52 protein-coding genes and 1 riboswitch (2 of these 53 running past the window's edge) are annotated in these 57671 nt (G+C 38.4%); of the genes, 27 read left to right on the top strand and 25 right to left on the bottom strand.

The features are described 5' to 3' along the window. Together CC99x_RS01480 and CC99x_RS01485 are read right to left on the bottom strand one after the other, a co-directional pair. A protein-coding gene (locus tag CC99x_RS01480; protein ID WP_057623483.1) for an amino acid permease crosses the window boundary here: on the bottom strand, positions 1 to 375 show its 5' end (the start). 1029 nt of this gene lie to the left of the window's left edge; 375 of the gene's 1404 nt are visible here — the first part of the coding sequence; it begins with the start codon at positions 373 to 375; its stop codon lies off the left edge, out of view. 215 nt (positions 376 to 590) lie between these two features. Further along, positions 591 to 866, bottom strand: coding sequence for a YerC/YecD family TrpR-related protein (locus tag CC99x_RS01485; protein ID WP_057623485.1), 276 nt, complete (start codon positions 864 to 866; stop codon positions 591 to 593). Between the two features lie 122 nt (positions 867 to 988). Between CC99x_RS01485 and CC99x_RS01490 the strand changes: the two genes are divergently transcribed. Beyond that, positions 989 to 1435, top strand: coding sequence for a GNAT family N-acetyltransferase (locus CC99x_RS01490; RefSeq protein ID WP_057623487.1), 447 nt, complete (start codon positions 989 to 991; stop codon positions 1433 to 1435). A 114-nt stretch (positions 1436 to 1549) separates the two neighbouring features. After that, positions 1550 to 2107, top strand: a complete 558-nt coding sequence (locus tag CC99x_RS01495; protein WP_057623488.1) for a hypothetical protein — start codon at positions 1550 to 1552, stop codon at positions 2105 to 2107. A gap of 310 nt (positions 2108 to 2417) precedes the next feature. Here CC99x_RS01495 and CC99x_RS01500 read toward each other — a convergent pair whose 3' ends face one another. Beyond that, complete coding sequence (locus tag CC99x_RS01500; protein ID WP_057623491.1) at positions 2418 to 3911, bottom strand: beta-barrel assembly-enhancing protease; 1494 nt, start codon at positions 3909 to 3911, stop codon at positions 2418 to 2420. A gap of 79 nt (positions 3912 to 3990) precedes the next feature. Here CC99x_RS01500 and CC99x_RS01505 point away from each other — a divergent pair, with 79 nt between their 5' ends. Continuing rightward, positions 3991 to 5043 carry an AI-2E family transporter gene (locus CC99x_RS01505; protein ID WP_057623492.1) on the top strand — a complete coding sequence of 351 codons (1053 nt, stop codon included), beginning with the start codon at positions 3991 to 3993 and terminating at the stop codon, positions 5041 to 5043. 63 nt (positions 5044 to 5106) lie between these two features. Here the strand turns inward: CC99x_RS01505 and CC99x_RS01510 are convergent, their stop codons facing one another. Together CC99x_RS01510 and CC99x_RS01515 are read right to left on the bottom strand one after the other, a co-directional pair. Continuing rightward, on the bottom strand, positions 5107 to 6522 hold the full coding sequence (locus tag CC99x_RS01510) for a PhoH family protein (protein ID WP_057623494.1): 1416 nt from the start codon (positions 6520 to 6522) through the stop codon (positions 5107 to 5109). A 90-nt stretch (positions 6523 to 6612) separates the two neighbouring features. Next, the gene (locus tag CC99x_RS01515; protein ID WP_057623496.1) at positions 6613 to 7158 is read right to left on the bottom strand and encodes a glycine cleavage system transcriptional repressor; all 546 of its coding nucleotides are present in this window, start codon (positions 7156 to 7158) and stop codon (positions 6613 to 6615) included. 239 nt (positions 7159 to 7397) lie between these two features. On the opposite strand from CC99x_RS01515, the gene dapA reads away from it, so the two are divergent. The 7 genes from dapA to CC99x_RS01550 all read left to right on the top strand — a co-directional run bounded on the left by dapA (position 7398) and on the right by CC99x_RS01550 (position 13603). Beyond that, positions 7398 to 8282, top strand: coding sequence for a 4-hydroxy-tetrahydrodipicolinate synthase (dapA, locus tag CC99x_RS01520; protein WP_235528050.1), 885 nt, complete (start codon positions 7398 to 7400; stop codon positions 8280 to 8282). Continuing rightward, positions 8272 to 8529, top strand: coding sequence for a hypothetical protein (locus CC99x_RS01525; protein ID WP_141651870.1), 258 nt, complete (start codon positions 8272 to 8274; stop codon positions 8527 to 8529). The genes dapA and CC99x_RS01525 overlap by 11 nt, the downstream gene beginning before the upstream one ends. A gap of 26 nt (positions 8530 to 8555) precedes the next feature. Beyond that, the gene (purC, locus tag CC99x_RS01530) at positions 8556 to 9272 is read left to right on the top strand and encodes a phosphoribosylaminoimidazolesuccinocarboxamide synthase (RefSeq protein ID WP_057623500.1); all 717 of its coding nucleotides are present in this window, start codon (positions 8556 to 8558) and stop codon (positions 9270 to 9272) included. A 145-nt stretch (positions 9273 to 9417) separates the two neighbouring features. Next, positions 9418 to 10434, top strand: coding sequence for a hypothetical protein (locus tag CC99x_RS01535; protein WP_057623502.1), 1017 nt, complete (start codon positions 9418 to 9420; stop codon positions 10432 to 10434). Positions 10435 to 10725: 291 nt separating this feature from the next. Continuing rightward, a complete protein-coding gene (locus CC99x_RS01540; RefSeq protein ID WP_057623504.1) occupies positions 10726 to 11385 on the top strand; it encodes a hypothetical protein in 660 nt (219 codons plus the stop codon). A gap of 16 nt (positions 11386 to 11401) precedes the next feature. Then, complete coding sequence (locus CC99x_RS01545) at positions 11402 to 11815, top strand: hypothetical protein (RefSeq protein ID WP_057623506.1); 414 nt, start codon at positions 11402 to 11404, stop codon at positions 11813 to 11815. Positions 11816 to 11896: 81 nt separating this feature from the next. Continuing rightward, on the top strand, positions 11897 to 13603 hold the full coding sequence (locus tag CC99x_RS01550) for a hypothetical protein (protein ID WP_141651871.1): 1707 nt from the start codon (positions 11897 to 11899) through the stop codon (positions 13601 to 13603). Between the two features lie 30 nt (positions 13604 to 13633). On the opposite strand, the gene CC99x_RS01555 is transcribed toward CC99x_RS01550, so the two are convergent. The 7 genes from CC99x_RS01555 to CC99x_RS01585 all read right to left on the bottom strand — a co-directional run bounded on the left by CC99x_RS01555 (position 13634) and on the right by CC99x_RS01585 (position 23064). Next, on the bottom strand, positions 13634 to 15400 hold the full coding sequence (locus CC99x_RS01555; protein WP_235528051.1) for a DUF885 domain-containing protein: 1767 nt from the start codon (positions 15398 to 15400) through the stop codon (positions 13634 to 13636). 35 nt (positions 15401 to 15435) lie between these two features. Continuing rightward, complete coding sequence (locus tag CC99x_RS01560; protein ID WP_057623510.1) at positions 15436 to 16596, bottom strand: trans-sulfuration enzyme family protein; 1161 nt, start codon at positions 16594 to 16596, stop codon at positions 15436 to 15438. Then, positions 16589 to 17962, bottom strand: coding sequence for a pyridoxal-phosphate dependent enzyme (locus CC99x_RS01565; RefSeq protein ID WP_057623512.1), 1374 nt, complete (start codon positions 17960 to 17962; stop codon positions 16589 to 16591). The genes CC99x_RS01560 and CC99x_RS01565 overlap by 8 nt, the downstream gene beginning before the upstream one ends. Positions 17963 to 18068: 106 nt before the next feature. Continuing rightward, positions 18069 to 19481 carry a hypothetical protein gene (locus tag CC99x_RS01570; RefSeq protein ID WP_057623514.1) on the bottom strand — a complete coding sequence of 471 codons (1413 nt, stop codon included), beginning with the start codon at positions 19479 to 19481 and terminating at the stop codon, positions 18069 to 18071. Between the two features lie 72 nt (positions 19482 to 19553). Continuing rightward, entirely contained in the window at positions 19554 to 21239 is a 1686-nt protein-coding gene (locus tag CC99x_RS01575; RefSeq protein WP_057623516.1) for an NAD+ synthase, read from the bottom strand. Beyond that, a complete protein-coding gene (gene pncB / locus CC99x_RS01580) occupies positions 21236 to 22414 on the bottom strand; it encodes a nicotinate phosphoribosyltransferase (protein ID WP_158003192.1) in 1179 nt (392 codons plus the stop codon). Before pncB ends, CC99x_RS01575 begins: the two co-directional genes overlap by 4 nt. Then, on the bottom strand, positions 22411 to 23064 hold the full coding sequence (locus tag CC99x_RS01585; RefSeq protein WP_057623518.1) for a nicotinamidase: 654 nt from the start codon (positions 23062 to 23064) through the stop codon (positions 22411 to 22413). Before CC99x_RS01585 ends, pncB begins: the two co-directional genes overlap by 4 nt. A 130-nt stretch (positions 23065 to 23194) precedes the next feature. Between CC99x_RS01585 and CC99x_RS01590 the strand changes: the two genes are divergently transcribed. Both CC99x_RS01590 and CC99x_RS01595 read left to right on the top strand, forming a co-directional pair. After that, positions 23195 to 23773, top strand: a complete 579-nt coding sequence (locus CC99x_RS01590) for an adenylyltransferase/cytidyltransferase family protein (RefSeq protein WP_057623520.1) — start codon at positions 23195 to 23197, stop codon at positions 23771 to 23773. 7 nt (positions 23774 to 23780) lie between these two features. Continuing rightward, complete coding sequence (locus tag CC99x_RS01595) at positions 23781 to 24452, top strand: NUDIX hydrolase (protein ID WP_057623521.1); 672 nt, start codon at positions 23781 to 23783, stop codon at positions 24450 to 24452. A 542-nt stretch (positions 24453 to 24994) separates the two neighbouring features. On the opposite strand, the gene CC99x_RS01600 is transcribed toward CC99x_RS01595, so the two are convergent. Both CC99x_RS01600 and CC99x_RS01605 read right to left on the bottom strand, forming a co-directional pair. Continuing rightward, the gene (locus CC99x_RS01600) at positions 24995 to 26044 is read right to left on the bottom strand and encodes a bifunctional glycosyltransferase family 2/GtrA family protein (protein ID WP_057623524.1); all 1050 of its coding nucleotides are present in this window, start codon (positions 26042 to 26044) and stop codon (positions 24995 to 24997) included. Next, a complete protein-coding gene (locus CC99x_RS01605; protein ID WP_057623526.1) occupies positions 26026 to 27411 on the bottom strand; it encodes a hypothetical protein in 1386 nt (461 codons plus the stop codon). Before CC99x_RS01605 ends, CC99x_RS01600 begins: the two co-directional genes overlap by 19 nt. A 163-nt stretch (positions 27412 to 27574) precedes the next feature. Beyond that, positions 27575 to 27678: riboswitch (TPP riboswitch) on the top strand. 90 nt (positions 27679 to 27768) lie between these two features. Between CC99x_RS01605 and thiE the strand changes: the two genes are divergently transcribed. The 5 genes from thiE to CC99x_RS01630 all read left to right on the top strand — a co-directional run bounded on the left by thiE (position 27769) and on the right by CC99x_RS01630 (position 32340). Beyond that, positions 27769 to 28422, top strand: a complete 654-nt coding sequence (gene thiE / locus CC99x_RS01610; protein WP_057623528.1) for a thiamine phosphate synthase — start codon at positions 27769 to 27771, stop codon at positions 28420 to 28422. A 1-nt stretch (position 28423) separates the two neighbouring features. Then, the gene (gene thiD / locus CC99x_RS01615) at positions 28424 to 29227 is read left to right on the top strand and encodes a bifunctional hydroxymethylpyrimidine kinase/phosphomethylpyrimidine kinase (protein WP_057623530.1); all 804 of its coding nucleotides are present in this window, start codon (positions 28424 to 28426) and stop codon (positions 29225 to 29227) included. Positions 29228 to 29382: 155 nt separating this feature from the next. Beyond that, positions 29383 to 30360: a TerC family protein gene (locus CC99x_RS01620; protein WP_057623531.1), complete on the top strand. Its 978-nt coding sequence runs from the start codon at positions 29383 to 29385 to the stop codon at positions 30358 to 30360. Positions 30361 to 30402: 42 nt separating this feature from the next. After that, positions 30403 to 30975, top strand: a complete 573-nt coding sequence (locus CC99x_RS01625) for a DUF2062 domain-containing protein (protein ID WP_057623533.1) — start codon at positions 30403 to 30405, stop codon at positions 30973 to 30975. A gap of 24 nt (positions 30976 to 30999) precedes the next feature. Then, positions 31000 to 32340, top strand: coding sequence for a hemolysin family protein (locus CC99x_RS01630; RefSeq protein WP_057623536.1), 1341 nt, complete (start codon positions 31000 to 31002; stop codon positions 32338 to 32340). Positions 32341 to 32425: 85 nt separating this feature from the next. Here CC99x_RS01630 and CC99x_RS01635 read toward each other — a convergent pair whose 3' ends face one another. Next, positions 32426 to 33427: a threonine/serine dehydratase gene (locus tag CC99x_RS01635; RefSeq protein WP_200953410.1), complete on the bottom strand. Its 1002-nt coding sequence runs from the start codon at positions 33425 to 33427 to the stop codon at positions 32426 to 32428. Positions 33428 to 33968: 541 nt separating this feature from the next. On the opposite strand from CC99x_RS01635, the gene CC99x_RS01640 reads away from it, so the two are divergent. The 7 genes from CC99x_RS01640 (at position 33969) to CC99x_RS01670 (ending at position 45089) form a co-directional block, all read left to right on the top strand. After that, the gene (locus tag CC99x_RS01640; RefSeq protein WP_057623538.1) at positions 33969 to 36209 is read left to right on the top strand and encodes a hypothetical protein; all 2241 of its coding nucleotides are present in this window, start codon (positions 33969 to 33971) and stop codon (positions 36207 to 36209) included. 233 nt (positions 36210 to 36442) lie between these two features. Continuing rightward, complete coding sequence (locus tag CC99x_RS01645) at positions 36443 to 37846, top strand: hypothetical protein (protein WP_057623540.1); 1404 nt, start codon at positions 36443 to 36445, stop codon at positions 37844 to 37846. A gap of 156 nt (positions 37847 to 38002) precedes the next feature. Further along, the gene (locus CC99x_RS01650; RefSeq protein ID WP_057623542.1) at positions 38003 to 38692 is read left to right on the top strand and encodes a hypothetical protein; all 690 of its coding nucleotides are present in this window, start codon (positions 38003 to 38005) and stop codon (positions 38690 to 38692) included. A 236-nt stretch (positions 38693 to 38928) separates the two neighbouring features. Continuing rightward, a complete protein-coding gene (locus tag CC99x_RS01655) occupies positions 38929 to 39567 on the top strand; it encodes a DUF47 domain-containing protein (protein WP_057623544.1) in 639 nt (212 codons plus the stop codon). Positions 39568 to 39605: 38 nt separating this feature from the next. Further along, on the top strand, positions 39606 to 40607 hold the full coding sequence (locus CC99x_RS01660) for an inorganic phosphate transporter (RefSeq protein WP_057623546.1): 1002 nt from the start codon (positions 39606 to 39608) through the stop codon (positions 40605 to 40607). Positions 40608 to 40803: 196 nt separating this feature from the next. Beyond that, positions 40804 to 41973 carry an efflux RND transporter periplasmic adaptor subunit gene (locus tag CC99x_RS01665; RefSeq protein WP_077065339.1) on the top strand — a complete coding sequence of 390 codons (1170 nt, stop codon included), beginning with the start codon at positions 40804 to 40806 and terminating at the stop codon, positions 41971 to 41973. Then, a complete protein-coding gene (locus CC99x_RS01670; protein ID WP_057623548.1) occupies positions 41973 to 45089 on the top strand; it encodes an efflux RND transporter permease subunit in 3117 nt (1038 codons plus the stop codon). Before CC99x_RS01665 ends, CC99x_RS01670 begins: the two co-directional genes overlap by 1 nt. A gap of 341 nt (positions 45090 to 45430) precedes the next feature. On the opposite strand, the gene CC99x_RS01675 is transcribed toward CC99x_RS01670, so the two are convergent. The 4 genes from CC99x_RS01675 to hppD form a co-directional block, all read right to left on the bottom strand. Further along, complete coding sequence (locus CC99x_RS01675; RefSeq protein ID WP_057623550.1) at positions 45431 to 45904, bottom strand: NUDIX domain-containing protein; 474 nt, start codon at positions 45902 to 45904, stop codon at positions 45431 to 45433. 9 nt (positions 45905 to 45913) lie between these two features. Next, on the bottom strand, positions 45914 to 46564 hold the full coding sequence (gene maiA, locus CC99x_RS01680; protein WP_057623552.1) for a maleylacetoacetate isomerase: 651 nt from the start codon (positions 46562 to 46564) through the stop codon (positions 45914 to 45916). A gap of 162 nt (positions 46565 to 46726) precedes the next feature. After that, a complete protein-coding gene (locus CC99x_RS01685; protein ID WP_057623554.1) occupies positions 46727 to 47719 on the bottom strand; it encodes a fumarylacetoacetate hydrolase family protein in 993 nt (330 codons plus the stop codon). A 14-nt stretch (positions 47720 to 47733) separates the two neighbouring features. Further along, a complete protein-coding gene (hppD, locus tag CC99x_RS01690; protein WP_057623556.1) occupies positions 47734 to 48819 on the bottom strand; it encodes a 4-hydroxyphenylpyruvate dioxygenase in 1086 nt (361 codons plus the stop codon). A 204-nt stretch (positions 48820 to 49023) separates the two neighbouring features. Here hppD and CC99x_RS01695 point away from each other — a divergent pair, with 204 nt between their 5' ends. Genes CC99x_RS01695 through CC99x_RS01705 form a run of 3 tightly spaced genes read left to right on the top strand, consistent with a single transcriptional unit; the run spans position 49024 to position 51776 of the window. Further along, complete coding sequence (locus CC99x_RS01695; protein ID WP_057623558.1) at positions 49024 to 50298, top strand: amino acid permease; 1275 nt, start codon at positions 49024 to 49026, stop codon at positions 50296 to 50298. 27 nt (positions 50299 to 50325) lie between these two features. Next, positions 50326 to 51441 carry a histidinol-phosphate transaminase gene (gene hisC, locus CC99x_RS01700; protein ID WP_057623560.1) on the top strand — a complete coding sequence of 372 codons (1116 nt, stop codon included), beginning with the start codon at positions 50326 to 50328 and terminating at the stop codon, positions 51439 to 51441. Continuing rightward, positions 51435 to 51776, top strand: a complete 342-nt coding sequence (locus tag CC99x_RS01705) for a 4a-hydroxytetrahydrobiopterin dehydratase (RefSeq protein ID WP_057623562.1) — start codon at positions 51435 to 51437, stop codon at positions 51774 to 51776. Before hisC ends, CC99x_RS01705 begins: the two co-directional genes overlap by 7 nt. Before the next feature lie 214 nt (positions 51777 to 51990). Here the strand turns inward: CC99x_RS01705 and phhA are convergent, their stop codons facing one another. The 6 genes in view from phhA to CC99x_RS01735 are tightly spaced (at most 27 nt apart) and all read right to left on the bottom strand, a layout consistent with a single transcriptional unit that may run on beyond the window. Then, complete coding sequence (gene phhA / locus CC99x_RS01710; RefSeq protein ID WP_057623564.1) at positions 51991 to 52797, bottom strand: phenylalanine 4-monooxygenase; 807 nt, start codon at positions 52795 to 52797, stop codon at positions 51991 to 51993. A gap of 15 nt (positions 52798 to 52812) precedes the next feature. Then, complete coding sequence (locus tag CC99x_RS01715) at positions 52813 to 53472, bottom strand: 3-oxoacid CoA-transferase subunit B (protein WP_057623566.1); 660 nt, start codon at positions 53470 to 53472, stop codon at positions 52813 to 52815. 25 nt (positions 53473 to 53497) lie between these two features. Further along, positions 53498 to 54196: a 3-oxoacid CoA-transferase subunit A gene (locus CC99x_RS01720; RefSeq protein ID WP_057623568.1), complete on the bottom strand. Its 699-nt coding sequence runs from the start codon at positions 54194 to 54196 to the stop codon at positions 53498 to 53500. 27 nt (positions 54197 to 54223) lie between these two features. After that, positions 54224 to 55111 carry a hydroxymethylglutaryl-CoA lyase gene (locus CC99x_RS01725; RefSeq protein WP_057623570.1) on the bottom strand — a complete coding sequence of 296 codons (888 nt, stop codon included), beginning with the start codon at positions 55109 to 55111 and terminating at the stop codon, positions 54224 to 54226. A gap of 11 nt (positions 55112 to 55122) precedes the next feature. Further along, positions 55123 to 57099 carry an ATP-binding protein gene (locus CC99x_RS01730; RefSeq protein ID WP_057623572.1) on the bottom strand — a complete coding sequence of 659 codons (1977 nt, stop codon included), beginning with the start codon at positions 57097 to 57099 and terminating at the stop codon, positions 55123 to 55125. Further along, positions 57092 to 57671: the 3' portion of an enoyl-CoA hydratase-related protein gene (locus tag CC99x_RS01735; protein ID WP_057623574.1), read on the bottom strand. It continues 218 nt past the right edge of the window; only the last 580 of its 798 coding nucleotides appear in the window; its start codon lies off the right edge, out of view; the stop codon is at positions 57092 to 57094. The genes CC99x_RS01730 and CC99x_RS01735 overlap by 8 nt, the downstream gene beginning before the upstream one ends.

The following is a 57671-nucleotide window of genomic DNA, read 5'->3' on the forward strand; positions in this document are numbered from 1 at the left end:
AAACGAGGCATTCTGCGTCAGTTCAGGCTTGTATAGATAAGCAAGCGTACTTGCGATGAGTGTTAAAATAGTAGGGTACCAAATGATATTATAAATCCATTGTAAATAAACAACACAAAATCCCCACTTTTCTCCAAAGGCTAATTTTGCCCAACTGTATATGCCACCCTTTTCGGGCCAAGTGGTTGCAAGCTCTGCAGTGATTAAGGCGGTTGGAATAAAAAAACCAATAGCGGCAATGATATACATTGTAATGAGTGCAAAACCATAATTAGCAGCCATAGGCAGTGTGCGGATCGAGTCAACCGCTATCACATTGATCATAATGAGCGATAAAAAGCTTAGTACTTTTTTAGGGACATAATTTGTTGTCATTTAAAGTCTCGTTACTAAAACAAATAAATAGATGTATACCCTTCTCAGATAAATTTTCGGTGTTGTTGCCTGCGTTCGCTCACCTTAAGTCTGCACTTTTTGTGCACTCCTGGGAATTCGCTCTCTTGACGCCTAACCGACATTGTGCCCCTTGCGGGTAAAAATCATCTGCTTTGGGTATATATGAATAGAAATGGGCTATAAATCAACTTATCTTATAGATGCAAATCCATTTTATCCAACAATAAGCGGTAACCTTTACCATAATGTAAGCTGCGGTTAACGCGTGTGATGGTTGTTGTACTTGCGCTGGTAATTGTATTTACTTCGCGAATGGTTAAGCCTTGTGCAATTAATTGCGCACAAGCCCAACGCGTTTGCAAGGCCTCCAGTTCTTGGGGCGTGCATAAATCAGCAAAAAATAATTCAAACTCTTCTGCTGTTTTTAAAGCGCAGAGATTTTTAAATAAAGAGTGTTGTACTTCTTTCATGGTGATAGCTTGAGATAATATGGTTTGATTTATTGTGTTAGCATAGTAAAACAAAATCTAAGTGAATGCAAGATTCCGCTATACTGTGCGTATTTGATCTGCTAAGGGGTATAAATAGCTAAATGACTTATATGATTCGTCCAGCAACACTTTCAGATGTTGGTATTATATTAGCGCTGCGTTATCAGGCTGTGGAAAATAAGCTATATCGTGTGATTACACATGATATGTTGTTTGATGCTCTTAGAAAAGATTGTATGGCTTGGGTTGCAGAAGACCAAGAGAAGGTTGTTGGCTTTTCTCTTGCCAATAAACGTCGAAAAATGTTGTGGGGCTTATTTGTAACGCCAGCCTATCAGAACCAAGGCATTGGTAAGGCTTTGCTGAATGTCGCTGTTAGATGGCTTCAGCAAGAGGCACGACATTGGTTTTTATTTCCCTGTAAAAAAATATGGTTGGAGACAGAAATAAACAGTCGTGCAGAAACCTTCTATCAACATTTGGGTTGGAAAAGGGCTAAGCAGGTATCCGCTCGAGAAGTGCATTATTGCTATTATTTTGACGTCTGAAAGGAAGATGAAAAGGATTGGATATAGGTCATCTTTATAAATACTAAAGTCTGTTGTAGACTTAATTTAAGGTATGAAGACTCTTTTTACACACTTATATATCAGGGTAAGCGCATGAAAAAAATATTTCATAGCCTATTGGGCAGCATGGTGATGGCACTGCTCATCGTACCAGCTTGTGCATGGGCCTCTCTTGAGGATGTTACTGATAATCTCATGGGGCCAACAGAAATTATCACCAAGCTCACCGTGGTTGCGAGTTATATTGTGGGCGTTGGTTTGGTTATTTTCTCGATTGCACAATACCGAGAACATCGCAAAAGTCCTAAATTGGTGCCTTTGACCACGCCTATCCTATTACTGATTTTAGGTACATGTGCTTTGTTGATTCCTTACGTTTCTGTCATTTCGGGTGAATCTTTTAGTGCAAGTGAGCAAGCCAAACGAGAAGGAAAGTTACCCAATAAAGCAGGCGCACTTGCGCCTATGCCAGAAGTGAAAAAGAAGACATTGCCAGGACCAGGCCGTTATGCACCCAGTGATACTCAGGACGCTGGTTCTGTGACAAGCGATGATGATGGTTCTTATTATGAAGATGAATACAATGATGGTGAGACCAACTATGACGATGGGGGTAGTGGTCATTGGACAAGTGATCCACGCTATCGTTAAGCACTCAGTTTTCATCTGTACATATATAAAGAGCCGAAAGGCTCTTTTGTATTTATGTAGTCCTTAAAGTATTGAGTGGTGGGTACATAGTTATGCACACATCAACCATCAGATTAAGTTTTTCAAATGACCTGTAAGATAATCTGACAGTCAGCTAAAATTTGACGACACATTATTTTCTAATATTTTGATTTTTATTAAGAAAAATCCATGACAATAAAATGACACCCAGAAAATAAGTTTATAACCGACTTATTATTTTAAGCTTTTTTTAAAATGACTCACAAAGTTATCCACAAGATATCTTGAATTAAGCTTTAGGTTGGATTTCTGAGATTTGTGCATCAATTTGGCGCGCTTCGCGATCGCTGATGTTGTTCAGCTTTTTCGCCATGGTGAGTTGTCTGATGGCGCTTCGATAATCACCTTGTAATTTCAAGGCTTGCGCTTGAGCAATATGTGCTTGAACTGTCTGATTTGCTTGAACATAAGCATTTGTAAGCAAGCTATATAGTTCTATTTTATCAGGGGTGTAATGCATTTGTTTTTTAATGGTACGAATGGCTTCATTATTTTCTTTTTGTAAAATAAGCCAGCTGGACAAATTTGTCGTGAGTGCATAATGGTTAGGATGTGTTTGTAGTGCTTTTCTGATTAGTTGTATTGCTGTATTAGGCTGTTGTTGGTTCATAGCCAGTTGTGCATTAACGAGTAGAAACAATGGCTCATTGGGCGCAAGACTTAGCAACTCATCAATCGGTGGTTTTGCTAAGCCTGGCTTTCCTTCTTGTAGATAAGCCAAAGCTAATCCATACAGTGTTCCTAAGCGATTTCGATAGGTACCATTTTCTAAGGCTTGTTTAAAATATTGGGTCGCCTCTTGTGGGGTTTTGGCAGTTGCAACGTGAAGACGCGCTTTTATCAAATGAAACTGTAGACTATCTGCTACTTGTTTATAGGGATAGTCTTGTGCTCTTGATTTTGAGGCCATTAAACGTTCACTGGAAAGTGGATGCGTTAATAAATATTCAGGGATCCAGCGACCATAAAATCGTGTGTCCTGATACATGCGTTGAAAAAAGCTGGGCATGCCCATTGGATCAAAGCCTGCTTTTGCCAATGCTTGAATACCAATGAAGTCCGCTTCACGCTCATGTTCGCGCGTAAAGTTGATCATCGCTTGTTGTCCACCAGCAAGTGTGGCAGCCATTGCGCCTGTACCTGCTTGTGTATTTTGGGTTGCGAGTACAATGGATGCGAGTAAGCCTGCAATGGTTGAGATTTTGACACGCCCCATGTGTTCATACATGCGAGCAATATGCCTTTGTTTCACGTGAGCCACTTCATGGGCGAGTACGCCTGCAAGCTCGCTCTCAGATTCACTGTTGAGTATTAAGCCTGAATTAACCCCAATAAAGCCTCCGGGTAAGGCAAAGGCATTGATCCGAGGATCGATCACCGTAAAAAAGTTAAATTTGTTACTAGAGTGAGAGAAGGTTGCCACAATTTTAAAGCCAACTGACTCTAAGTAGTCGTTGATAATGCTATCGTTTGAGATCCTGAGAGAAGCTTTTAATTCTCCTAAGACAGAACGACCTAACTCAAGTTCATCCAGCGGAGATAAAATAGGTGAGGCAGCATTTCCTAAATCAGGTAGACTTGAATCTGCTTGAGCAAATGATTGTGCGCTTGCTGAATAACAAGTGCTGCTTAGTATCATTATAGGCGTGACTAAGCGCAGTGTTTTAAATAACAAGTCGCTCAATACGGTGATATTTTTCAGGGTTTTAATTAAACTGAACATATTATTCTCATTTTAACTGAAAAATCGGGCGTCTGCTCGCCTTAAATCATTGAGGCCATATAATAAGTCGGAGAACTAGATGGTTCGTGTGTTGAGAGATTGGGTTACACGTTATTTTTCAGATCCAGAAGCTGTGCTGCTGGTTGTATTACTCATGGGGGGCATCATGCTGTTTGCATGGATGGGAGCCATACTCGCGCCTGTCATTGCAAGTATTATCATTGCCTATTTACTACAATGGTTAGTAAATCGTTTGGTGCTGTGGCGTATTCCTAAATTACCGGCTGTATTGATTGTATACATTGCTTTTTTAGGACTATTTCTATGTGCAATGTTTATTCTATGGCCGATTATATGGCAACAATTGCTTAAGTTGGTTGATGAATTACCCAACATGATTTCAAAAACAAAGCAATTTCTCTATTTATTGCCCGATAGATTTCCTGAATATATCAGCAAAGAAACAGTAGATGTAACGGTTGCAAGCAGCTCAATGGAAATGAAAAGATTTGCAAGCCAGTTGCTAACAATGTCTATTGCCAGTATTCCAAGCTTTATTGCTTTGATTGTTTATTTTATTCTGGTGCCGATTATGGTGTTCTTTTTTTTAAAAGATGCCAAATTGATTTCTGATTATATGGGTAATTTTTTACCAGAAAGACATAAAGTTTTGCACACTGTATGGCAAGATGTAGATATACAGATTGGGAATTATGTAAGAGGTAAGGTTGCAGAAGTTTTTATTGTGGGGATTGCAAGTTACATTGCTTTTTACTTATTCCATTTACAATATGCTATTTTGTTGGCTGTTTTAGTGGGTGTTTCCGTATTAGTGCCTTATGTGGGGGCTGCTGTTGTTACAGTGCCCGTTGTGCTCGTTGCTTTTTTTCAATGGGGTTATAATGCACCTGAGTTTGTTTATCTGGTCATGACCTATGGCATTATTCAAACCATTGATGGTACGGTTCTTGTGCCTTTGCTCTTCAGCGAAGCAGTAAATTTACATCCTATTGCAATTATTCTTGCTATTTTAGTATTTGGTGGGTTTTGGGGATTTTGGGGGGTGTTTTTTGCCATCCCATTAGCAACCTTGGTGAAGGCTGTGATCGTTGCATGGCCTAAGTCGGCGTAATGGATTCATTTTATGTTTTACCCTCTTCTAAATACGAAGAGGGTAACTGTATACCACAAAATACTATAATACCTTAACAGCGTAGTCGGCTAATCGTGAACGTTCTCCACGCGTTAATGTCATGTGAGCACTATGATTCCAACCTTTAAAGCATTGCACAGCATAGGTTAGGCCAGATGTCGTTTCTGTTAGATAGGGGGTGTCAATTTGATTGACGTTTCCTAAGCAAACGATCTTGGTGCCTGGGCCTGCGCGTGTAATCATGGTTTGCATTTGTTTAGAGGTGAGGTTTTGTGCCTCATCGATAATGAGATACTTATTCAAGAATGTACGCCCACGCATAAAATTCATAGAACGAATACGGATGCGTTTCTTTAAGATTTCTTGAAGCTCTGTATCATCTTCGTTCTCTTTCGTTAATGCTTGTGCCAGTACTTCAAGGTTATCCATTAACGCACCCATCCAGGGAGTCATTTTTTCTTCTTCAGTACCAGGCAAGAACCCGATATCTTCTCCGACGGGCACGGTAACGCGTGTCATAATGATTTCACGATAGAGTTTTGTATCGATAACTTGCGCAAGGCCTGCGGCCAGTGTGAGTAATGTTTTACCTGTACCAGCACCACCTACCAATGATACAAAATCAATTTCTGGATCCATAAGGAAATTGAGCGCAAAATTTTGTTCTCGATTGCGCGCATTAATGCCAAAGACTTTATTTTTAGGGCGTCGAAAATCTTTAGAGTACTCGATGTTAGCATGTTCGTTTTCGATATTGCGGACGATGCTTTCAAATTCGCTGCCATCATTACTATAAAGACAAGTGTTCACAACCCAATCTTTTATGTGCGGGCCATTGACTTGATAAAAAGTTTTGCCGTCTTGCTTCCAAGAGGACATTTCTTTGCCATGATTTTCCCAAAAGTTTTCATCCAGCTCATAAAAACCAGAATGCATAAAACTTAAATCATCTAACATTTGGTCGTTATGATAGTCTTCTGCATGAATGCCGAGCACACTGGCTTTGATTCTGAGATTGATGTCTTTAGTGACAAGTGAGACCCAGATGTCTGGATTTTTAGCTTGTAAGGCGAGCGTTATTGCTAAGATTGAATTATCGGGCTTATTACCAGGTAAAGACTCAGGTAATACGATGGGTAATTCTTCACTTTGAAAAAATAATTTGCCACAGGGGGGAGTAAAGGTTTCACTGAGTTGATCCGGCGCAATCAAAGGAATGCCTTGGAAGATATCTTTGCCGGAAGCTGTCTTTATAAGGTTGTCAAAATAACGGTTAACTTGCCGAATATTTCTGGCGGTATCAGATAAACCTTTTTTGCCTTGGTCAAGCTCTTCAAGCACAACCATGGGTAAATAAATATCATGCTCTTTAAAGCGGAAGAGGGCGCTAGGATCATGGATCAGAATGTTGGTATCAAGAACGAATAACTTTTTTCTTTCTGCTTGATTACTTTCCATAGGTTGCTAATCCTTATTGAGTATACACGTTCCATTGTATTAAAAGTCGACAGCTTTAAATAATATGTGTCCTCTTTATTAAGTATACTACTATTTAATGGGTTCCATGACCACATCAAGATTATGTTCTTCTGAGTAGAGCATAAAACTTTCTCTGAAAGCCGCGATATTCGTTTTGGTAGGCACATAGATATTAAAGCTTAAATGCGCCATCACAGTGGTTGTTTTGGGGGCGAAAAAGATTTCAGATTGTAACTCTTCAATGTTAATCGATTTTCGACTGAAGAAACTCGTTAGATCATGTATAATTCCTAACCTATCTTGCGAAATAACTTGCACGTAGTAAGGTACTGTACTTGTGCGTGTTGTATTGATGTTTTGATTAAGTTTTAATTGAAGTTGCCATTCATGTTTTTGTGCTAATTTTTGTAGAGCACTTTCTAATTTTGCAATTGCATGCCATGAACCAATGAAATGGATGATAAGCGCAAAGGTGTCACCGGATACAGACAATTTACTCGAGACAATGGAACACTGATTACTTTTCGCAGCCTTTGCAAAAGCAGCAACAATACCAGGCTTATCTTCACCCAGCGCACATAAAGATAAATAAGTTTCAGTTTTTGATTTATTCATATAACTTCTTTTGGATTTTGAGCAGATTATCAAGACGCTGACCTGTTGATTGGTGAGCAAATAAATTAAATAAACTGTTTATTTCAGTATAAAATGCATTTTAACACAAGGGGCATAAAGAATCAGTGTGTGTCCCTCAAACAAGTGCTTAGGCGTGGGGTTACTTGCACCTATCGTATGCGCCATGATAGCTTTGTCGCCAGTTTTAAGGGGTTTTTAAAATTTCCGAGGAGTTACTTATGATATTTAATGGATCTGCTGTTGCTTTGGTAACGCCTATGACGGAGATGGGTCAAGTTGACTATCCTAAATTGATGGATTTAGTTGATTGGCATATACAGTCAGGCACCAAAGCACTCATTATAAATGGCACTACGGGAGAAGCTGCAACTTTAGGATGGTCTGAACAATGCCAAATCTTAGAAGCAGTACTTGCACGCGCAGATAAAAAAATTCCCATTATTGCGGGGACAGGATCAAATGCAACAGAAATAGCTATCCAACAAACTCAAGGGGTTGAGAAATTGGGTGTAGATGGATGTCTTATTGTAACCCCTTATTACAATAAACCTACGCAAGCAGGGCTGTTATTACACTTTAAAAGCATTGCTCACAAAACATCTTTACCCATTTTGTTGTATAATGTGCCCTCTCGCACAGCGTGTGATTTAAAACCTGAAACGGTAGCAGAATTAGCAGAAATGCCAAATATTGTCGGTATCAAAGAGGCAACGGGTGATTTAGATCGCATTGAAAAACTTCGAGCGATGTTGTCTAAAAGCTTTCTGTTACTGAGTGGGGATGATGCGACTTCGCTTGATTTTATTCTCGCGGGTGGAGATGGTGTTATTTCTGTGACAGCGAATGTGCTGCCAGCGTTGATGAGCCAAATGTGTGAATATGCCCTCAAAGGCGAAAAAGAGAATGCAAAACAAATAGATCAGAAAATGCAGAAAATGCATCAATCATTATTTTTGGAATCGAATCCTATACCTGTTAAATGGTTGTTACATAAATTGGGTAAGATTGGTCCTGGTATACGATTACCACTGACGCCACTCTCTGTTCAATACCATGATTCCCTAGCGCAAGCATTAAAAGTAGTTGGAGCCTATGATGTATAGACGCATGATTGTATTAGGTTGTTTATTAACACTTGTTGGATGTGAAGTCGTCAATGATCACAGAAAAGTTTATATACGTGATAGAGGACAAGATTATTTAACCAGTGATTTAGTTGCACCCTTAGAGGTATCTGAGCCATTAACACAATACCATTCAGATGTTTTTCCTTTACCGGATGTTGTTCCTAACAAAGAAGGTTTGGACAATATATCACTCAAACCACCAGGTTTTGGTGAAACGCTTTAAAATATAAATTGCAAAAAGAGGTAGTTATGGTTGCAAAATTAAAAGAAATTTATCGTGGTAAAGCAAAAACCATGTATGAAACAGATAATCCAAAAGCATTATATTGCGAATTTCGCAATGATATTTCTGCTTTCAATGCTGAAAAATTAGCTAACCTTGATAGAAAAGGCCTCATTAATAATCATTTTAATGCCTTTATTATGCAGCATTTGGAAAATGAAGGTGTTGAAACACATTTCATTGAAAAAGTTGGTGAGACTGCTTCTTTGGTTAAGAAATTGAAAATGTTTCCCTTAGAATGTGTCGTGAGAAATTTATCGGCAGGGAGTTTATGTAAACGTTTAGGCATTGAGAAAAATCAACCGCTCAATCCTCCTGTTTTTGAATTCTTTTATAAGAATGATAAATTAGGTGATCCCCTGATTAATGAATCGCATATTATTACTTTTAAATGGGCAACAGCAGAAGAAATTGCTCAGATGAAGGCATTAACATTCCGCGTAAATGAGATTCTTTCAAAATTATTTAAAGTGAATGATTTATTATTGGCGGATTATAAGCTTGAATTTGGCTTGTTTGAAGGCAGAATTATTTTGGCAGATGAATTCACACCAGATGGTTGCCGCATTTGGGATGCAAAAACATTAGAGATTTTTGATAAGGACAGATTCCGTCAAGATCTAGGTAATGTTGTTGAGTCTTATGAGCTTGTTGCCCGCCGATTACAGATCCCTTTAAAATAATATCCTTTAATCTCTTCACTTCAAAAAACTGCCGTGCTATTGCATGGCAGTCCTCTTTTCAAAATCCAGGACAGCCACATTAAGTTGCTTCACCCAAAATTTTTGAGCTAGAATTCCTTTCAGTAATAGGGATATTTTTTAAGTTATGACTTTAGCTCGCTCAGAACAAATTGATTTGAATGCAACACCGTATTATCACGTCATGAACCGATGTGTGCGTCGCAGCTTTTTGTGCGGTTTTGATGAACTAACACAGAAAGATTATTCGCATCGTAAAGCGTGGATTGTCAATCGATTAAAATATTTAGCGGATATCTTTGCCATCAAAATCTGTGCTTATGCCATCATGAGTAATCATTATCATGTTGTGTTATATGTGGAAGAAACGCAAGCGCAAGCGTGGTCAGAAGCAGAAATCATCCGCCGTTGGGCATCCATCTTTCCTAAAGATGCCGAAGAAAATAAGCACCTAAAACAGAAAATTCAACTTTGGAAAGAGCGCTTAACAAGCATCAGCTGGTTTATGCGTTGTTTAAACGAAAAAATTGCGCGAGATGTAAACGAAGAAGATGATACTGCAGGAAGATTTTGGGAAGGACGCTTTAAATCTCAAGCTCTATTAGATGAAGGTGCGTTGTTGAGCGCAATGGCTTATGTTGATTTAAATCCAGTCAGAGCAGGAATTACAGAAACGCCTGAAGAATCAGAATTTACTTCCATTTATGAACGCATTCAGCATATTTCTAAGCAATTAAAAATCAATAAGCCAAAATCCATTAAACAGCTCAAGCGCGAGAAAGCTGATATATATAATAATCTTGCACAACCTAAGTTCTTAGTGCCTTTTGCAAACATCTCAAAAAATCATTCACATGCCATTGATTTTAAACTTGTCGATTATTTAGAGCTTGTGGACTATACAGGCAGAGTGATTCGTGATGATAAAAAAGCGGGTTCTATTCCAGAACATCTAGCACCCATTTTAAGCAGATTGCAATTTGAGCCTCAAAACTGGATATCCTTAGTCAAAAATTTAAGTAAAAGCTTTTCTCATGCCGTGGGAAGTGAAATTTTACTACTTAATTTTGGCAAAGAGAGAAGGAAAGGCTTAAAAGGCATCACTCAGGCAAAAAAATTATATTTAAATACACATATTGCTTAATTAAATATCCCATCCCTTAATCATCCCATAAATTATTCAAAATTAAAGTCATCAATGATGGTGTTAGTTCATTATTTTATTTGATTATTGCATTCTTATTATTGATATAAAAATTTTTAATTATGGCGGGTCTTGAATTTCGTTAGAAAATTATATGGCTGTCCTATTTTGAAAATCAGTGTAATTGCTCATGTTGTTTAAAATTTGTTGCAAAAATTATTTTTAATTGAACTTAAAACATAACAGTTTGCTCCTAATGAATATGTCACTTGGTAGTTTGGGTGTATATGTATGGCAGCATTTGGTCCTCGATTAGGTGGTTTTGCAGGTCGAGCAGCTCAAAATTTAAGCCGTATTGCAAATGGAAAAGCAGGTCATTTTGCAAAGGAAGTGGGTACAGAGCTTGCTGCTGATTATCTTACCAATACAGCAATGGATATGCTTAACTTCAGTCCATCGGATAATGTAAATAAAATGTCTGTTCTTAGATCTGCTACGAGCAGTAAGGCAGGTTTGGCTTCTCAGCTTATTCAAGCAGCTCTGCAGGGGTATGAGATGGTAAACTCTACAGAAGTAAAAGCTCAACAATCTGTTACCACATCACCGCCTTCTTCTGTTTCACAGCGGTTACAGGACTTAAGCCAAAGTGTTATTGGTATGAGTAACCCAAACTTCTCTTTTCTGGACCAATCAAAATTTACAGAACAATTTTTAAGCGTCATCGAGTCACAAAAATTTAATTTTGTATTATCACAGGATAAGGATCCATCTTTTAATGTTGAAAAAAAGAGCCGGCAATCACCTTTAATATTTAATTCGGCTCTCAATGATAATAATTTTTTAGCCTCTTATTTTAGTGCCACTAAAGATGCAGATTTATTCGTTAAAGCAGGTAAGAGTACTGCAGCAGAACCAGATGTGGAAAAAAAGAGTACGCCAAAATTAAAATAAGTCTGGAGAATACATCATGGCAGAACCTAGACAACCCGTTGATTTTAATATGCCTGATTTAATAGAGAAACTCAGCAAAGCCGGTTTGCATAATGTGGCGATAGAATTAGAAAAAAATCGCCCAGAGATTGAATCCCTTCTGGCAAATATGAATCCATATAGTGAAGAAGACATCATTAGTATGATTGTTAATTATTCATTAATTCTTTATGAATTTTATCGAAAAGAAGAAGATGTAAAGAAACACAAGCAAGAAGAATATCAGTTGCTGCTTGCCGCCACCTTCAGTGTGGGTTATGCGGTTGGGCAAGGGGTTGAGGTTGCAAGTGCGTTACCTATTATGGCGATTGCTGGAACACATTCAGGTTTAGGTAGAAAAATAATAAAAACGTATTTAAAAGAAATTAAAGCTCAAAATGAAAATAACTAGAAGCTGTCTCAAAAATAGTAATTTTTTGTTTAGCCAAGGTGCAGATTCTTTGAGCTGCGTAATTTAATAGATAAAGCTTAGATGCAGTCGATTATAACGGATAGAAAAAATATGCTTAAGAAGAAAACGCAAACAGCACTCGATTTTGATCCACAGACCATTGGTTTAGTGAAGCAAGTGATGGATGATTTAACGGATGAAACCATTGGTTCACAATATGAAGTATTAGCTGCGTGGAAGGGAGGGAAAGCAGCGCACTTTAAAACAGGCGGTTTTAAAGGGGCGCCAGCTGAATCAGATTCTAGTCTCATGGGTTTAGCTTTAAAAATGCCAGGGATAGGAAAATTGTTAACCTGGATGTCCATTGGTGGATCGACGAAAAATTTATTTGGTCGCATATGGAATTCTGGCAAAAATCTTTTTTCTGGCCGAAAAATGAAGTCCAATGTCCTCTCCTTAGGATTAGGTGCTGTCGCTGTGACAGGCATGGTCGCACTTTGTGTGCTTTTTCCACCTGCAGGTGCAACGGCTGCTGCCTTGGGTGGTGCTTTGACTTTAGGGGTGGTGGGCGCGACAGCAGCTCTTGCGGTTGGGACAGCCATTGCGACGGTAGTTGCAGGTGCTTTAGCCTTTAAAGTAGGGGAATCGGTTGCTTCCAAAATATTCACAGATGAGAAATTTGAGCTTAATCAGGATACAGCCTCTAAATTTAAGAAAGAATTTGCAATGGATGAACAAACGGTTTCTTTAATGAATCGATATTTGCTCAATCGTATAAAAACGGTAAAAAGCGAATTGTATCAACAAGATCTTAAGAATTTGCAAGACTTTGCGATTGAGCGCGCTGAGCCTCTTGGAATATACCGCCTGAATCGGTTTTTTTGTGCAGAGTTGGAGAAGATGATAAATGAGCCTCAGGGCTTAGAAAAATATGAAAATGATATTAAAGCCCTCGAATATTTTTTAAAAAAACTCAGCAATATTAAAGGCTATGTGCAATCAACGGTCAAAGAAGATATTGGGAAAACCTTAAGTCAACTACAAGAGAAGCGAGAGAATATAAAGACTGTGCAGTCAGCTGCTGCAACATCGACGCTTGAAAAAACAGCTGCTTCTCATGAGTCCCCTGGTCTAGTCTCTGTGCCAAGAAGCTTAAGCAATCCGTCCAAGCACAAAACAGAAGATAAAGTGCATTATGGCTCTATGCAAACCTGGATGCCAGCACCTATTCCTAGAGAAAACAGGATCTTGAGTGTTCCGGTGAAAATTCCCATGTCAAAAGACCGATTGGATATTGTTGATGAAAAATTTCATCAGCATCTTAACCAGCATCATCAAGATCTGCAGATTGAGAAAGTGACAAGAAAATATAATGCAGAAAACCTATCGGACTTACGTTCTGGCAGAAGAAGTGCTGAATATCATTTTGAAACGAAAGATAATATAAAAATACCGCCGCTCACCAAAGAAGAAGCAAAATCAGAGGCTGGTGGCTTTACCATTTCTACTTATATGGATTTAACACTGATTAATCAAGATAATAGAACCCGTTCTATTGAAATAATGGCTGTACATGCTAAATCTTTTGCGCATGAAACAGGAGGACAGATTACGGTACATAATATTAAAGATGATGATTTCGTTGTAGACTTGAGTGTAGCTTTAAAACGTCATGGACTCTCGCCAAGTTTGGATTTAGGCTTTGCCAATAGAGATGAATTGATTCGTCGAATAGAAGAAAAGAGCCAGATCGGTGGTAAAACCGATAGGCTCTCTTCGACTATTTAGATGTAATGTAAATGTAATGTAGAGTCAATTTCAAGCTTTTCTTTCTGTTTCAAGCCAACTCATAATATTGGCACGTAGCATAGGTAAGGTTACAGCGCCATGTTTGAGTACTTGATCATGAAAATCACGAATATCAAATTTTTCTTTCAAAATTGATTTTGAATATTCTCTTAATGTATCAATCTCGCGCTTACCTAACATATAAGAGGTTGCTTGGCCTGGCATCATGATATAACGATCGACTTCACCTTCAATGACATTTCTATCTAAGGCTGTGTGCTTGCGCATAAAATCAATCGCTTGTTGTCTAGTCCAGCCAAATACATGGATGCCTGGGTCAACAACAAGTCTAGCGGTTCGTAATGCTTCATTAGAAAGCATGCCTAATTTTGAAATATTATCGTTATATAAATCCATTTCATTGGCAAGACGTTCACTATACAGCGCCCAACCTTCACCAAAGCCTGCGTTCCATAAATAGCTGTCTACAGGATGGTGTGATTTTTCTTCTTGTGCAAGTGCAACTTGGAGATGGTGCCCTGGTAATAACTCATGAAATAAAGTTGCTTCTTGATCTACTCTACTTTTGTTAGGTGGATCGTAGGCATTGATATAGAACATTGCGGGGGTTTTACCATCTTCTGTTGCGGGATGATATTCGCCAGCTGCACCTGTTTGGGCGCGGTGCATCGGGTAAGGGGTTACAATGCAGGCGGCTTTAGGCAAGGTATGAAACCATTGAGGGAGTTTAGCACGCGCTCTTTCAAGTGCTTTGGTATTATAAATGAGGATGTCTTCTTCTGTTTTAAAATAATTGTGTGAGCTTTGAATCGCTTTTTGAAAAATGGTTGATGTATCAAGCGTATTAAATTCGCTTAATCCAATTTGGCCAATCTCTTTTTCTAAAGCAGCCATATGGTTTTCACCGAAGCTGTAAATTGCTTTAGGGTCAATTGCTAAAGTCGTGCTTTCTTTAATTTTTGCCAGATAACAGGTCTCGCCATTTGGAAGGGCAGATAAGCCAATTTCTGTTCTGGCTTTGGGTAAATACTCTGATTGTAAGAAATCACGAAATTCTTTAATGGATGGATTGATTTTTAATTTAATGATTTCAGCAATTTTTTTTCTGAAGGTCGTGTCATGTGCTCTGTCTGCCATGGCATAAAAAGGAGAGGCTTCTATTTCACTTGGAATCATCAGATCTAATTGCTTGATGACACGTTCCACAACAGGTTTAGGTGCAGTATAACCTTGTGTTAAACCTAATTTTAAATTGCTAATTTCATCTTTCACTAACTGAGGAACAGTTGCCCACCTTTCGAGCGCTTGTTTTCTTTCTTGTGGCGTACTTAAAGGTTGTTTGCTTGAAATAACCCCCAATTCTATATGCCAGCCTCTTAATGGATTTACATTCCAAAGCGTTTCTTTACAAATACGCGTTGCTTTTGCATTCTCAAGAGACTCTTTCAGTAACTGAAAAGTAGTGTGTTCAGAAGAATTAATCAATTTTGCTTCATCTATGTGGGAAAGCTCTTCTAGCCATTGATCTTGAAGTGCTTGCCAGTTTAATTCATTCTGGTAGCCATGATTTGAAAACTTATTTTGTGGCACATTTGTTTTTCCCCAAAAAAGTGCTAGTTCAGGGAAATAAGTGAAATATTGGGTTTCATAATCATTTGCAAGCTCAGAGACCGTTTTTGTTGCAACAATTGACATAGGTGTGGTTCCATTATCTATAGAAGGATTGGCAAAAGCAGGGGGTATCATTAATAAGAGTAAATAAGATAGTTTTTTCATTTTTGTAATATTCTCAATTCTCAATTTTTAGTTTTTTAAAGATTGCTAAGCGCTTGTTTTAAATCATCAATTAGATCGTCTGACTCTTCAATGCCAACAGAGAAGCGTAGTAAACCATCATCAATGCCTAATAATTTTCTTTGTTGTGGTGATACCGTTGCATGCGTCATCAGTGCGGGGTGTTCAATGAGCGATTCAACGCCACCCAGAGATTCTGCTAAGGTAAATAATTGTAAGCGACCTAATAATTTTTTAACTTGCTCGATATTAAAATTAAAGTTGGCACTTATCATGCCACCAAAACCACGCATTTGTGTGCGTGCCACATCATGATGGAGATGATTTTTTAAACCTGGATAGTGAATTTGCTTTACACAAGGTTGAGTGTGGAGAAAATCAACAATTTTTTCAGCATTTTTACAATGTTCCTCCATGCGTATACCCAGTGTTTTTAGCGAGCGGAGCAATAAAAAACAGTCCATCGGAGAGGGTACAGCGCCCATTGCATTTTGATAAAATCTTAAATTTTCAGCTAAAGTATCCTCTTTAACAATCAAGGCACCACCTACGACATCTGAATGTCCTCCGATGTATTTTGTTGTAGAATGACAAACGCCATCAGCACCACATTCTAAAGGGTTTTGTAAATAAGGTGTTGCAAAAGTATTGTCAATAAATACATAAGCTTTGGAGGCATATTTTGATTTTATTTCACATATTTGAGCAATATCTGTTATTTTGAGCATTGGATTGGAAGGTGTTTCCACCCAAATTAACTGCGTGTTTGGTTTCAAAGCATTTTTAAATGCTGTTGCATCTGAACAGTCGACCTGGCTAAAAGTGATCCCTTTTTCTGCAAATACTTTCGCAAATAATCGTACTGTGCCACCATATACGTCATCCCCAATCACCACATGTGAATTGGGCGCTAAACTTTGCAAAAGTGTTGCTAAGGCTGCGCATCCTGATGAGAAGCATAAACCGTGTGTACCCCCCTCTAAAGAAGCAAGCGCTGTTTCTAGATAGCTGCGGTTAGGATTGCTTGAGCGACTGTATTCAAAATCACCGATTGGTTTTGCGGGTTCGCGCTGTTTATAGGTGGTACTCAGATAAATCGGTGGCATCACTGCGCCGGTTGCATCTCCTGAAAACCCTGCATGGATTGCTCTTGTTTTAAATTTATATTTTTTATCCATTCATTTTTCTCATCATATATTCAATCATGTCGATTTTTGAAATAATACCCACGAGTTTTTCTTTGTCGACCACAATAGCAACTTGCTCTTGATCAAAAATTTTATTGAGATTCATGAGTGAGCTATTGGGAGATACAATGCCTTTTAAAGGTTGTGCCACTTCGTGTGCGAGAGACTCATAGCGAATATCGCCTGCTTGTAACTTATGGAGAATGTCAATTTCATGCACAATGGCCATCGGTTTATTGTTTTCATCAACAATGGGCATTTGTGAAATACCATTGTTTTTGAGTTTAGTAATCAAGTCTTTGACTGTTTCATTGACTCTTGCCGTGAGCAAGGCTTGGTTTTGTGTTTGCATGAGATCATAGACGGAGCCGAGTTCATTGCCTGTATTTGAAAATCCATGATCTTTCATCCATGCATCATTTAAAAATTTAGAGATATAGCGACTACCAGAATCTGTTAATACCGTGATGACCGTTTTTCCAGGCCCCAGCCTTTTAGCAACTTGTAGTGCGCCAAATACAATGGCACCTGAAGAGCCACCACAAAATAAGCCCTCTTCACGAATCAAGCGTCGTGCTGTGACAAAGGCTTCTTTATCATTGGTTTGTATCATTTCATCAACAACGGAAAAATCTAAGGCCTCACATAAGATATCTTCGCCAATGCCTTCTACTTTATAGATCTGAGGTTCAACTAATTTTTTTGTATAAAAATAATCGTAATGTATTGAGCCAATTGGATCGACGCCGATGATTTTAATATCTTTGTTTTTTTCTTTGAGATAGCGACCAACACCAGAAATAGTACCTCCTGTTCCGGTACCGGCGACAAAGGCATCAAATTTTCCTTTGGTTTGTTGCCATAATTCTTTGCCGGTTGAATGGTAATGTGCATCAATGTTTTCTTTACAGTGATATTGGTTGACGTAGAATGCATTGGGTAATTCTTGTGCAATCCTTTTGGCTGTATTGACATAATGATCGGGTGAGTCGCCTGCTACATCTGTAGGGGTTACCACGACTTCTGCACCAAAAGATTTGATCATGTTGATTTTTTCCAGGCTCATTTTATCAGGCATGGTAAAAATGCATCGATAGCCTTTCACTGCGGCAACCATTGCCAGCGCAAGCCCGGTATTACCAGAGGTATTTTCAACAATGATACCACCAGGTTTAAGTTTGCCAGCTTTTTCCGCTTGTTCGATAATGTAATGAGCAATTCTATCTTTAATGGAACCACTTGGATTTAGAAATTCGCATTTTACGAGAATCGTTGCGCTCTTACTATCAACGACTTTGTTTAATTTTACGAGTGGGGTGGAACCGATACATTCCAGGATGTTGCTTTTATATTCCATTATATTGCTCTGCTTGAATGTGCGTGGGTTTTATATATACCAAGATCTGGGGCAAATTCATAGGCTCAGGGCAGTGCACAATGCATTGTCCTGAGAGTTGGTCAACTTATTTTGTGGGGGTGAGATTAAATCTTGGAATAGCTTTCTTTGAAATGCGAAGTGGAGATAATGGTAGGGGCTTAGGTCTTTCTTTTTCTGCTGTGAAGAGCGGAGTGAATAATTGGGGTAAAGAAGATGATAAACCGAAATCATCAGTATTTTCTTTTTGAGGTGTTGTATTCGCTTGTGATTGTAGCATTTTATTAAGTGCATTGCTGGTAGAGCGCAGTGGCGTATTAAATTGAGTGGGTGAGAGGGGTATCATTCTGTCAGGTTGATAGAAGCGTCGTTTTGGTGCTTTTGAAGGCGACAGCAAACCTTGTGGAGACAGTAGCACGGTTTGTGCAGCAAGTGGTGTTGTGGCTTGAAAAGTATCCAATAGTATTTTTTCAACAATTTTAACTTCTGATAAACAAATTGTATTGAGCGTCAATGCATCAAAGGTAAATTTTACATGGCGCTTATAATCTGCGCCTGCCCCATCTTTGATTTCAACGGACAAGCTCTCTAAAAGTCTTATTTTTTCGTAGCCATTTACCCACTTTGGATAGAAACTCAAATAAAGGGTATCAGGATGCCCTTTGCTGCGTAGAATTTTTTTAATGACAGGATTGAGTAATTCCATTTCAGCATTACAAAATTTTGTTGCTAAGCCTAAGTTGTTAAGAAATTGAGCTTTATTACCTTTCATGGAGTGAGAAACAAAATGTGTCCAATGCACAGAACGAGGTTCAACAACGATGCCCGCTGCTTTTAATGCTTTTCGCGCTGAGATTTCCATGATTTCATCTTGTGTGGGTGAACGCACAGGCTCACCATCACGTTTCGCTTTTGTCTTTTCTTTTGCTGCTTGACGAATATCATTTAAGGTAATGGGCGTATCTATGATTGCATCTAGGGAGCCTTGAGGAATATCGAGTTCTTCCAGAGCAACATCAGGAAAGAGAGGAACGGCTAATCGCTCTGTCTTTACTTTATCTTTAGGCAAATAGATGGAAACTTCTTGGTTTTGAATTTGAATAACACGTGAGGCAATGAGTTTAGTTTTTCCTTGTGGGGTTACTAAAAACCGGCTTGTAATACGGTTTGGGGTAGAAGCTTGATAATCAGGCGATTTTAATATTTGTGTTTTAGCATCCGGTGTAAAAGTTACTTGAGTGCCTCTTACAGCGGCTTTTTTTGCATCAGGTGTGCTCGCGCCCATGAGCTGAATAGTGCCGCGTGCTGATGATTCAAAATCTACATTTTTTCTGCGTCTATTTTGGCGTGGATTATATGCCGCATCAGCTTTTCTGGCGGCTTTGCTCTTTTTGCGTTTTTTTCTACGCTTTTTAGTGGTTTTTTCTTGAACTTGCGTTGTCGTTTGTTCATTCTCAGATCTGAGAAACTCGTCGTCAGAGGTATCAGTAAAGTTCAACATCTTTGTAGCTACAACAAAAGAGGGGAGATAGATAAGCGCCCATTATAGTGAAAGGAGACATCCTATACAAGATTAGTTGTCTGGGAGACTAAAATTTGCAGCAATGGGGAATTGTCTACCCATACCAAAAGCGCGACGTTGTATGCGTATAATGGGGGGGGCTTGTTTGCGCTTGAACTCTGCTAAATCAACCTGACGATGTACCGCTTGAATGCTTTCTTTAGAAAGTGGCGCAATTTGTGAATGATACGCTGCTTTTGGCTTAGGGGACAATAAATCGCCCTCTAAATATAAGCGTAAAATAGGATCCAATATTTCATAAGGTAGCAAATTATCGCTGTCCTTTTGATTGGGCGCTAATTCTGCGCTAGGCTCTTTCTCAATAATCGTGTGTGGTATTAAATTATCGTGTATTTCATTAATATAATGTGATAAAGCATATACTTCTGTTTTATATAAATCTCCAATGATATTTAAACCACCCACCATATCACCATAGAGTGTTGTATAACCAACACTGAGTTCACTTTTGTTTCCTGTGGATAAGACCAAAGAGCCGTATTGATTTGAATACTGCATAAGTATTCGACCACGGATGCGGGCTTGAATATTTTGTTCTGTCAAAGGATTTGGCAAAACATTAAAGTTCTTGGAAAATTGTGTGCAGGCGAGCTTAAACTCTTCTTCAATCGAGACAATGTGTAATTTAATATTGAGTCTTTCGCACAAGGCAATGGCATCTGAAATACTGTGCTCACTTGAATAGCGGCTTGGCATGGCTAAAGCAATTACTTTGTCAGCGCCTAATGCTAAGGTTGCAAGAGCGCAGGTTAGTGCAGAATCAATACCGCCTGATAGCCCAATCACCACACTGTTGAAACCACATTTTGTGACATAATCCTTCAAACCCAGCTGTGTTTGTGCATAAAATAATGCCACGTCTGAAAGTGGTTGTTTTAAGAGACTGTGTCTAGTATGCATGAGACATTTATTTTCAAGAGAAACAATACCACAATCCTCTGCAAATGCAGCGAGAGAATCCATGACTTGACCATCTGCGTGTAAGCAAAAACTTGCGCCATCAAACACCAGATCATCATTGCCGCCCACTTGGTTGCAAAAAATGAGAGGGGCTTTTAATATTTGAGCAACAGAAGCAAATTGTGTGATTCGTTCTTGCTGTTTGCCAATATTGCTGGGAGAAGCATTGATAGAAATGACAATATCTAGCGCCTTTTCTTGTAAGAGCGCAATGGGATCTCGTTTACAAGCTATGTCAGTCTCTGTTTGCCAGCCATCTTCACAGATCAAAAAGCCTAAGTTGAATCCCTTGAAATGGAAATACCCTGCTTCTTCTCCAGGAGAAAAATGTCTTGCTTCATCAAATATGTTATAAACAGGCAGTAACATTTTGTGATATTGATAGCGTATCGCACCTTGGTGAATAAAAGCCAAACTGTTATAAAAAGTTTTATTTTTGTGTCGATTGGTGTGTGGCGCGGAGTGTATTAAGCCAATGATAATGGCAATATCTATATGCTCACTTGCCATGATGAGTTTATTGACAAAATAATTTTGGGTTTCAACAAAACCAGGTCGCTCAATCAGATCTTTAGGATAATACCCGGATAGCGCTAATTCTGAAAATACAATGATGTCAGCATTTTGCACATTTTTATGTACAGCATCTATTATTTTTTGATAATTATTTTCAAAATCACCGATTTTAAAATTTAATTGGCAAACAGCTATTTTCATACGAGGCTCTTGAGCTTAAGTTCTTTTTTTAAGTAGTTAAGGCGTTGTTCATTTGTAGAAACTATTTTTCCAGGTGTGTCTGGATATTTGATAACAGCCGTGCCATTCACTTCTGTCATTTTGATCACAATATCCAAAGCAGCGAGTCCCACATCATTCATTAAATGAGTGCCAATACCAAACATCGGCTTTGCTCGCTTTTTTATATAATGATAAATATGAATTGCTTTAGCGATGGTTAGACTGTCACTAAAAACAAGACATTTTTCTTGTGCATCAATATGCATTTTTTGATAATGGGCTAATATTTTATCTGTCCAGAGCAGAGGATCCCCTGAATCATGACGAAGACCGCTAAATCGCTGACTCAAATCATGATTGAATTCGGTTAAGAACTGATCGACTCCCAGCGCATCCGTGAGTGCTATACCCAGCGCACCATGATATTCTTTCAACCAAACAGAGAGCGCTAATGCTTGAGAGTGTTTAATATCTGTGGCTAGTACTTGAAAAGCTTGTAGATATTCATGTGCCATCGTACCGATTGGGTTTAATCCAAGAGAATGAGCAAAAGCAAGATTGCTGGTACCAGCAAGACAGTGAGGCAATGCTTCTTGTAACGTTAGCAATACTTCTCTTTGCCATTCTTTGCTAAAGCGGCGCCTTGTACCAAAATCAGAGAAAGAAAAATCATAGTCTGTTGTATGATGCTTTATTTCTGTTATCTTGGATTGTAATCGTGCTCTTCCTTCGCTTAAAGAGTAATTGGGATAGTGCTTTTTGTAATAGCATTCACTAATGATCGCCAGTAATGGAACTTCAAATAAAATCGTATCTAGCCATGAGCCTTCAATGTGTATGCTTAAACTTGCTGTCTTTTGAATCGTTACTTGCTTGGGGTCGAGCTTGAGATTTTTTAAATAATGTATGAAATCTTCCGTGAAAAAGGGAAGATTCTTGAGATAATTGGCTTCTTGGGGCGTGAGTTGTAATTCACAAAACAGTTCCAGTTGCCTTTGAATATCGGCAATGAGTGTTGTTAAATCAATATTCTTACGGCAGGTAAATTCATAGCACGCAGTGACGGGCTTAAGCTGATGAAAAATGCATTGCATCATTGTGAATTTATATAAATCTGTATCTAGCAAAGAAGTAATCATAGGGCTAGACATCATTTTCTCGAGCTGCATAATTGTGTAGAAGAGGAGATGAGTATTGCGCCCTTTTGTTCCATAAGCTTAATGGCTTCTTGGGTTGTATGGGGGGATAAACCTCTGCAAGCACCTAAATTCAAAATGGTTTTAAAGCCTGCATGCAATAGTTGTAAAACGCTTGTTTTGACGCAATAATCTGTGGCCAGACCACCGACAATAACAGTGGTAATTTGATGCGCTATTAAAAATTCTATCAGCCCTGTACTCATGCGCTCGTGGATATCATGGTAGCACGCACCATAAGGGTGCATATCTGGCTCTACGCCTTTCCAGACAAAATAATCATAGTCTTGAGGATGAGGTAAACCTTCAATGAGTTTAAATCCTAAGCTACCAGGCACGCAATGTTGAGGCCATCGTACATCCACATTTTGATATCCTGAGATAGCTGAGAGTGTAGGTTGGTTTTGATTTGCTAACCAAACCGGATTTGCAGGATGTGCATCTTTTGTTCCTATTCTTAATTGTGCAAAAGTGCCTTGCTGATTGAGTTCATGGACAATTTCATGGCCCAAAGGGATGGGTAGCTCATTTGGGCAAATGGGCGTAAAGCTGTTTTGGGCATCCACATCTAAACTGGCAATATGGATTTTAGATTCTAATTCAAGCATGGTATTTCTCTTGACTTAGTGGCACACTGACACTAACATAATAATCTAATAATATAGTTATTTTGTCAAGTGTTTTGCATCGCATGCTTTTTTAATCAATTGATTTAATTAATAATAAGAGGGCTACGCTATGAAGCAGGTTGGTGTGTTAGGTGCGAGCTTTAATCCCCCTACTTTAGGTCACAAAAATGTGATTCTACAGTCTTTAGATGTTTTTGATCTCGTTATTCTGGTTCCGAGCTTAAAGCACCCCTTTAATAAAAAACTGGTCTCCAGCATACATCGGGTGGCTATGCTCAAAAGATGTATTGATGCTTTACCTGAAGTCTATCGCGCTAAAACAATGTTAATGAATGTTGAAGCCATGTTATTAGCCAACAGTCAGCAGCAATATATTTATACTTTTGATGTATTACAGAAATTACAGCGTTATTTTGAAATTATAGGTGAACCAGTCGCATTGCGATTTATTATGGGGCCTGATAATGCACAAAACAGCGTTTGGAAGAAATTTTATAAGCATGCAGAAATTGATAAACGCTGGCCACCTTTTGTTGTTAAGGAAAGTATAAAAGTCCACAGTGAGCAGGCGAGAACTTTAATAAAAACCTTAAGCCATAAACCCCACGAATTGAAAAATGCATTAAAACCTTTTTTAGAAGAGTCAATCATTCATTATATTCTTCAAAATAACTTATATGTTGAGTAGTGGCACTATGAGCAAGTCTAACTTACAAGTCTCTTTAGAAATTGTGCTCTTTTCACTCATTGCTGAAAAGTTACATGTCTATGTTCAAAATTGTGCTACGGCGCCTTATATTGATAAATATTGTTTGCCACATGGTGATATTTTATTTACAGAAGACAACACCATTGAAGAAGCCATTATGCGTACGCTTAAGGCATTACAATTTAAAAGCTTGTCTTATATAGAGCAAGTTAAAACCATTGGTGGTATAGCGCGTGATCCAAGAGGATGGTCTTTGGCGGTTGTGTATTATGGGTTTGTGGCTGTTGATAAAATGATTGATAGTACAAATATACAATGGATAGCCATTGACGACTTGCAAGCCAATGATTTTGCTTTTGATCATGCTTTGATTGTGCAAGAGAGTCATCAACGCCTTAAAAGTAAAGCTTTATATACTTCTTTGCCTGCATTTTTACTCCCAGAAGAGTTTACCCTTACTGATTTGCAAAAGGCATATGAAGCGGTGTTGGATTGTAAAATTGAAAAGAAATCCTTTCGTCGCAGAATGCTGGACGCGCATATTTTGGCAGAGACAGAAAAGGTGAGAAGAGCAAACCATAGACCTGCTCAAGTGTATCAGTTGATTGATCAAACGCCGCATATATTTAATCGCATCATAGAAGGGGCGCGGCATTAAATTAAAAAAAAGTCCATTGTTAAGCGCTGACTGGCATTAATGAGCGTAGCGAATGATTTTTTCCTCTACCAATTTTGGGCTACGGGATGCACACATTTTCTTTAAATAGTAGGATATATTGTGTCATGCCAGCGCAGGCTCATATGCGTCAACTTAAGGAATTTCTGGGGTTTGATATAGAATATTGCTGCCTATTCTTTGTTCGCAAAGCGAACATTTTCTCACTTTGTAAAGGGAGACGCTCGTGCAGCGTAGCTGCGACGAGCAGAGGGATTTAGCTTTTTGAACTTAGCTCCCAGCATAAATCCCCCTTGCGCACTTGTCAGTGCGCGTCCCCCTTCAAAAAGTGGGATTTTTTATTCGCTACGCTCATCTGGATAATTTCTGCCAATGAACGAAGTGAATAATTTTCTTCCCTTGATAACAAGGGAAGAGGCTTGCTTTAGCAAGCAGATGGATTTTTTTTGAATTGAATAATGATATATGGCACTCAATGATATGGTTTAGGAAGCTAAGTCCTTAAATTTGGTTTAAGCTTCTCTTCAGCTAATCCCTTTAATAGAATCCTCTGGTTGATTGAATACCAAGAGTTTTTGTATTGCAAAATTTGCAATAAATAAGCCAAACAGTGCTATTAATTTGCTGGCGTATACATTGGCTCCAAAATAAACAAGGCTTTGAATAAAGGCATATGAAAATACAAGATTGACAACACAAAGCAGCGCATATTTCAGTGCTTCAAATCTAAGATTTGCTTTGGACTTAAAGACCAATTCTTTATTGAAGAGGAAGTTACAGGTGCCAGAGAATAGTCTGGCAAGGGACTCGCTGACAAGTATATTGCCTGAGAGAAAGAAGGCTAATGAGAATGCTAAAAAATCGATAAGTCCACTGATTGCTGCAAAGACAAGGAAGCGCAAGAAGACAAAATAGATTTTTAAGGAATCAATCACAGGGTTAAAGTGTGAGCCTCTGTTCTGATCATTGTAAACGGTTTTAATAGTAAGTTCTTTCATAGTGAGGTTTTGTTTGGTTGCTTTGATCAACATGTCTAGCTCAAATTCATATCCATTGCTGGGTGTCTTTAATAAAGTTTTTAAGAAGGCGCTTGGAATGGCTCTTAAACCCGTTTGTGTGTCTTGTAGTGATTGTTGAATCAGTAATCTAAAGATTAATTTTGTTAGGTTATTACCGATGCGGCTTTTCCAGGGCACATCTTTGTCAAAGGCTCTTGCACCTAAGTAAAGAGATTGTGGATCTTTGCTAAAAGCAGTTGCAAGATTCATAATATCTTCAGGCAGATGTTGTCCATCCGCATCTGCGGTTAATACGCCGCGATGCGTGCTATCAAAATGAGTTAGAAAATGATTAAAGGCCGTTTTGAGTGCTTGTCCCTTGCCTAGGTTAACTGCATGTTCTAAAACAGTTACCTGAGGCAGCTTTTTTAAATGCGTAAAAATAGGGGCACATTTTTTATCTGACCCATCATTGACAATGAGGATCTTTAACGATGCATTTTTTAACAATGCTTCGACGAGCGTAATCAATTTTTGTTCCGGTTGATAAGCCGGTATTATGATGATGGGATACATAATTCTTCACTTACAACATTTAATGAAGTTTCAGATTGAGGTATTTCAACTTTTAATGAGAATTTCTCAGGTGATAGAAAATGATGCACATACTTGTTAAATTCATGATTAAACATGTGATCGGGAAATTTTATCTTATCAGAAAATACAGTGCCAATTGGAATATGCCTTCCTGTGCGAGTGACTATTTTGTCAAAATATTTGAAAAAAGCGTATGCATTATACTGATTTTTAAAGAGAACCTGCTTGTCAGATAAATCATCTGTAAAGTTGAGTTGATAAAATAATTTTGTTTCATCTTGGCTATTTTTTTCAACATGGAACAGATTTTTATTTTCTATCTTTAAAGAGGCTAAAAAGTTATATGCATTTTGACAATCTTCTTTGGTTGCAAAAAAAGCATGTCCATCATGTGTCATATGTTGTTCTACTGCCACAGGCTTTAATCGCATGGCTTTTAAGAACGCTAGAGGATCCTTCTGACGATACAGTACCCATGGTTTTTCATGGTTTGTATTCATTTGTGACAGGCCGTTGTGCACAATGATTTCATCATTGGGGAAATGCTCGGTAATAAGTGCTAGTATTTTATCAATAGTTTGCAACCCATGCAGTATTTCAGCGGTAATGCCGTCTGCCCCTTCTTTCCAATGGTGATGTTGAATATGAGCCAATGAATTTAAAAATAAAATAGAGCATCTAGGATTAAAGCGTCGTTTATATTTGATAAATAATAAGGTTGAGACATAGTCAAAAAATGAAATAAAAATATAAGGTTTTTTGCCACGCTTTAAGAGTGAGCCAAGCAAGCTAAGACAAGATGCGAATATCTTGGTTCCTTGGCCTGATGTAAATATAAAATGAAAGAGCTTGAGTGCTTGAGAAAATAGCGTACTTATTTTTAAGCTTCTATAGTTTTTGGATACATAACGAGGTAAATCCAGCAAATTGTTTAAGTCTTTTGGGTAAGCGTTTTCGCTAAACGTCCAAGGATCTGGTAAGAAAAATTGCACATTTTCTTTATTACGCCGTGCCCCATTCATGACACCCCAAATTCCGGTTGTAATATTATGATCGCTTAAGATTTCCCAGCTTTGAGCACATTGTAAATCAGGCAGGTCACCAAGATGTTTGATCTTATGTTTTTGGCTTTGTGTGCCAGTATGAATCGAGACCCACTGCACCCATGGTTCTAGGTAGCCGCTGTTGTAGCGATCATTGGTTTTATAATGCGCGCGATGTTTATTAAGTAACTTGCTTATATTAGGTAAGGAGTGTGCTTTAACAGCAGCTGTTAACAAATCAGTATTGAATTCATTGAGTTCTATGATTAAAACATTTTCTTTTGGGGGGCTACTCTCTTCCATAAAAAACCTTTGTTAGTTAATAAACAACATCATGTGCTTTTTAAGGCATATCATAACGTGCAATATAGGTGAAAGCCATGTGTTGTGACTATAAAATAAAATGCATTGCTGTGTGTCTTGATGTGGCTTTGTTTGACATTTTCTGTATTTTCTTTATAGTAAATTTTTTCACCAGGGGTGCTTTTTATCACGTGATAAAAGGCTGAGAAATACCCTTAAAACCTGCTCTGGTTAATGCCTGCGGAGGGAGAGTGATGTTGAACGATAGCGCTTTTGATTTCATAGGTTCTTCTTGATTGATTAAGTGTTGTAGATTCTACATTCATTTTTTTTTCTGCAATTTATTGAGGAAAGAAAATGAACAAAGAAATAAATAAAAATTTTTACAAGCTGATGCTTGTTACCCACCGACAAGATTGCCCTCTTGAGCAATATCTTATTTTTATAAAACGCTGTGTTGCTTTTGGCATTACGACTGTTCAATTGCGCGAAAAAAATGCGAGCCATCGCTTTTTAATTGAATTTGCTGCAAGGCTCAAAGAAATTTTAGATCCTCTCAATATTCCATTGATCATCAATGATCGCCTTGATGTGGCACTTGCAAGCAATGCTTGTGGTGTTCATTTAGGACAATCAGATGGTTCTGTTTTGCATGCTCGGGCAATGTTAGGAGCACATAAAATAATAGGCACTTCTATCAACTCAATTGAAAGGCTCAAAGCTGCCAATGATTTGCCTATTGATTATATTGGGATGGGTGCTATTTTCAGGACAAAAACGAAGCATAATGTCGTTAGACATTGGGGGGCGCAAGGACTGAATCAAGCTGCAAAATTAGCTCGTCATCCTATTGTTGCTATCGGCGGGATTACAACGAAGAACGTTGCTGATGTTTTGAAAAATGGTGCAAATGGCATTGCAGTGATCAGTGCTATTCATGATGCAAGTGATGCGCGAGAGGTAACGCAACAATTGCGTAAAAGTATTGATCTTAGATGTGATGGAAAATAAGATGCGGCATAAATGTTTGTCGATAGCTGGTTTTGATGGTTCAGGTGGCGCAGGCATTCAAGCAGATTTAAAAACCTTTTCTGCTTTTGGATGCTATGGTATGAGCGTTTTAACGGCATTGCCTGTGCAAAATACAATCGGTGTCAGGCGTTGTTATACTCTGCCATTGCAATGCATTGAAGAGCAGATGCATGCTATTTTTGAAGATATTGTACCTTGTAGTATTAAGATTGGTATGCTCTTTTCAGTGGAAATTATTCAATTGATTGCGCATTTTTTGGAAAAATATGCGAAAGATATTCCAATTGTTTTAGATCCGGTAATGCTGGCTAAGAGTGGAGATGCATTATTGCAAGTGGATGCCATCGATGCTTTGAAACAATATATTATACCATTATCCACAATCGTGACGCCGAATTTACCAGAGGCTCATGAACTCACTGGGTGCATGGGGGAGATGCCTGTGGTTGCCAATGTTTTGCTGTCTTTAGGTGCAAGCGCTGTTTTGCTCAAAGGTGGACATACTCAGGATGAGCATGCAAATGATTTCTATCTTGATAATACAGGAAAGTATCTTTGGCTAAAGAGTCAACGTCTCATATCCAATAATACACATGGCACAGGTTGCACACTGTCTGCGGCGATAGCCTCTTGTTTGGCCTTAGGTAAAGATTTACCAAGCAGTTGCCAGATAGCAAAGCATTATTTATTTCATGCATTACAAGCCGCACAGCTAAATTCTGTTGGCAAAGGGCATGGACCTGTGCATCACTTTTATCATATTTGGCCAACACTACAATGGTAGATTTTTGAGAATTCTGTATATTTAGGGAAGCAGTGTTTATCTATGTAGGTAGTTTTCTAAATATTTGTTGTCGTGACATACTAATAAGCTACAATTTACAGCCAGGATAGAAGATAATAGACAATATCCTTCTTTGGCTACAAACAGGAAGTTTCATGCAATCACTTTTATCTTATGGCTCACAAGAATTCTTATCAAAACCACTTTGGATGTGGGTTATCTTTTTGTCGATTGTTTTGGTGCTGATTGCGCTCGATTTAGGTGTTTTTAATCGTAAAGATAAAGAAATTGATATTAAAACAAGTCTACGAATGTATGCATGTTATTTTTCAATTGGTCTAGGCTTTGGCGGATGGATATGGTGGTACTTAGGACAAGCTGCCGCCTTTACTTATTGGACAGGGTTTGTTGTTGAACAAACTTTATCGATGGACAACATCTTTGTGATGTCGATGATTTTCACTTATTTTTCTATTCCGCGACAATATCAGCATCGGGTCTTGTTTTATGGGATCTTAGGGGTGATTGTTTTAAGAGGTACGATGATTGCCCTAGGTACTGTCATTGTAAGCCAGTTTCAATGGGTACTTTATTTGTTTGCACTGTTTTTGATATTTACTGGACTTAAAATGCTCGTCAAGCAAGGTGGGGAAACAGATATATCAAAAAATCCAATATTACGGTATTTAAGTAAAACTTCTTGGGTTACGTCAAAGATACATGGGCATAGTTTTTTTGTTAGAGAACAGAACCCTAAAACAGGTAAATTAGAGCTTTATATTACGCCTTTATTTGTAGCATTGATTATGATTGAAATTGCAGATGTTATTTTTGCGGTTGATTCTATTCCTGCTATTTTTTCGATTACCACAGATCCTTATTTAATATATACCAGTAATATTTTTGCAATCTTAGGGTTGCGCTCTTTGTATTTTGCATTGGCAGCAATGCTGAGTTATTTTGTGTATTTGCAGTTTACCTTAGCAATTATATTGATGTTTATAGGCTCAAAAATCTTTATCACAGAAGTGTTTGGTCTCGTAAAATTTCCGCCCATCGTATCGTTTCTGGTTACAGTAGGTATATTGCTGATAGGGATCATTCTGTCTATTGTAAAAGGCAGAAAGAAATAGCTGGTTTAATTGCTAATATTTGCTTGTTATGGAGAAAGGCTATTGCGCAATTGGTTTAAGAAATATGTGCCTTCTAAAACGATTAAAAATCATGAGGGTTTAAGTTGGATAAAAAACCGACTACATGATAGTAGTTTATGGCATCTGAATCGTCATTCAGTGGCGCGTGGCGTAGCAATCGGATTGTTTGTTGCTTTTATTCCATTACCCTTACAAATGCTTTTGGCTGCTGTGCTTTCTGTTTTTACCAGATCGAATTTACCTATTGCAGTTGCCTTAACTTGGGTTACCAATCCCATTACGTTCTTTCCTATTAATTATTTCATTTATAGGGTAGGTAAATGGGTCTTGAATGATCCAGTTACTACTTTCGTGATGAAAGATTTTGATTGGGAAGGAAAACATTGGAGTGAAATAGGATCTCACTTTCTGCATTGGTTGGAGAGTATGAGCGTCGCATTTTTAGTTGGCTTGCCCATTGTTGCTATTACTTTATCGATTTTAGGATACATTTTAATTCATGTTATCTGGAAAATGAGTGCTTATTATCGATGGTATCAACGAAAAAAACGTATTGAACGTAAGAAGAAATTGCGCCGTACAGGGCGCGATTAACATACTTGAAAGGACTGATAGTGCATGTATGATTTGTTTTTATTGTTTTTAGCAATATTATTGGTATTTCTGAATGCCTTTTTTGTGGCCGCTGAGTTTAGTATGGTTAAATTACGCCATACACGTGTGCAGGCAATTAAAAATCATTATGGGCTGCGTGGTCGCATATTGGAGCAGGTACATACGCATTTAGATGCCTATTTATCCGCTTGTCAATTAGGTATTACCTTGGCATCTTTAGGTTTAGGTTGGCTGGGTAAGCCTGCCTTTGCACATTTTTTACAATCTGCTTTTATCTTTGTTGGCCTTGAATCTCCAGAGTTACTTGATATTACGTCCTTTTTCTTTGCATTTTTTATCATTTCATTTTTACATATTGTTGTTGGGGAGCTGATGCCAAAATCATTGGCTATTCGTCAGTCTGAAGTTGTCTCTCTATGGACCGCAACGCCACTCTATGGATTTTATTGGTTAATGTATCCGGCTATTTGGTTGCTGAATTTATGTTCAAACTTCCTATTAAAAGTATTTGGTTTAGATGCGCAACATCATCATGAGAATGTTTATTCATCCAGGGAAATAAAAACAATTCTAAATGCGAGTCATATTCATGGAGAATTGACAGAAGACGAAGCGGATATTATAGAGCAAACAATGGATCTGGCAGATTTAGATGTGACTGAAATCATTCGTCCTGCAGAAGAAATGGTGATGATCGATATTACACAACCTATAGATGCTATTTTTCAAAAAATCATTGAGTATCGCTATAGTCGGTATCCTGTTTATGATCCTGAAAAGAAAGAAATCATTGGTATTATTCATGTAAAAGATTTGTTTGATGCTTTTTTACGTCAAGATAAAATTGTTGATTTAAGAAAGTTTATCAGGCCGGCCATTCGAATACCACATTATCTGCCGGCTTTAGATTTATTGCATAAATTTCGTAATGGTATGACGCATTTTGCATTAGTATACAAAGGTAAGCATGCATTGATAGGCTTTGTGACACTTGATAATTTATTACAAATCATGATTGGTCATATCAAAGATGAGTTTCATCGAACCCAAGATGATTGGATGCAAAACCAAGAAGGGCATATCATTGCAAAAGGTAAATGTACATTGTATGCCCTGGAGAAGGCTTTGGGCTGTGATATTACCGTTACTGAAGAAGAAAAGGATGTTAGTACTTTAGCAGGACTCATTATTGAGCGCATAGGTAAAATACCTGAAAAAGGTGAAACGATTCATTTTGCAGAGTTTGATGCGCTGATTGAAGAAGTGCAAGGTGCGCATATTAAAAGAGTGAAGGTTTTCTCTAAAATTCAGCCTAACATTAGTGAAGATAAACCAATCGCCTAAAATCCTTAAATTCGTAGATATTGATTGACTATACTTCAATCAATATCTGCTTTTTTGCGTAAAGGTTGATAAATGTTTTTATTCTTTAAGACTGAATAGCTTGACAAAATTTTTCTAAAACAATATTTCTGCCACATAAAATAACGACGTTATTTTTATCTCTATAGTTTTTAGACTGTTGCATAAGTCCAGCAACAGCCACAGCAGCAGCGCCTTCAATGATGATGCGTTTTTTTGCAGCAATGAGCCGCATGGCTGCTTTAATTTCAGATTCTTCAACCAGAATAAAATCATCAATTATTTTCTTACAAAGTTCAAAGGTAATAGAGTCATGTTCTACATTACCTGCAGTTGCGTCAGAGAGTGTTTCAGATTCTGCTACTTCAATTATTTTGCCTTGTGCGAGGCTGTGATGCAGCGTTGGGGCATTTTTCGGACTGCAAGCTATGATATTTATATCAGGATTGTAGGCTTTCAAATAAAGGCCTATACCTGAAATAAGCCCGCCGCCACCGACAGAGATAAAACAATTATCAATCGATTTAATGTCTTGGTTGAGTTCAATGCCCAGCGTACCTTGACCTGCAATGACCAGAGGATCGTTATAAGGCGAGATGTAGCTTAAATTTTCTTTTTGTGCGAATGCTCGGGCTGTTGTTTCTGCGGCAAGGCAATTTCCATCAACGGCAACAATCTTTGCGCCCAAACTTTGTATCGCATGTGTATTAAAAGTGTTAGCCGTTTTTGATAAGAAAACAGTTGCTTTATAGTGTGCGTATTTTGCTGCTAATGCAACGGCTAAACCGTGATTACCATTGGAGGCACAAATAATACCGCGCTCACCAATAGATTTATCCAAAGAGAGAATTTTATTTAATGCACCGCGTAATTTGAAAGAGCCTGATTTTTGAAGTTGCTCATGTTTCAGATAGACAGATGAACCAAAATGTTGAGAAAGTAAAATACTCTTTTCTGAATGGGTTTTACGAATAAAAGACTTAATTCTTGTGTGTGCAACTTCAATGTCGGATACAGTGATCATGATTTTTTGAGTACTGGTTAATGAAATAGGATTTAGTGTAATCATAATTACTCAAAAAACACAATCATGCATTGCTTGGTTGTTATTTTTGAATTAGAGCTGTCTTTCCAACTATAAAATTTGTGGGCTAATTCTCAGAAAAATAAATACTGATTCTTCCCTTAGCTATGCTTGTGTCGAAGCATCGGGGCTTAGAATGGAAATTATGTTTATAAGATGAATCATGTCGTTTTTATAACATTGTGATTATTATTGTGCGGCGAAGCATTTTTTTATATGCCATTCAAAAGTCTGTGTCCTAAAAATAGATCTTGTGAGTGCTTAAGATAGAACTTAGAATGCTGTTTCATTCAAAAGGACTGATATTAATTTTACTTTTGCGTCAACAAGGAACAGTGAGCGCATAAATCGATGATAGTCTTCATGCTTGAATTTTAAGCAATGTTGGATTGGGTTTTCACAATCTTCTTTACTCCCAAGTAAACTCCGGTTGTTCTTAGTTTTATGCCTCATTCAACACGTGCCAAATCAATTGTGGATATCATTTATAAATTTAATAATATGCAATCACGAGCGGAGATGAATTATGCCAAGATATATTATTGATCAAGCCGAACAAGATAGATTAAAAAAACTTGTTGCCAAAGCAAAACAACACGTTGATGAATTAAAAGAGATCAGCAGACCCAAAACAACCTTTGAATGGATGTCGGGGTTTTTTCCATTCAATTTATTTTTTAGCCAACCACTTAGACAAGTTTCTATTCCTTCGATGAAGATTGATAAAAAATTAGGTGAAATTTTCGAAAAAATGGATGAGAAAGCCTTCGATAATGTAGTGGCTTTACTAACAGAGCGTCGACTGATTACAGATGTGGAGCTTCTTGTACAAGCGTATCCAGAGAAATATGACTCTATGGCAGATCTAGTAGAATATGCGCAACAAGTTGCTGACTTGCAAGATGATATGCTTTTGCCTGAGAAATTACATATATTAAAAGCCTTTAAAACGCTTGTTTTATCTGAAATTCAAGATGCAGTACAAAGTGTTGCTGAAAGAATTCGAATTCGGAAAGATGCTGCTGAAATTGTTGCACAACAAATTCAAAAACTCGAAGATTCTATACAAGAAGATCAGTCAGATGCCCTTGCTAAAAATCAAGATTTTGTTGATGCTTTGAAGTTGCTGACTGAATTATATCCGCAAAAATATAGTAAACACAATGAATTGCTTTCTAAAGCAGAAGCTGTTTATTTTTCAAAAGAAGCTTTTAATAAAACTGCCTTGTCTATGCGTGAATTGAAAGCGCTTGAACAATCAGTGAAAGAAAATTTGCGAGACATAAAGCAGGCTAAAAGTTTGGATGATGCTTTAGTGATTTTGCGTGAAGATGCTGCACAGCAAAATCTTGCCACGGTTGCCAGTGTTTATCCAAAAGGTTATCAAGATTCCCATTTGGCTTTACAAAGTGCACAAAGTATTTTGGAACATAAGGGTGATTTTTTGCCTGAGGAAGAGCAGGTATTGCTTGACTCCTTACAAACATTAAATGCAGATAGAATTGCAGGTACCATTGCAAAAATAACATCTGTTTCAGATAAGCGAGAGCAAGCAAAGGCAAAAGCGCTTAGAGGTAAAGAGGCGATGCAAGTGGCTGTAACATTAGATGCATTGCTTGATATTGTTTTAGGTGATTTTTCAAATGATGCTCGCCTTCTCGCAGAAGCATACCCTAAAAAATATAATCGACTCGTTGCTTTTGTTGATGTCTGCAAAGACATAAAAGAAATGGCGCCTGCGCTTCTTTTATCAGAACAAAATATTTTATTAGAGGCATTACGTCCTTTAGGCTCCAGAGCTGCATTAAAAGCGTTTTCTGTTGTTTTAGAAAAAGTTAAGGAGCGTGAGGAAGCAGAAGCTTTCATTGCAAAGCGCATAGAGCAATTAGTGCAACAAAAGAGCCTGCTACAAGTGTTTAACTTTTTACAAGATAAATCTTGGCTAAATGCCTTGAAATTGCTCTCTGATTCTGTAGGCGGTAAATACAGTGAATATTTAAGCATTGCCCCTAAAGTGCATGATATTCAAAATTATCTTGATAACATGATTGATACTGAAAGGCATGCACTGCTTTTGGCCTTTAAATCGTTAAATGCTTCAGCAATTAACAATGAAATTCAAGGTGTTCTCTTTAGTATCGAGCGAAGACGAAATGCATTAGCACTTTTTGAACAGGTAATGCAAGCAGGCTCTGAAGCTACGCAATTAAGTGAAATGCTTACACTTCTTTTGCAGACGGATTTTGCCACTGCGCTTGCCGTGTTATGTAATGATTTTCCTCATTCTGCAGAATATTCAAATGTTCAAGCGCTGCTAATCTATGCAAATAAAGTAGATGCATTACAGCCCAATATGCTAGAGCAAGAAAAAGTAACTTTGCTTGAAGATTTTAAAAGCGTTGTACCAGAGGCTGTCGCAAAAACAGCAGAAAGTGTTATGCGCAATATTCAAAGAAGAATAGCTGCAGAAGAAAATGTGAACAAGGCAATCACTCTGGTTCAACAACCAAGAGCAGTGATAAATCAACCTTGGATCAATGCAGATAAGGACTTAAAGCAAAAGCTCGTATTTTTAACCAGAGAAAAACCAAGTAGTGATTTACAATCTCCATTTGAGGATTTATGCGTTAAAAAGAAATCTGCAGTGGTTTTTGGTTTTGTACCTAAAGATCATCGAGAAAGCACTTCATCTGTTAATGACAGCCCTGTTGCAAGTGAGGGGCTTTCACAAGTATCTGAAACAAAGAAGAAAAAAGCCTTTAAGTAATAGCGAGTATCGTTTTCCCTCAATTGCATGTATGTAATTGAGGGAAGGGGTAGTTGTTTTTCAATTTATGTTCATATTGTTTCCTTCTCTATAAGCTTTCCCCCTCTTTTTCATTAGAAAAAATGTTTTTTATAAAAAAATCAATAGCAATTAGTGCTATAGAGAACAGATTTTTTTTTTGCTCTAATCCGCAATTGAGTTAGTTAAAAAGAAAATTTCTGGAAATATGAGTAATGTTAAATTTTAGTGAAAGTGCAGTCGTTGAAAAAAAGGGGAATGATTGTACTAAAAGAAAAGCTAAACAAGCAGGCGATAGTGCAGCAAGACGGGGTTATAAACGAGCAACTGAAGCAAAACTTGCTAAGCACGGTTATAATAAAGAAGAGATAAAGATTTATTATGAAGGCTATGATAGCTATAAGATTTCTGAATCAGAACGGGAAATAAAAAGAGCAAACACAGTAGGCTATAGTCTAGCAAGAAATGGGGGTAAACAAGCAACAGTAGAAGAACTTGTTAATCGTGGTTACACTCTAGAACAGATAGCAGCCTATCATAAAGGCTACGATGGCTGTGTTATTTCTGAATCGGAACGAAAAATAAAAAGAGCAAAGGCAGCAGGCTATGGTGCAGCAAAGAAGAAGTGTAAACGAGCAACTGAAGAAAAACTTGTTAATCGTGGTTACACCCCAGAACAGATAGCAGCCTATCATGAAGGCTATGATGGCTGTGTTATTCCTGAATCGGAACGAAAAATAAAAAGAGCAAAGGCAGCAGGCTATGGTGCAGCAAAGAAGAAATATAAACGAACAACTGAAGAAAAACTCGTTAATCGTGGTTACACTCCAGAACAGATAGCAGCCTATCATGAAGGCTATGATGGCTGTGTTATTCCTGAATCGGAACGAAAAATAAGAAGAGTAAAGGCAGCAGGCTATAGTGCAGCAAAGAAGAAATATAAACGAGCAACCGCAGCAGGCTGTGGTGCAGCAAGGCGGGGCTATAAACGAGCAACTGAAGCAAAACTTGCTAAGCACGGTTATAATGAAGAAGAGATAAGGGTTTATTATGAAAGCTATGATAGCTATAAGATTTCTGAATCAGAACGGAAAATAAAAAGAGCAAACACAGTAGGCTATAATCTAGCAAGAAATGGGGGTAAACAAGCAACTACAGAAGAACTTGCTAATCGTGGTTACACTCTAGAACAGATAGCAGCCTATCATCAAGGCTATGATGGCTGTGTTATTTCTGAATCGGAACGAAAAATAAGAAGAGCAAAGGCAGCTGGCTATGGTGCAGCAAAGAAGAAGTCTAAACGAGCAACTGAAGAAAAACTTGTTAATCGTGGTTACACCCCAGAACAGATAGCAGCCTATTATAAAGAGTATGATAGTTGTACTAAAGCATATAAAAAGTATGATGAAACATTAGAGATGAATGCAAGTTCTAATATTGTTGAGAGAATAGAGGGGGAGCTTGATGTTAATAAAGAAGATGTTAATAGTTTTGGAGTTAAAGAAAAAGATTTAGTACTTTGGTTATTTAAAGAAATAGAAAGTATGAATGCTAAACGGGTTAGAGGCAATAATAGTGCGTGTGAATTATTGCCTTCATTGAAAAGAAAAAAATTATAAGATCTAATTATTCAGATGCATATGCAATTTCTTAAGTTTTTTTAAATCTTTATTTTTCAAAAATCAATAGCAATTAGTGCTATAGAAAACTGATTATTTTTTTGCTTTAATTTGTAATTGAGTTAGTTGAAAAGAAAATTTCTCGGAATATGAGCAATGTTAGATTTTAGTGAAAGTACAACCATTCAAAAAAAGAGAAATGATTGTACTACAAGAAAAGCAGGCTATAATGCAGCGAATCGTGGATATGAGAAGAAAACAATGGCAGCGCTTGTTGAGCGTGGTTACACTTCAGAACAGATAGCAGTCTATTATGAAGGCTATGATAGCTTTCGTGTTTCTGAATCAGAACGTAAAATAATAAAAGCAAAAGTAGCAGGTAATAGTGCGGCAAAACGGGGTTGTAAACGAATAACTACGGAAAAGTTTTCTAAGCGTAATTACACTCCAGAACAGATAGCTGCTTATTATGAAGGCTATGATAGCTTTCGTATTTCTGACTCAGAACGTAAAAGAATAAAAGCAAGAGCAGCAGGTTATAAATCAGTGAAGCGCGGATGTAAGAAGCCAACAACTGAAGCACTTTCTAAGCGTGGTTACACTCCAGCGCAGATAGCAGCCTATCATCAAGGCTATGATGGTTGTGTTGTGTCAAAAGCGGAGCATAAAGCGAAAACTCAAGAGAATCGGCCAGCAATTGTTGAGTTTACCTGGATCTATTTTAGCCCGCTTAAAGCGCCTGAGCCCATAGTATGGGATTATAATAGAGGCAGAAAGTCGAGAACAGAAGAAAGCTTTGCACCATTAAATGAACGTGTATCCAATGGCCGATTGTTGTTCAAGTAACATGGTTGAGCAACAGAAGTATTTTTGAATGAAGCAAAAGAAAAAGAACTTGCAGGCGATTTTAGAAAGAGTCTTCATTATTTGATTTGTTTTTTTTCGATAAACAGGATGTTAAAATAAATTTTTTGACTAACTTAATTTAATGGATTCAGCGCTGTTTACTTGAATAACAGAGAGCTTAAGGCCATACTTCGACGACTATTTTTTCGCCCCTGAGTTATTTGAGGAAAACCTTTATGGTATTTGGACTTAACTTGCTACCGCAAGATAATAAGTTTTTTACGCTTCTAAAAGATGTAAGTCGACTTTCAAATAAATCTGTTCACCTCCTTAAAGATCTCGCCATTGAAGAAAACAGAGACACAGCCTTTAAATTGGCACGTGAGATTGAAATAGCAAAGCACACAGCTAAAGATGTAACTTACGAAATTACAGAAATGCTGTGCCGTACTTTAGTAACCCCCTTTGATCACGAAGACATTCATCGCATTTCTAGAGGCTTGTACAAGACCTTAAAGATTTGTGAAAAAACGCAGGAACGATTGGTTGCGTTTCAGTTACGTCCTTTTCATAACGATCTCTTCAAATTAGCCACCAATATGGTTTCAGCCTCTGATGTGGTTCATGATTTGGTTACAGATCTAAAAATTTTGAAAGACAGTAAAGCAGTACATGATAAATGTGCTCTGATTCACAACATTGAGTCTGATACAGATAAATTATTCAACCAACTAACAATTGATTTGTATGAACATGAACAAGATTTTAAAAAAATCCTGATCCGCAAAGAAGTATATGGTCTTATGGAAGGGGTTGTTGATAGGCATCGAGATCTTGCCAATGTTATTTTAGAAGTCGTTTTAAAACACTCCTAAATTATGAAGTATCGTTAAAACGAATCAATGGATATTCTATGGAATTAGCTTTTCTGCTTTTTATCAGTATTGTTGTGCTTGCAATAATTTTTGATTACATCAATGGTTTTCATGATGCTGCAAATGCAATCGCTACCGTAGTTTCTACCAAAGTATTGTCGCCTCGTATTGCTGTTATTTATGGCGCTAGTTTAAATGTGGTTGGAGCGTTACTGGGAACACAAGTAGCAACCACAATTGGGACAGGATTGGTAGAAACGCAAGCTGTTACTTCACAAGTGTTATTATCTGCTTTGGTCAGTGCGATTGTATGGAATTTGTTAACGTGGTTTAAAGGGCTTCCTTCGAGTTCTTCGCATGCTTTAATGGGATCTTTGATGGGAGCTACAGCCTTTGCCGCAGGATCTAGCAGCTTACATTGGGATAAAATCATTGAGAAAGTTATTATCCCCACCTTTAGTTCACCAATTATTGGTTTGGTTTTAGGATATTTTGTGATGGTTGCCTTGTATTGGTTATTACACAAAGTCTCTTTGCCTATTGTGAATCGTTGGTTTAGTAAGCTACAGATTATTTCTGCAGGTTATATGGCTATTACACATGGTGCAAATGATGCGCAAAAGACCATGGGTATCATTGCATTGGCAGTTGCAACTTATTACCAAACCCCTTTTCATGTTTCTGCTTGGATCATTATTGTTTGTGCGCTTGCAATGGGCTTAGGCACTGTAGCAGGGGGATGGAAGATCATTCGTACAGTGGGTTCAAAAATGGTGAAGTTGAAACCTTTGCAAGGCTTTGCGGCTGAAGCAACAGGGGGTACGATCTTATTTTTAACAGCGCATTTGGGTATTCCTGTCAGTACTACGCATACCATCACAACTTCGATTATGGGGGTTGGTTCTGCGCAACGTTTTTCTGCTCTACGGCCTAAAGTGGTGATGAATATTATGGCCGCTTGGGTAGTGACTTTGCCAACAACTTTCTTTTTAGCCGGTGGGCTATTCTGGCTTATGCAAAAATGTTTTACTTTGCCTTAATCATTGCCGTTTAAAAGTGAGTATTACTCACTTTTAAACGCTGCGTCTCTCTGATATTAGTTGACAATATTGCTAACAATAACATTTTTTCTTTGTTGACATACATATCTCTGTATCGGTAAATTATAAGGCTTATATTTAAAGAATAAATCACTTTAAGTGCTATAAGAATTCTCTAAGGAGTAGAGGAAATCATATGAAGAAGAAAATAATCACCGTTGGTGCAATACTGTTTTCTTTGCTACTTGGATATCTTTTTTGGCCGTCTTCAAACACGCCACAAATGGCGGGAGGGGCTGGGCACGCGATTCCGGTCGGTGTCATGGATGTTAAAAATGAATCTGTTAGTTTATATACAGAGCTACCAGGTAGAACAGTACCTTATCAGATTGCAGAAATTAGACCTCAAGTTACAGGACTCATCAAGGATCGGTTGTTTGAAGAGGGAAGTAATGTAAAAGAAGGGCAGCAACTCTATCAAATTGATCCCGCACCTTATCAAGCTGTTTATGACAGCACAAAAGCAGATCTTGCAAAAGCAGATGCCAATCTTCAATCCGTGCAAGCTAAAAACAATCGCGTCAAAGAATTGTTAAAAAAGAATGCTATTAGCAAACAAGATTTTGACGATAGTATGGCTTCATTGGCTCAAGCTTATGCTGATATTGCAATTGCTAAGGCTGCCATTGTGAAAGCTAAGATTGATTTAGATTATACCAAAGTATATGCCCCCATTTCAGGTCGCATTGGTAAGTCGGGTGTCACAAAGGGAGCGCTCGTGACAGCAAATCAATCGCAATCATTGGCAACCATTACCCAACTCAATCCTATGTATGTTGATTTAACACAAGCAAGTGATGAGTTAATTCAAATGCGTAAGAACATTGAGTCGAAAAAAGAAACTCTCGTAGAGTTATATTTAGAAAAAGATTCTGCACCTTATGCAAAAAAAGGTGTTTTGCAATTTACTGATGTGACCGTTGATCAATCAACAGGCTCTGTGCAACTGAGAGCGCTGTTTCCTAATCCTGAAGGATTATTGTTATCTGGACTATTTGTACGCGCTAAGATAGAAACAGATGCTGTTGAATCCATTCTGATTCCTCAACGTGCTGCCATTCGTGGTCCAGATGGGCAGATGCGAGTATGGGTTGTTGATAAAGAAAACACAGTTAATCTTAGATTAGTGGCTATAGAGAAGGCTGTGGGGGATAAGTGGCTGGTAAGAGAGGGGCTTAACGCAGGCGAAACTATTGTTCTAGAAGGATTTCAAAAAATTGCGCCAGGTGCCGTTGTTGCTCCCACTTATGCTGAAGAGAATATGAAAAGTGCTATGAATATGCTTTCTCTACAAGGAGAGCATTAATGTCTAGGTTCTTTATTGATCGACCTGTTTTTGCGTGGGTCATTGCTATTATTATTATGCTTGCTGGCGCTATTGCCATTTCTAAGTTGCCCGTAGAGCAATACCCTGATATTGCTCCACCTTCTGTTGCGATTAATGCTGTTTATCCTGGTGCAGATGCAAAAACTGTTGAGAACAGTGTTACGCAAGTGATTGAGCAAAAACTGACAGGTATTGATAACCTGCGTTATTTTAGCTCAAATAGTTCTGACAGCATGGCAACCATTACGCTGACTTTTGAGCCTGAAGCGGATCCCGATATTGCACAGGTACAAACCCAAAATAAAGTACAAGCGGCGATACCTCAGTTGCCTCCAGAAGTGCAGGTGCAGGGCGTTACTGTTACCAAATCAAATGATAGCTTTTTACTTGTTGCAGGTTTCTACTCTGAAGATGGCTCCATTAGTGAGAAAGAATTGGGTGATATTCTTGCATCGAAAGTGCAAGATGCTGTTGCGCGTGTGAATGGGGTTGGTAATGTCACTGTCTTTGGTGAACAACATGCCATGCGGATCTGGCTCGATCCTAATAAATTATTGAGTTATAAACTATCTACTTTAGACGTTAGAAATGCGATTTCTACCCAGAATACAGATATTTCTGCCGGTCAATTAGGTGGATTGCCTGCTGTGCAAGGGCAACAGTTGAATGCAACGGTAACGGCTCAATCACGCCTAAAAACAGTAGAAGACTTTGAGCGCATTATTTTGCGTGTGAATACAGACGGTTCTCAAGTACGTTTAAAAGACGTTGCGCGTGTTGAGCTGGGTTCACAAGGCTATACACGTATTGTGCGTTACAAGCGATTGCCTGCTTCTGGTATTGCAATTAGCCTTGCAACGGGAGCAAATGCCTTAGATACAGCAGCAGCAGTAAAAGCAAAAATTAGCGAGCTGTCTAGTATTTTGCCAAAAGGGGTTAAAGTTGTTTATCCCTATGACACAACACCTTTCGTTAAACTTTCGATTCGCAGTGTGGTGGAAACCTTACTGGAAGCGGTTCTGCTCGTATTTTTGGTGATGTATTTATTTTTACAAAATTTTAGAGCAACGCTTATTCCAAGTATTGCTGTGCCAGTTGTTTTATTAGGCACCTTTGCCGTTTTACTTGCTTTCGGATTTACCATCAATGTATTAACTATGTTTGCAATGGTATTAGCGATAGGTCTTTTGGTAGATGATGCGATTGTGGTGGTTGAGAACGTTGAACGTATCATGAGTGAAGAGGGTTTGCCGCCTAAGGAGGCCACCAAGAAATCAATGGATCAGATAACAGGTGCATTAATTGGTATTGCGCTTGTGTTGTCAGCTGTTTTTGTACCCATGGCCTTTTTTAGTGGTTCTGCAGGCGCAATTTATCGACAATTTTCGATTACCATTGTATCCGCAATGACACTCTCTGTGATTGTTGCCTTGGTTTTATCGCCTTCTTTATGTGCAACTTTTTTAAAACCGATTGAAAAAGGACATAGCGAACTAAACACAGGCTTTTTCGGTTGGTTTAATCGAAATTTTAATAGAGGTCGCGATATGTATCAGAAAGGTTCTGGATACATTGCGCGTCGTGTGTTTCGATTCTTTATCATTTATGCTGTTTTAGTCGGTGGACTAGCCTTCTTATTTATGAGATTACCCACCTCATTCTTGCCTAATGAAGATCAAGGCATTATGTTTTTAATGGCGAATACACCCGTTAGCTCTACTGCTGAGCGTACTTTAGAAAGTGTTGAAAAAATAGAAGACTATATTCTTGCAGAGGAAGATGAGAATGTAGATCACTTGTTTACGGTGGTTGGCTTTAGTTTTGCTGGTGTTGCACAAAATGCCGCTATTGGTTTTGTGGGCTTAAAAGATTGGGATGAGCGCAAAGACCCCTCACAGAGTGTCTTTGCCATTGCAGGACGCACAATGGGAGCGCTCATGCAAATCAAAGATGCCATTGCTTTTGCTTTTTTCCCACCTCCTATTCGTGAATTAGGAAATGCCTCTGGTTTTGATATGCAGCTTGTTGATAGAAATAATATGGGGCATAAAGCTTTGATGGAGGCACGTAATCAAATATTGGGCATGGCTGCTCAGAACCCCATGTTGATGGGGGTGCGTCCAAATGGCTTAGATGATGTGCCGCAATACAAGATTAACATTGATACAGAAAAGGCAAGCGCGATGGGCTTATCACTTTCTGATATTAATCAAACCTTGCAAACTGCTTGGGGCTCGGCTTACGTTAATGACTTTTTAGATGATGGGCGTATCAAAAGGGTATATCTGCAAGCAGATGCACCTTATCGCATGCTTCCAGAGGATCTGAAAGATTGGTTTGTGCGTAATAATAAGCAAGAAATGGTTCCGTTTAATGCCTTTTCAACAGCAGAATGGACCTATGGCTCTCCTAAACTTGAGCGCTTTAATGGTATTGCTTCTGTCAATATTCAAGGTGCGACTGCTCCTGGTGTGAGCACAGGGCAAGCAATGGAAGAGATGCAAAAAATTGTATCAAATGTCCCAGGTGGTTTTGCTATCGAGTGGTCAGGTTTATCCTATGAAGAACGATTGACTGGGGCACAAGCACCGGCTCTTTATGCTTTGTCCATTATTGTTGTATTCTTAAGTTTGGCTGCATTGTATGAAAGCTGGACTATTCCCTTTGCTGTGATTTTAACGGTACCGCTTGGCATTATTGGGGCAGTTATTGCGACGAGCGTCAAAGGGCTGAGTAATGACGTCTATTTCCAAGTAGCATTACTGACCACCATTGGTCTATCTGCTAAAAATGCCATCTTGATTGTAGAATTTGCCAAAGAGCTGTATGAAAAGGGGCATGGCTTATTTGAGTCTACCATGATGGCGGCTAAGCTACGTTTTCGGCCTATTTTGATGACTTCCATGGCCTTTATTCTAGGTGTTACACCACTTGCCATTGCAAAAGGTGCAGGTTCTGCAAGTCAAAATGCAATTGGTATTGGTGTGATGGGCGGGATGATAGCGGCAACAACGATTGCTATTTTCTTTGTGCCCATGTTTTATGTTGCGATACAAGGTCTTTCTAAAAGCAAGCGCGAGCATCAATCGCCTTAGTTCCACTTTTTTCACATTCTCACACGGGCAGCATGGTCTGTTGTCCGTTGTGGTTCATAAACTGATGAGGGATCCCCACGAATTAAGAATTTGTCGTTGCGAGCAAAAGACGCAGGAAAAAGGTGAAATAAGAGATACACTATCACGTCTTTTGCGTGGCAATCTATCTTGACGTCTTTCTTACCACGCTCTTCTTAAAGATTTCAGGATAGATTGCTTCGCTTTAGCCGTGATATTTTTGTGTTTTTTCAATCAATTATAGATGGCTTCCGCTCGCAATGACGAACCTTTATTCGGAGGGGGGATTCCTCAGTGCATAAAGGAGATGGCTTATAAGCTGGCTACCATTGTTCGCTGACAGACGCTTGATAAAAATATTCATTGATTCTATTTTGTGTGCTTTCCGTAATAGTGGATGGAAGTGCTGTGAGAGGAAACCATTTTGCTTGTTTGATCTCAGCAGATAATACGGCATCCTGATCAATTTCAAAATCAGTGGTCACAAATAAAATAGGGTAATCTGTGACGCCATGAATATCATGGTAATAAATATTAAAAATATTTAATGTTTTGGTTGCAATGACGCCTGCTTCTTCGAATAACTCTCGCTTTGCTGCTGCATGCATCGATTCGTTACGATGGACGCCGCCCCCTGGAAAATGCCACCCCTCCACATAGGTGTGTTCAACAAGCAAAATTTCATTTTTTTGATTAATCACTAATATGCGTACACCTACACTAGAAGCGCCGAGCCAACTTTGTAAGGTTCGGTGGCATTTGATGAGTGTTTGGAAAAATAGATGTCGTAATTGCATAAAAGAGTGCTAAGCTGTCATGTTGTTTTCGGGGCTTGCTTTTTCAAAGGCAGGGAGTGCTAAGCATCTTGCTTCGATATCTGTTAAGAGAGAATAGGTATGTAATGGAAATTCGAATCTTCTGGCATTATAGAGCTGAGGAATAAGGCAAAGATCGGCAATTGAGATTTGATTACCAATACAAAAATCACCACTGAGGTTTTCAATTTGTAGAATGCTTTGGATAGCCTCAAAGCCTGATTTGAGCCAATGATGGTACCATTCGCGTTTTGTATCTTCCGATTGTTTGAGTGTCTGTGTTATGTACTGCAAGACTCTTAAATTATTGAGTGGATGAATATCGCAAGCAATTGCACAGGCAATGCGCCTGGCTTGTGCGCGTAGCTCAATCGTTTGAGGTAAAATGGCAGGGCTAGGATATTGCTCTTCAAGGTATTCTAAGATAGCTAAGGATTGGGAGAGCGTTATCGAATGCTCAGTATCATGTAGTGCAGGCACTAAGCCTTGAGGATTGAGTTGTTTAAATTCAGTTGTGTGCTGTTCTCCACCATTCTTGATTAAATCAACCGGAATTGCTTGATAGTCAAGACCTTTTAGGTTAAGCGCAATGCGTACACGATAGCATGCAGTAGAACGATAATAATCATGTAATGTTAGCATTGCGCGCTTCCTTAAAATCAAATATTTGGACTATATAGTCTTCGCACATGAGTTTTCGGGGGTGTTGTCTTCGCTCTCTCGCAATCCTCATGTACTTTTATGGGAACGAAGGTTGCTCGAGGCTTGACGCCTACCCGACATTGTGCCCCTTGCGGGTAAAAATCATGTGTTGTGACTATATTTCTCAACACGTTGCTCAATCGCACCAAAGATACTTAATTGATCTTTATCGAGCATTTCAATGCGTATAGAGTCGCCAAATTGCATGAAATTCGTTTGTGCATGTCCCGATTCTAGAATCTCTAGCATACGTTTTTCAGCAATACAAGAAGAGCCTTTAGAACGATCCATATTAGATACTGTGCCTGAGCCAATGATGCTGCCAGCTACCAAGGGTCTCGTTTTGGCGGCATGTGCGATGAGGGTAGGGAAATCAAAGGTCATATCAATGCCAGCATTGGGGGAGCCAAATAATTTTCCATTCAACGTACTTAAGAGTGGTAAATGTACTTTCTTTCCATCCCATGCTTCTCCCAACTCATCGGGTGTTACTGCGACAGGGCTAAAAGTGCTTGAAGGTTTGCTGTGAAAGAAACCAAAGCCTTTTGCTAATTCTTGTGGAATGAGGTTGCGTAATGACACATCATTGACGAGCATCAATAATAGAATAGACTGCTCAGCTTTGTGGGCTGAAACACCCATAGGCGTGTCATTGGTGATAACCGCAACTTCTGCCTCAAAATCAATGCCCCATGCTTCATCCGCTATTTGGATAGGTTGATGGGGCGCCAAAAAATGATCGGACCCCCCTTGATACATCAAGGGATCGGTCCAGAATTCTTTGGGTAATTCTGCGCCACGTGCCTTGCGTACCAATTCAACATGGTTTACATAAGCGCTACCATCTGCCCATTGATAGGCTCTGGGTAAAGGTGCGTGCGCTTGTGTGGGGTTAAATTCAAATGCATTTGCCAGCATATTTTTATTCAATGCTTGATAAATTTCTTGTAAATGGGCTTCGGTTGTATGCCAATTATCTACAGCATATTGTAGTGTATGAGCAATATCCGGGACTCGAACTGCTTTTTTTAGGTCTTTAGAGACGACGACTAATTCGCCGTCTCGGGTATTGTTCTGTAATGTTGCTAATTTCATGACAACCTCAATAATTACGCTTTTTCTGTTAATACACCGCGACGAATTTGATCGCGCTCAATGGCTTCAAACAAGGCTGTGAAATTACCTTCTCCAAACCCTTCATTGCCTTTGCGTTGAATGATTTCAAAGAAAATAGGGCCAATCACATTTTCTGTGAAAATTTGCAATAATAAGCCTTCTTTTGATTGTACAGAGCCATCAATCAATAAATGATTTTTCTTCATCCGTGCCACATCTTCTTTGTGTCCTGGAATTCTTTGTTCCAGTGCTTCATAGTAGGTTGCGGGTACGCTTAAGAAATTAACTTGATTTGAACGTAATTGTTCGACAGACTGATAGATATTTTCAGTTGTGAGAGCAATATGTTGAATGCCTTCACCTTTATATTCTCTGAGATATTCTTCGATTTGAGAAACATTATCTTTAGATTGATTTAAAGGTATTTTAATTTTTCCACAGGGGCTAGAAAGTGCACGACTGGTAAGGCCAGTTATCTTTCCTTCAATATCAAAATAACGAATTTCGTAAAAATTAAAGATTTTTTCATAGAATTCAGCCCACGTATCCATTTCTCCTTGATGTACATTATGAGTTAAATGATCGATGACATTCAATCCAGCCCCTTTGGGATGTTTGTCAATATTTTCGAAATAGGTAAAAGCAGGATCGTAGATATTTTTATTGTCGTTGTACTGATCGATAAAATACAACAAGCTATCACCGATGCCGTAAATAGCATACCAGCCATCAATACTTACATGGGTAGCAGATTTTGCACCTAATTTTATTGCGCGTTCATATGCAAATTTAGCGTCTTTTACTCTAAAAGCCATTGAGCATGCGCAAGGGCCGTGGGCTTGATGGAAGGTACTTGCGTAACTGTTTGTTGTTTTATTGAGTAGAAAATTAATATTGTTTTGTCGATATAAAATAATATCTTGTGTTTTATGTTGTGCGATAGGTGTAAACCCAAGCGTGCGAAACAGGGTTTCAAGTTGTTGTGGATTTGCGCTTGCAAATTCCACAAACTCAAAGCCGTCTAATTGCATTGGGTTGCTTGGTCTTTCTTGTGTATGGCTTCTTAATTCAGTTTTCATATTCAGCTCCGTGCCAACTGACTAACATAATTGTTATTTTTGTAACCATACCCTAGAGCAAAAGCGATAGAGATGCCAAGTACTTTGCTTCATGCGTTGCAGCATTTTTGTTATAGCCTAATTTTGCTTGCATTAAGCACATCTTGCGGGTAGCCTGCTTAGGTTTATTGTTGTAGTAGTAGATAACTAAATAGGTTTTATTGCATGAAATTGGATGCTCTCAATCGAATCTTTGGTGGCGCGCTATTGGTCGCTGGTACGTGTATTGGCGCAGGGATGTTAAGCCTACCTATATCAACCGCTGCAGGTGGATTTTCTGCCTCTGTTGGTGCTTTTCTCTTTTCTTGGCTAATGATGACCTTTACCGCATTTTTAATGTTAGAGATTTCTTTGTGTTATCCAGAAGAAACCAATTTAATCACAATGGCTAAAACAACCTTAGGAAAATGGGGCGCCATTATTGCTTGGGTTTGTTATCTATTATTTTTATACTCATTGATGGGTGCATATACATCAGGGGCAAGTGGAATACTTGCAAAAGTCTATACTAAGCTGGGTATTCCTGAATATTTTAGTTTACCAACCTTCGTTGGTTTTTTTTCATTGGTTGTTTACTTAGGTACGCGTTGGGTTGATGGTGTCAATCGCGTCATGATGATTGGTCTCATTGTTGCTTATTTAGCACTTGTGGGCATTACTGCACCTAAAGTTGACTGGAATTATCTACAAAACGGAAATTCTAAATACTTGTGGGCAGCAGCACCTTTGCTGGTTACCTCTTTTGGTTTTCATTTACTCATACCCAGTCTTAAGAATTACATGCATGGCAATGTAAAAGAATTAAGATTTGCAATCTTTTGGGGAAGCTTGTTGCCTCTAATCGTTTATTTATTTTGGGAATTTATCATTTTGGGCACTGTGCCTTCCAAAGGTGCAGGTGGTTTGATTGCCATGAATCAAACGGAACAACCTGTTGTGAGCCTAACGCATGCCTTAAGTGTTGCTTTATCCAATACATGGATTACATTACTGGCTCGTATATTTGGATTTTGTGCCATCCTTACCTCATTTATCGGGGTTGCTTTAGGATTATTTGATTTCTTAGCAGATGGTTTTCATATACAGAAGAACACGCGTGGTAAATTACTCTTAGCAGTGATGACTTTCTTGCCACCTGTATGCTTTGTTATTTTTTATCCTTCAGGCTTTTTATTAGCTTTGCGATACGCAGGTGTATTTGCTTCGATTTTATTAGTTTTATATCCTGCCATCATGGTATGGCGTAATCGTTACTCTCTTAAATCAGCTGCGCCCTATAGAGTGATTGGGGGACGTGCTTCCTTGATCTTGGCTATTGTTTTTGGTGCGAGTGTGATTTCTTTAGAAATATTACAAGATTTAAAATGGCTTCCCATGCCGATAAGTTCAATGGGCGATCCATCTTTAGACACTTATGAAGACTTAGATTTAGATATATAGTAGTAATTTAAATAATCAGGTAACCCCATGAAAAGTAATTTAATGAAACTTGCAAACCCATGTATATTTGATATTAACCCTTATCAACCAGGTAAGCCTGTTTCAGAGTGTCAGCGAGAGTATGGTTTGAGTCAGTTTGTTAAATTGGCTAGTAATGAAAATCCATTTGGGCCAAGTCCCAAAGTCATTCAAGCGATTCAAGAGGCATTGCCACACATTGCATTATATCCAGATAGCCATGGTTTCGAGCTTCGAAAAGCATTGTCAGAAAAATATGATGTGGCCATCGATAATTTGATGATAGGCAATGGCTCAGAAGAAATTTTGCGTATGCTATTACAGGCCTTTATTGTGCCTGGCCAAGAAGTGATTTTTGGTCAATATTCATTCATGGGCTATGAGATTTTAGCCAAGAGTGTTGGTGCTCAGGTGACAAAGGTTCAAATGCCACGTTGGAAAATGGACTTTAATGAAATCCTAAAGGCAATATCACCTAAAACAAAAATGATATTGTTAGCAAATCCCAATAATCCAACAGGTACTTATGTGAACGATGAAGAGTTGAAAAGCTTTTTAACACGTTTGCCTTCAAATGTACTGGTGGTTTGTGATGAGGCGTATTATGAATATATTCATAAAGCAGATTATCCGCAAACACATGGTTGGATTGCAGAATTTCCTAATTTAATTGTTACTCGAACTTTTTCAAAAGGCTATGGTTTAGCGGGATTAAGAGTGGGGTATGCAATGGCGCATGAAGAGATCATTGCGCTTGTGAATAGAATTCGCCAACCCTTTAATGTAAATACTTTAGCGCAAGTAGCGGCGCTGAGCGCGCTAAAAGATCAAGAACATCTTGAATATTGTATTAAAAACAATGAAATAAATAGAGATAAATTATGTGCAGGTCTAACGGATATGGGGATTTCTTATATCCCCAGTGAGGCTAATTTCCTCATGATACATGTGAAAACAGATGGTTTTGCCTTACATGAAACACTGCTTAAAATGGGTATTATTATTAGGCCGCTTCGTTATTATCAGCTGCAATATTACGTTAGAGTAAGTATAGGTCTGGAAGAAGAAAATAATTGTTTCTTAAATGCGCTTGAAAAAATTGGTTTAAGGGAGAAAGTATTGTGACTTTATTGGAAAAACATTGCCAGGCTTGCGAGGGTGGTGTAGCGCCATTGACAGTAGATGAAGCAAATAAATATCTCAAAAAAATATCAGGCTGGACATTAGAGAATGATAATAAGGCAATTGTTCGTCAATTTGCCTTTAAAAATTATTATCATACAATGGCTTTTGTAAATGCGATTGCTTATATGGCGCATTTTGAAAATCATCATCCCGATTTACAAGTGTCTTATAATAGTTGCACAGTATTGTATACCACACATGCTATTGGTGGATTATCTGAAAATGATTTTATCTGCGCTGCTAAAGTAGATAAATTAAGAGAGCAGGGTAAGTAAAAATCATATTAGATGAGCGTAGCGAATCAATTTTCTTTCTTTGTTGTCAAAGAAAGAGGCACTTTTAAGTGCAGAGAAGGATTTTTAAAATAAATATTCTAAAATCCATCTGCTCACTAACGTGAGCTTCTTCCCTTGATTCCAAGGGAAGAAAATTATTCACTTCGTTCATTCTTTAGATACCGCAATATAAAAATTAAATGCGAAGAGTATATCAACACTTCGCCTCATCCGACTGCTCTTTAGGCGGAAACAGTGGTTTGTGCATCCCTAATTTTCTCGCTTCTTCTATCAAGGCTAATAAATCAGAATGTAAGCTTTTAAACAAAGCATCAAAATTTGGAATCACGAAATACACAGATTGGAAGATATCAATGCGATAAGGGGTGCGGAAGGCATCAAGTACATTGAGTGGCTTGCGTAGTGGCTTATCGCTTTCTAAGGCATATTTTGTTTCGCCATAGGAAGAGAGGATACCACCACCATAAATGCGTAGGCCTTGCTGCGTTTGAATCAGACCAAATTCAATGGTAAACCAATAAAGTCTGGCCAGCATGACGCGGGTTGCATGATCAACTGAAAGACCAATTTGTGCATATTCGTGCATGAAATCAGCATAAACAGGTAAGCTCAATAAAGGGCAATGTCCAAATATTTCATGGAAAATATCAGGTTCTTGTAAATAATCCATCTCTTCGCGGGTGCGTATGAAGGTCGCGGCAGGGAATTTCTTATCTGCCATTAGTTTAAAGAAGGTTTCAAAATCAATCAGCGCTGGGACGGAAGCGACCTGCCAACCTGTTAAGTCTAATAAGCGCTCGTTCACTTCAGGTAATTGAGGAATTTTATCTTTGCTTAGCCCAATTTTATCAATACCCTCCATATATTCTTGGCAAGCACGATTTTGAATATTGTCGATCTGACGAACGTACAGATCATGCCAAATCACTTCTTCTTCATCAGTATAATTTACCCAGCCTTTGGCATCTGGTATTTTTGAGATATATTTTGATTTTTTCATTTTTTTGCCTACAACCTAAGCAAATCTTATTTCTGGCACATGCGCTGGAATGACTAATTCTCCCGCAGTAAGTTGCTTGATTTCATCAATACTGACATCGGGGGCACGTTCTAATAAATAGAAAGCACCGTTTTTAATTTCAAGTACTGCCAAATCAGTGACGACTTTTTTGATGCAGTTAACGCCAGTCAGCGGTAGTTGGCAATGGGGTAATAGTTTGGATTCCCCTTGTTTATTGGCGTGATTCATGGCAACGACAATATTTTGTGCACCTGCCACCAAATCCATCGCACCACCCATGCCTTTGATGAGTTTCCCGGGCACCATCCAAGAAGCAATGTTACCATTTTGATCGACTTCAAAAGCGCCGAGCACGGTTAAATCAATGTGTCCACCACGAATCATGGCAAAACTATCGCTGGAAGAAAAGAAGCTAGCACCAATAGCTGTGGTGACTGTTTCTTTGCCTGCATTGATTAAATCAGGATCAAGGCTTTCTTCCGTAGGGTATTCACCCATGCCCAGCAAACCATTTTCAGATTGTAGACATACTTGCATGCCTTGTGGGATATAGTTCGCAACCAGCGTTGGGATCCCAATGCCTAAATTGACATAAAAGCCATCTCGTAGTTCTTGCGCGATACGCATTGCAATTTGTTCTCTATTTAGTGGCATATCTGTACCTTTGATTATTTAATTATTATTTTTTTAATGTTTTTCGCTCTATACGTTTTTCAAAGCTACCTTTGATGATCCTATTAACATAGATGCCAGGCGTATGGATAAAATTAGGATCAAGTGTACCTGCTTCAACAATTTCCTCTACTTCAGCAACCACTATTTTTCCTGCGGTTGCCATCATGGGGTTAAAATTCATTGCAGTTTTACGATAGATCAGGTTACCCATTGTGTCTGCTTTATAGGCTCTAATAATAGCGAAATCTGCGGTAAGCGATTCTTCCAAGATATAATGTTTGCCATGAAATAGTTTGACATCTTTGCCTTCGGCAATCGGTGTACCGTATCCTGTAGGAGTATAAAAAGCGGGGATGCCAGCGCCACCTGCACGAATTTTCTCTGCGAGTGTGCCTTGTGGCGTTAGTTCAACTTCCATTTCGCCACTCAGAAATAACTGTTCAAATAAGTTGTTTTCACCAACATAAGAAGCAATCATTTTCTTTATTTGACGTTTTTCTAAGAGTATACCAAGACCGAAACCGTCAACACCGGCATTGTTAGAAATACAAGTTAGCCCTTTGGTGCCCATCTCATATATTTTTTTGATGAGTCCTTCAGGAATGCCGCAAAGACCAAAGCCACCCGACATAAGTGTCATATTGTCAGTGAGACCTTGCAGCGCTTCATCGTAACTATTTACTACTTTATTAAACCCTGACACAACTTTTCTCCTAGTTTAATGTGTGCATTATTTTTTGCTTAGCAAAGCATTTGCCACTTTCGATCGATTCTTTATGTTTAATGCATCGCAAATATATTGTCCTGCATTGATTAATTTTTCCAAATTTATGCCGGTTTTTAAACCCATTCCATGTAACATATATACAACTTCTTCTGTTGCGACGTTACCACTGGCACCTTTTGCATAGGGACAGCCGCCTAATCCACTAACAGAGCTATCAATGATTCTAATGCCTTCTTCCATACAGGCGTAAATATTGGCTAAGGCTTGTCCATAGGTGTCATGAAAATGAACTGCAAGCTTCTCAATTGGAATGCTTGATTTAAGATCACGAATCAGAGATTGCGCTTGCTTAGCTGTACCCACACCGATGGTATCACCAATGGAAATCTCGTCGCAGCCTGCGTTATAGAGCGCATTTGCAACATTCAATACTTGAGTGGGTGCTATATGGCCTTCATAAGGGCAACCTAAGACACAAGAAATATAGCCGCGTATCCATTGTTTCTGCATTTTGGCTTGCGCGATCACTTGTTTAAAATTATCTAAACTTTGCGCGATGCTACAATTGATATTTTTTTGCGAAAAGCTTTCTGAGGCTGCTGCAAATACAGCAATGGAATCAGCTCCCACTGCTGTTGCATTGCTAAGACCTTTTTCATTTGGCACCAAGGCAATGGTACGAACCCCAGCTACTTTGGATAATTGCATGACCAGTTCTGTATGATCTGCCATTTGAGGCACCCATTTGGGTGACACAAAGCTAGTGACTTCAATGGTTTTTAAACCTGCATCCATGAGCTTGTGAATTAAATTGAGCTTTAACTCTGTGCTTAATATGCTTTTTTCATTTTGTAGTCCATCGCGAGGACCTACTTCAACTATCTTAATCATTCTATTATTCACTATATATTATCATATTCTATCAGCTCTGAACCTTCGATAACCTGATCACCCATATTAAAATGAATATTCTTTATTTTGCCTGATTTAGGTGCTGCAACAGTGTGTTCCATTTTCATGGCCTCAAGTGCCAGCAATTTCTCACCTTTATTAACTGAATCGCCGATTTTCTTCCAAATTTTTGTAATCATACCCGGCATAGGGGATATAATAATATTACCGTCATGCTGTTCTGTTTTAGTAGAATGATCAATATGTGCCAGATCGTTAAGTTGATATAGATGTCCTTGATGTATTAAAGATAGTTGTGCATTTTCTATAAAATAAGATATTGAACGCCAACTATTTTCAAATTGATAACTTAAAATATTGTCATCAACTGTTCCTGAGATTTCAAATATACTTTCAAACAAAGGGCAGGATAGTTCTAAACTTGTCTGGGTATGCGTTATCTGTATCGCAATGCTTTGAGATTGATATTCAAGCAATAGCATTTCTTGAGCTTTAAGATTAATCCTAAAGGCATTCTTCTTATCCCAAAGCGTATTGTCTGCCGTGTTTCTATTTAATATAAAAACCAGGCAAGCTGCTGCAAGTACTTCTTTTGAAAGTGTAGGCGCCGCGCAAAGATATTGTGATAAATTTCTTTCTAAATGCTGCACATCTAAGCCTTCTGCAAAAGCATGACTTAGTAACAGACTTTGCAGGAAACTAATGTTGTTTTTAATGCCGATTATTTTGAAATGATCTAAGGCATCGGCCAATAAGTGAATGGCTTTGTCTCTATTTTCGCCCCAGGCAATCAACTTGCACAGTAGTGGATCAAAGTAGATGCCAATACTATCTCCTCGTTGAATACCTGAATCTAGGCGTACATTCTGAGAATCTTTATAAAATAAATGCTTTATCTTTCCTGTTTGCGGTAAAAAATGTTGTTCTGGATCTTCAGAATAAATTCTTGCTTCAATGGCGTGTCCTATTTGCTTGATATTTTTTTGTTGCAAGGGGAGTGCTTCGCCTTGTGCGACTTTAATTTGCCATTCAACAAGATCAAGTCCGGTGGTCATTTCTGTCACAGGATGTTCTACTTGCAGTCTTGTATTCATTTCCATAAAATAGAAATGATGATCTTGAGAAACTAAAAATTCAATGGTACCTGCACCTGTGTAATCAATAGCATGGGCAGCTTGAATGGCGCTTTGATACATTTGCTCTTTGAGTGCTTGAGATAAATGAATCGCTGGAGTCTCTTCAATCACTTTTTGATGTCGACGTTGATTCGAACAATCACGCTCAAATAAATGCACGCAATTGCCATGGCTATCTCTGAAAATTTGCACTTCAATGTGGCGAGCGTTAATTAAATATTTTTCTACAAACAAACTATCATTACCAAAGGCATTTTGACTTTCTTGTTTGGCTTGACGTGCTGCTTCTTCAATTTCCTTGCTGTCAAAAACAATACGCATGCCTTTTCCACCGCCACCACAGGCAGCTTTAAGGATCACGGGAAAGCCTATGTTTTGGCATGCTTCAGTAATTTCTGCAACAGATTGTACATCTAATTTTCCTGGCACGGTTGGAACTTTGGCTGCTTCCATAATCTTTTTGGCTTCGTCTTTGACTGCCATGGCTCGGATGGATTGGGCAGAAGGTCCAATAAAAATAATATTTTCTGCCTTGCATCTTTCTGAAAAGAGTGCATTCTCAGAAAGAAAGCCGTATCCAGGATGAATAGCATCTACCTGTTCTTTTTTTGCAATGGTAATTATTTTTTCAATATTTAAATAGCTATCTTGTAGTTTTTCGCTACCAATACAATAAGCAACATCTGCTTCTTTCACATGTAGGGCATGTATGTCTGGTGTTGCATAAACAGCAATGGTTCTTATATTTAAGCGCTTACAGGTCTTTATAATTCTGCAAGCAATTTCACCGCGATTAGCAATCAGTAGGGTATTTATCGTTGAATTAATCATGAATTGCCCATTTTGGTTTCATTTTATTAAGAAATGCATTCAGACCAGCTTGTCCTTCTTGAGAGATACGTATTTTTGCAATGAGGGTAGCCGTTGATTGCAATAAATTATCATTGATGCTTAAGGGGGTCAGTTCATTTACCAGTTTATTGATGGTTTCTAAGGCAACGGGGCCATTGGCTAACAAATGATGAATGGTTTCATTTACTTTGTTAGATAATTCATTCTCTTCTACAATTTCCTGGCATAAACCAATCATATGCGCTTCTTGTGCATTGAAGGTCTTTGCTGTTAAGAAATAATGTCTTGTCCAGCGAGGGCCTATGGCATTGAGAATAAAAGGTGAGATAACTGCAGGAATGATGCCTAGTCTTGCTTCTGAAAAACAAAAGCTCGCATCTTTTTGAGCAATGACTATTTGGCAACAAGCGACTAATCCCACACCACCACCAAAGGTTTTACCTTGTACCACCGCGATGGTTGGTTTGGGTGAGTGATAGAGTACATGCATGAGTTTGCCAAGATCGGTTGCATCATCAATATTTTCTTCTTCAGAATATTGAGCCATGCTT

This window comes from Candidatus Berkiella cookevillensis, assembly GCF_001431315.2.
Lineage (GTDB): Bacteria > Pseudomonadota > Gammaproteobacteria > Berkiellales > Berkiellaceae > Berkiella_A > Berkiella_A cookevillensis.

Excerpts from the sequence above, each read along its gene's own strand:
- CC99x_RS01560 (WP_057623510.1), bottom strand. The coding sequence starts at position 16,596 with ATGGATAAAAAATATAAATTTAAAACAAGAGCAATCCATGCAGGGTTT.
- CC99x_RS01525 (WP_141651870.1), top strand. The coding sequence starts at position 8,272 with ATGATGTATAGACGCATGATTGTATTAGGTTGTTTATTAACACTTGTT.
- purC (WP_057623500.1), top strand. The coding sequence starts at position 8,556 with ATGGTTGCAAAATTAAAAGAAATTTATCGTGGTAAAGCAAAAACCATG.
- CC99x_RS01545 (WP_057623506.1), top strand. The coding sequence starts at position 11,402 with ATGGCAGAACCTAGACAACCCGTTGATTTTAATATGCCTGATTTAATA.
- CC99x_RS01640 (WP_057623538.1), top strand. The coding sequence starts at position 33,969 with ATGCCAAGATATATTATTGATCAAGCCGAACAAGATAGATTAAAAAAA.
- hisC (WP_057623560.1), top strand. The coding sequence starts at position 50,326 with ATGAAAAGTAATTTAATGAAACTTGCAAACCCATGTATATTTGATATT.
- CC99x_RS01645 (WP_057623540.1), top strand. The coding sequence starts at position 36,443 with ATGTTAAATTTTAGTGAAAGTGCAGTCGTTGAAAAAAAGGGGAATGAT.
- CC99x_RS01565 (WP_057623512.1), bottom strand. The coding sequence starts at position 17,962 with ATGGAATATAAAAGCAACATCCTGGAATGTATCGGTTCCACCCCACTC.
- CC99x_RS01600 (WP_057623524.1), bottom strand. The coding sequence starts at position 26,044 with ATGTATCCCATCATCATAATACCGGCTTATCAACCGGAACAAAAATTG.
- CC99x_RS01670 (WP_057623548.1), top strand. The coding sequence starts at position 41,973 with ATGTCTAGGTTCTTTATTGATCGACCTGTTTTTGCGTGGGTCATTGCT.
- CC99x_RS01660 (WP_057623546.1), top strand. The coding sequence starts at position 39,606 with ATGGAATTAGCTTTTCTGCTTTTTATCAGTATTGTTGTGCTTGCAATA.
- CC99x_RS01665 (WP_077065339.1), top strand. The coding sequence starts at position 40,804 with ATGAAGAAGAAAATAATCACCGTTGGTGCAATACTGTTTTCTTTGCTA.
- CC99x_RS01550 (WP_141651871.1), top strand. The coding sequence starts at position 11,897 with ATGCAGTCGATTATAACGGATAGAAAAAATATGCTTAAGAAGAAAACG.
- thiD (WP_057623530.1), top strand. The coding sequence starts at position 28,424 with ATGCGGCATAAATGTTTGTCGATAGCTGGTTTTGATGGTTCAGGTGGC.
- CC99x_RS01570 (WP_057623514.1), bottom strand. The coding sequence starts at position 19,481 with ATGTTGAACTTTACTGATACCTCTGACGACGAGTTTCTCAGATCTGAG.
- maiA (WP_057623552.1), bottom strand. The coding sequence starts at position 46,564 with ATGCTAACATTACATGATTATTATCGTTCTACTGCATGCTATCGTGTA.
- CC99x_RS01630 (WP_057623536.1), top strand. The coding sequence starts at position 31,000 with ATGTATGATTTGTTTTTATTGTTTTTAGCAATATTATTGGTATTTCTG.
- dapA (WP_235528050.1), top strand. The coding sequence starts at position 7,398 with ATGATATTTAATGGATCTGCTGTTGCTTTGGTAACGCCTATGACGGAG.
- CC99x_RS01595 (WP_057623521.1), top strand. The coding sequence starts at position 23,781 with ATGAGCAAGTCTAACTTACAAGTCTCTTTAGAAATTGTGCTCTTTTCA.
- CC99x_RS01685 (WP_057623554.1), bottom strand. The coding sequence starts at position 47,719 with ATGAAATTAGCAACATTACAGAACAATACCCGAGACGGCGAATTAGTC.
- CC99x_RS01585 (WP_057623518.1), bottom strand. The coding sequence starts at position 23,064 with ATGCTTGAATTAGAATCTAAAATCCATATTGCCAGTTTAGATGTGGAT.
- CC99x_RS01725 (WP_057623570.1), bottom strand. The coding sequence starts at position 55,111 with ATGATTAAGATAGTTGAAGTAGGTCCTCGCGATGGACTACAAAATGAA.
- CC99x_RS01635 (WP_200953410.1), bottom strand. The coding sequence starts at position 33,427 with ATGATTACACTAAATCCTATTTCATTAACCAGTACTCAAAAAATCATG.
- CC99x_RS01620 (WP_057623531.1), top strand. The coding sequence starts at position 29,383 with ATGCAATCACTTTTATCTTATGGCTCACAAGAATTCTTATCAAAACCA.
- CC99x_RS01500 (WP_057623491.1), bottom strand. The coding sequence starts at position 3,911 with ATGTTCAGTTTAATTAAAACCCTGAAAAATATCACCGTATTGAGCGAC.
- CC99x_RS01515 (WP_057623496.1), bottom strand. The coding sequence starts at position 7,158 with ATGAATAAATCAAAAACTGAAACTTATTTATCTTTATGTGCGCTGGGT.
- CC99x_RS01675 (WP_057623550.1), bottom strand. The coding sequence starts at position 45,904 with ATGCAATTACGACATCTATTTTTCCAAACACTCATCAAATGCCACCGA.
- CC99x_RS01540 (WP_057623504.1), top strand. The coding sequence starts at position 10,726 with ATGGCAGCATTTGGTCCTCGATTAGGTGGTTTTGCAGGTCGAGCAGCT.
- CC99x_RS01730 (WP_057623572.1), bottom strand. The coding sequence starts at position 57,099 with ATGATTAATTCAACGATAAATACCCTACTGATTGCTAATCGCGGTGAA.
- CC99x_RS01605 (WP_057623526.1), bottom strand. The coding sequence starts at position 27,411 with ATGGAAGAGAGTAGCCCCCCAAAAGAAAATGTTTTAATCATAGAACTC.
- thiE (WP_057623528.1), top strand. The coding sequence starts at position 27,769 with ATGAACAAAGAAATAAATAAAAATTTTTACAAGCTGATGCTTGTTACC.
- CC99x_RS01510 (WP_057623494.1), bottom strand. The coding sequence starts at position 6,522 with ATGGAAAGTAATCAAGCAGAAAGAAAAAAGTTATTCGTTCTTGATACC.
- CC99x_RS01695 (WP_057623558.1), top strand. The coding sequence starts at position 49,024 with ATGAAATTGGATGCTCTCAATCGAATCTTTGGTGGCGCGCTATTGGTC.
- pncB (WP_158003192.1), bottom strand. The coding sequence starts at position 22,414 with ATGATGTCTAGCCCTATGATTACTTCTTTGCTAGATACAGATTTATAT.
- phhA (WP_057623564.1), bottom strand. The coding sequence starts at position 52,797 with ATGAAAAAATCAAAATATATCTCAAAAATACCAGATGCCAAAGGCTGG.
- CC99x_RS01655 (WP_057623544.1), top strand. The coding sequence starts at position 38,929 with ATGGTATTTGGACTTAACTTGCTACCGCAAGATAATAAGTTTTTTACG.
- hppD (WP_057623556.1), bottom strand. The coding sequence starts at position 48,819 with ATGAAAACTGAATTAAGAAGCCATACACAAGAAAGACCAAGCAACCCA.
- CC99x_RS01555 (WP_235528051.1), bottom strand. The coding sequence starts at position 15,400 with ATGAAAAAACTATCTTATTTACTCTTATTAATGATACCCCCTGCTTTT.
- CC99x_RS01715 (WP_057623566.1), bottom strand. The coding sequence starts at position 53,472 with ATGCCACTAAATAGAGAACAAATTGCAATGCGTATCGCGCAAGAACTA.
- CC99x_RS01590 (WP_057623520.1), top strand. The coding sequence starts at position 23,195 with ATGAAGCAGGTTGGTGTGTTAGGTGCGAGCTTTAATCCCCCTACTTTA.
- CC99x_RS01575 (WP_057623516.1), bottom strand. The coding sequence starts at position 21,239 with ATGAAAATAGCTGTTTGCCAATTAAATTTTAAAATCGGTGATTTTGAA.
- CC99x_RS01490 (WP_057623487.1), top strand. The coding sequence starts at position 989 with ATGACTTATATGATTCGTCCAGCAACACTTTCAGATGTTGGTATTATA.
- CC99x_RS01485 (WP_057623485.1), bottom strand. The coding sequence starts at position 866 with ATGAAAGAAGTACAACACTCTTTATTTAAAAATCTCTGCGCTTTAAAA.
- CC99x_RS01535 (WP_057623502.1), top strand. The coding sequence starts at position 9,418 with ATGACTTTAGCTCGCTCAGAACAAATTGATTTGAATGCAACACCGTAT.
- CC99x_RS01650 (WP_057623542.1), top strand. The coding sequence starts at position 38,003 with ATGTTAGATTTTAGTGAAAGTACAACCATTCAAAAAAAGAGAAATGAT.
- CC99x_RS01495 (WP_057623488.1), top strand. The coding sequence starts at position 1,550 with ATGAAAAAAATATTTCATAGCCTATTGGGCAGCATGGTGATGGCACTG.
- CC99x_RS01505 (WP_057623492.1), top strand. The coding sequence starts at position 3,991 with ATGGTTCGTGTGTTGAGAGATTGGGTTACACGTTATTTTTCAGATCCA.